Source organism: Streptomyces sp. NPDC111507 (assembly GCF_055638955.1).
Window position 1 is genome coordinate 1 of record NZ_JBVKBU010000021.1, and the last position, 55,282, is coordinate 55,282.

The following is a 55,282-nucleotide window of genomic DNA, read 5'->3' on the forward strand; positions in this document are numbered from 1 at the left end:
GAAACGGCTCTGGAACGTCGTGAGACACGTGGCTGCCACAACCGCAGCGACTACCCCGAACAGGATCCCGCCCTGCGGGTCAATCTCGTGTGGTCACCCACGACGGGCATCACCCGCGAAACCATTCCTGGCATCCCGGACGAGATCTCCACGCTGATGGAGGAGGTCTCGACCGACGGAAAGCTCGCCGAATGACCTGCCCGGTCCCGCCGGGCCACTGAGGGGCCGGCAGGAGGAATCTTCTCGATTCCTCCGAACCAGCTGTCACAAAGAGAGCCACTGTCCGGTCTCTTCCTATATAGACGAAATTTGTTCGGGTGCCGGTGAGCAGCTCGTCACAAGGTGCGCGCCGCACCAGGAAAACTCCCGAGAGGATCCGTCATGAAGGTCGTAGTGATCGGTGGAACCGGGCTCATCGGCTCGCAGCTGGTCGGCAAGCTGAACGAGTACGGGCACGACGCGGTCGCGGCCGCGCCCAACACCGGTGTCAACACCCTGACGGGCGAAGGCCTGGCCGAGGTCCTGGAGGGCGCGACGGTCGTCGTCGACGTGTCCAACTCCCCCTCCTTCGAGGACGAGGCCGTCATGACCTTCTTCCGTACCTCCACGGCCAACCTCCTGAAGGCGGAGGCCGACGCCGGCGTGCAGCACCACGTGGCGCTGTCCGTGGTCGGCACCGAGCGTCTCCAGGACAGCGGCTACTTCCGCGCCAAGCAGGCCCAGGAGGAGCTGATCAAGGCGTCAGGCACCCCCTACTCCATCGTCCACGCCACGCAGTTCTTCGAGTTCGCGAAGGGGATCGCCGACTCGGCCACCGACGGCGACACCGTGCGTCTTTCCCCCGGCAAGATCCAGCCCATCTACTCCGGCGACGTGGCCGCTGCCGTCGGCCGCACCGCCGTCGGCGCTCCGGTCAACGGCGTGGTGGAGGTCGCGGGCCCCGAGGCGTTCCAGCTCGACGAGTTCATCCGCACGGGGCTCGACGCCAAGAGCGACCCCCGCACGGTGGTCACGGACGCGCAGGCGACGTACTGGGGTGTCGAGCTGAAGGAGTCCACGCTTCTGCCGGGTCCTGACGCGCACATCGCCGAAACCCGTTTCACCGACTGGCTCGCACAGCAGCAGTAAGTCCCGCGGGTGGCCCCTGTCAGCAGACGGGGGCCACCTCTTTTCTCCGGCCACGGGGCACGAGCCCGGCTTCTGCGTTCACGACGGGCAACATTTCACTCGAGCGGAGTTCTTGGATTCCGTTGCAGGGCCGCAGTGTGCCGGAATCAACCCCTGTCCGAGATGCATACATGAAGGAGCCGAATCGCCATGTTGAGTCGCGGGGAATTCGCCGCTCCCGGTCTCGCGCCCCATGAAAAGCTGACCGGTCTCTACACCATCGACCCGGTCCACAGCACGATCGGTCTTTCCGTCCGACACGCCATGATCACCAACGTGCGGGCGAGATTCACTGCCTTCGAGGGGCTCCTCAAGCTGGACGGGCGCCGTCCCACCCGGTCCGAGGCTTACCTCAGCGTCCAGACCGGCAGTCTGGAGACGGGATCTCCGGAGCGGGACGCCCATGTCACCGGCCCGGAATTCCTCGACTCGGCGTCCTTCCCCCTCATGAGCTTCCGCTCCGCCGAAGTCCGCGACGCCGGCGACGACCGGTTCCGTATGGCCGGACACCTTCGCATCAAGGACCTCGAACTCCCCGTTCTCATCGACCTCGAATTCGCCGGAGCGAGCCGGGGCCCCGACGGACTCGACCGTGTCGGCTTCGAGGGCACGGCCACTTTGCGACGTTCCGACTGGGGACTGGACTGGAACACGGCGCTGGCCGGAGGCGGGGTCCTGATCAGCGACAAGGTGAAGCTGACGCTCGACGTCTCCGCTGTCCGGCTGGAGCGGACAGACGCCGCCTAGACGCTCCGCTGGACGTGCCGGGATGTGCCGTCGATCGTCTGCGGCGCCCTCGTGGCTGGTCGCGCGTTTCCCCGCGCCCCTTCAGGGCGCTGCCGAAGTGCCTCCCGAATCCCGGTCGGAAACCTCTGCCTCGAAAGAACTCTCAGTCGCGGATACGCGTGGGGGGAACGCCGGCCTGGGTCAGCTTGCGGGCCGCAACTCTTCCAGGCGCGACCGCAGCGGCGGGGCGGTGGCCTCCGCCCGCTGGGCGGGATCGGTGGTGTGGCGGTCCCAGAACCAGGCCATCGCCTTGGCCGTGTGGCAGGGCCCGTTCGCGAACTCCCGGTAGCTCTCGGTGTCCTGGCGACGGAATCGCCCGCGACGGCCGGACGGGAGGCGTCAAGCCCTTCCTCCGCACCCTTCGCGGTGATCCAGCGAGCGGTCGCGTACGCCTGCTCGATGGCGACGGGGTACCGGGCCACGGCTTCTCGTCCACGTCGGGCTTTTCCACGGGCGCCGCCTGCAGGGCACGACAAGACACCTTTTGTACGTGTGACACACACGGTGGTATGTGTCACGATGCAAGGCCCCGCCCCACCTGTACGCGTATCAGCGCTGGTGTCTGCTGGTGATCTCCTGGTACTCACGCGCGGTCGGCTTGGTGATCTGCGTGCCCTCGCCGTAGAAGTTCCGGCTGAGCACGGCACGCAGGCGGCGCGCACAGCGGAATCCGCCGTCCGGGCCTGCTCCGTTGGCCGCGGGATCGGCATCGATCGCCCGGTATTGCTCGTGCTGTGTGAGAACGTGGAGCCGGTCTTGGCCGAGCGGCTCGTGCACCTCGATGAATGCGCCGTTCGGCAAGCGCTTGATGATGCCGGTCTCACGGCCGTGCAGCACTTTGTCCCGGTCTTGCCGCTGCAGGCCGAGTGCCCACCGCTTCGTGATGACATAGGCCGCGGGAGGCACGATGAAAAGGCTGACGCGCACGGCCCACGTCACTGATTCGACCGACACATGGAAGCGGATGGCGATGATGTCGTTCGCAGCGCCGACCAGAGCCACCAGATAGAAACTGATCCATGAGACACCGAGTGCCGTTCGCACCGGGCGGTTGCGCGGTCTGTCGAGAAGGTGCTGCGCGCGGTCGTCACCGGTCACCCAGGCCTCGACGAACGGGTACACGCCCATGGCGAGGAAGAGACCAACGCCCGCCAACAGCGGGATCAGGTTGTCCAAGGCCAGGGTGTGACCCCAGAAAGCTATTTCCCAGCCGGGCATGACCCGCAGTAGTCCGTCCGCAACGCCCATGTACCAGTCGGGCTGCGATCCGGCCGAAACCTGGTCGGCCCGGTAGGGGCCGTACCGCCAGACGGGGTTGATCTGTGCGACCGCCGCCATGGTGAAGATGACGCCGGCGACCAGGCAGAAGAATCCTGCGGACTTCACGGCACGCACCTTGAACGGCAGACCCACGACGTTCTGGTTGCTCCGCCCCGGACCTGGATACTGCGTGTGCCTGTGGCGGAGGGCCAGGATCAGGTGAGCAGTAAGCAGTCCCACCATGAGGGCGGGTATGAGCAGCACGTGGATCGTGTTGAAGCGCGCCACCAGATCCTCCCCCGGGAACTCGCCTCCGAAAAGGAACATGGAGAGGTAGGTTCCAACGATCGGGATGGAAAGGATCGTTCCGTTCACGACCGCGAGTCCGGTCCCGGACAACAGGTCATCCGGAAGGTCGTACCCCGTCAGACCACCGAACATCCCGAGGATCAGCAGCAGGAAACCGAAGATCCAGTTGAGTTCGCGAGGCTTGCGGAAGGCACCGGTGAAGAACACGCGCATCATATGGACGAGCATGGCGGCGACAAAGACCAGCGCGGCCCAGTGGTGGGCCTGCCGAATCAGGAGGCCGCCACGGACATCGAAGGAGATGCGCATCGTCGAATCGAACGCCTCCGACACCATGTGACCGCGCAGTGGTGAGTAACTGCCGTTGTACTCCACCGCGTTCATGGACGGGTGGAAGAACAGCGTCAGATATACGCCGGTGACGATGATGATGACGAAGCTGTAGAGGCTGATCTCCCCCAGCATGAAGGACCAGTGGTCCGGAAACGCTCTTCGCGCCTTTGCCCTCGCCAGGCTGTAGAGACCCAGACGCCCATCAGCCCATTCCGCTATCCGCTCGCCGTTGTGCCGTGGTCGCACTTCGTTTTCCTGACTCGAGCCACCCACACCCCCACCCCCCATTCCTTGAACTGTCCGAAAGAGCCGCTTCGGTCCGCCCCTGTCATGCCGCCGTGACGACCGTGTCCTTCGTCCGACGGACCTTGCGTCGGCTCACGGCCCGGCGTTCGCTCTCCGTCATGCCACCCCAGATGCCGTCCACCTGTCCCGCCTCCAAGGCCCAGTTGAGACACTGCTGCGCGACAGGACAACGGCCACAGACGGCCTTGGCCTCGTCGATCTGTACGAGCGCCGGGCCGCTGTTTCCTACGGGGAAGAACAGATCAGGGTCCGCACGTAGGCAAGCTGCCCGTTCACGCCAATACACGGTGAGCCTCCTTGTTCAGCGGTCATGGGAAAAAACACCTCCGAGTACGTGAAGAGAGGTACCGGACGCTGCTACATAAGACCGGGCAACCGGCGCGTGTGTGACACGCCGCCGAGTTGTCGCTGTTGTGTCCGGACGTCACGGCGTTCTTCGACGGCAGGGGGCAAGTTGCGGGCGTTGACCAGGCCGGTGCGCGGGAGCCTCACGCGCCACTCGGCGCGGGCCTGAGGGCGGTCGTGGACCGGGACCGTGAAGTGAGGAACGCGGCGATCTTCTGTGGGTTGAACAACCACATCACCTTGTAGATGCCTTCCCTGTCCGCCGCTATGGTCATGAACGTGGAAGGCTCGCCATCTCGGTAGATCATCGCGCCCATACGGCCGTTGGCAGCAACGAACTCGACGCCCACACTCCCCCAGAACCGCGGATACGCGGTCGCCAGATTGGCCACGCGGGCACGGCCCAGCACGGGAATACGAGCGGCGCCCCGGACCCCGTTGCCGTCCGACAGGCTGACGGCATCGGGGGTGAGCAGGGCTTCCAGTGACGCCACGTCCCCCGTTCGAGCCGCTGAGACGAAGGCGGTCAGAAGGCGCCGGTGCTCGACCGTGTCCACGCTCGTGCGCCGCTCGTCCGACAGATGTTTGCGGGCACGGCTCACGATCTTCCGTACATTGACGAGGCTGAGCTGAAGCATGCGAGCGATCTCGGCATAGCTGTAGTCGAATGCCTCGCGCAGTACGTATGCGGCACGCTCGGTGGGGCTCAGCCTCTCCAACACCAGCAGCAGAGCCAGTTCCAGGGCCTCGGCGCGCTGCGCGCCCACCTCCGGGTCCGCGCTCGTGTCGATGGGCTCCGGCAGCCACGGTCCGATGTACGTCTCCCGCCGTACGCGCGCCGACTGCGCGACGTTGATGGCCAGTCGGGTCGCGGTGCTCGACAGGAAGGCCACCGGGCTGACCACGCCGGAGCGCTCGGTCCGCTGCCAGCGCAGCCACACTTCCTGGACCACGTCCTCAGCCTCGGCCGCGCTGCCGAGTACGCGGTAGGCGATACCGAAGAGTCGTGCCCTGTGCTGCACAAAGACCGAAACAGCCTCGTCAAGGTCACTTGCCGTGGGGGACGGCTCGTCCTGCATGATCCTCGGTCTCCGTTCCTCCGCTTGCGGCTGTCCACTGTCATAGACCGAGGTGGGTCCGTCCCTGTGACAGGACTGGCGGAGAAATACCGGCCGACTGATGTCGGAGGAGCCGACCTCCGGTGGACACACGGTGTTTCGCGGTCCCTGACACAACCGTGTGATCGAGCCGCCTATGATGTCGAAGGTTGAGGATGAGAGGAACGCATGGTCTCCGTAGCCCACGCGGCGCAGGACATCGAGAGCACCGCTGAGAGCCTTCAAGGGGAACTGGCCCGCCTGGAGCTTCAGAAGGAGGCGCTGGAAAGGGAATTGGCCGCGATCGTGGCGCATCTCGGCTCGGTGCGGCGGACCCTCAGCGCCTTTGAGTCGCTGTTGCCTGCCCCGGCTGCCCCGCGGGCAGCCGTCACCTCCCCCGGATCCACGGACGCCGCAACCCCCTCCGCAACACCCACGGCCCGGAAGGCCAGGAGCGGCAAGACCACGGAACATCCCGTTTCCGCCGATACCGGCACGGACGCAGAGGGGCCGAAGCAGTACGGCAAGCTCACCGAACAGATCATGGAGTACTTCGCCGAAGTCGGCGACAGCGACGTGCGGGCCCGCGATGTCGCCGCGGCTCTCGGCCGTGACACCGACAGCGGGAGCATCAACGCGGTCCGCAGCACACTCGATCGCCTTGTCGGCACCTACCGCGTCCAGCGAACCGGCCGAGGCCTCTACCGCGTCCCGCGTTCCTGAGCGGTATCCCGCCGGTCAGAGCACAGGGTGGCGGTGGCTGGTCGAGTGAGCCGGTCGCATGCCGAGCAAGTCGAGCACACGGTGGGTCAGCCCGACGTCCCCAAGATCACGGCGACGCACACCATGATCAGTGCCGCGGTGGTCAGGACCATCGCTATCAGCGTTCCCCGCAGCCATCGGCCGAAGCGGATGTGATGCTGACCTTCCACCCGGCTGATGCGAGCGGCGATGTGATCGGTCACCATGCCGGCAACGTAGTTCTGCTCTTCGAGATACCACCGCTCGATATCCCTCTTCTGCCCATCGGTCAGCCCCGCCGTTCGCGCGGTGAAATCCGCCACGCGCCGATGTGCCGCTTCGAGATGCGCCTCCTTGTACAGGAAGTCTTCGATGTCGTTCAGGCCGCGTGCGGCCTCCTTGCTCGCGTCCATGGTGTACCTCCAGAGGTCCTCTGTGCCGGCGGCCTCTCCCATGGACGGGACAGCTCGTCCGTCTGTGACATCCGCCGTCGGGAGCCGACGGCATTCGGTGAAGCCGCCGGCCTGTTGTCGATCACACAGCCGCGTTGTCACTCGCCCGGCTCTCGCCGGAACGCTCCGGATTCGCGCTCGTGACGAACGCGTCCCGGGGGTGCTGCACGGAGGCGAGGGAGACAAGATCCCGCCCGAACACGGCCGCGGTGAGCCAGACCGTGAGAACCCGGATCTTGCGCTCCCAGGAAGGCACGGCCAGGACGTGATAGCCCCGGTGCATCAGCCAGGCGGGAAATCCCTTGATGACAAGGCTCTTGTACTGGAAGACGCCCTGCCCCAGCCCCAGTGTCGCCACCACTCCGAGACTGCTGTGGCGGTAGTTTCGGATCCTTCGCCCGCGCAGGTCGGCCACGATGTTCTTGGCAAGGAGCCTGCCCTGCCGCACGGCATGCTGGGCGTTCGGTACCGTGCGAGCGTCCGGCACAGACGAGGCCAGATCCGGCACGGCCGCGTCGTCACCGGCCGCCCACACATCCGCCACCGGCTCGCTGTCGGTGCCGACTCGAAGGTCGGGCCGGACCACGAGCAGGCCCCTCTCGTCGACCGGGAGATCGGTGTGGTTGTGCACGGTGGGATTCGAGGCGTTGCCGGCAGCCCAGACGATCAGCGCCGAGTCGAACTCCTCTCCGTTGGAGAGCACGACGTGCCCGTCTGCGGCGGAGAGGAGCTGTGTGTTCAGGTGGACGTGCGCCCTACGGCGTTCCAGGGAGCGCACCACCCACGCACCGGGCTTGTCGCCAACCTCGGGGAGGATGCGGCCGCGAGCCTCGACCAAGTGGAAGGACAGGTCGTCGATGCTCAGCTCCGGATATGACTTGAGCATCGCGGTCGCCAGAGACAGCAGTTCACCGAAGCCTTCGACGCCGGAGAACCCGCCGCCCACGAAGGTGACGGTGAGCAGCCTCCGCCGCTCGGCGCCGGGCGGCAGTGACGCTGCTTGATCGAATGCCGTCATGAGGCGATCACGGATGGCCACCGCCTCCTCCACGTGCTTCAGGCCGATCGCCTGCTGCGCAAGCCCGGGGATGGGGAAGGTGCGGGTCACGGCGCCGGCGGTGATCACGAGGGTGTCGTAACTCAGTTCGTAGTCGGCTCCGTTCACAGGTCGGACGACGACCCTCCGGTCTGCGTCACGGATCTCGATCGCGCTCCCCGCGATCAGCCGGGTGTGGCGCAGATGCCGACGCAAGGACACCGCGGCATGACGCGCCTCGACCGATCCGGCCGTCACCTCCGGCAGAAAGGGCTGATAGGTCATGTAGGGACGGGGATCGACAACCGTCACCCGCGCCTCACCCGCACGCAACCTCTTCTCCAGGCCCCATGCCGCGTAGAAGCCCGCGTAGCCGCCACCGATGATCACAATCTCACGCATGATTCCCTCTGCCTGTTGGTCGACATCACATAGACAGGGCGGGGCAGGCTCGTGTGACAAACGACGGTGGCGAAAAACCGGCGTGGATCCACATCGGGGCGCAAGACAGTTCCACGCGAAAAGGGCCCCCGCAGGCTCTCGCCTGCGAAGACCCTTCGCACCGTCGGGACGACAGGATTTGAACCTGCGACCCCTTGACCCCCAGTCAAGTGCGCTACCAAGCTGCGCCACGTCCCGGTGCGTTCACCCGCGGTGTTTCGCGTGATCGTGCAGGTAAACACTACCGCACGTGAGGGGGCGGGCCCGCACACGTGGAGGCACGGCGGGTGCGGGGGGCTGGTCACGGCGCGGCGCGAGCCGTGTTCGCCGGACCTACATCTTGCCGTCGGCGAGCTTCCACTCCCGGTGCAGTGTGCCCAGGGGGATGGCGTGCTGGATGACGGGGGTGCCGAAGACGGCCAGCTGGATCTGGAGGGTGCCGCTCAGATCGAGGCCGCCGTAGAGGGCCCAGGAGCCACTCGCCGCGACGTCGGACTTGGCTCCGGAGCCGACCGGGGTGGTCGCGGTGACCGTGCCCGCGGCCTCACCGCGCAGGTACGGGGCCAGGTCGGCGGTGACCCCCACGGCGCCGTACAGGCCGACGGTGGCCTGTGCGCCGAGGGCCGCCTTCACGCTTCCGGCGGTCGTGACGGACGTACGGACCGGAGAGCTGTCCATGTGGGACTCGTTGACCGGTGTCCAGCCGGCCGCCGTGCCGAAGGTACCACCCGCCTTGAAGTCGCCCTTGAGGTCCTGTTCGACGTCGACGGTGACCCGGCCGTCACCGCTGATCTCGAAATAGCAGGTCAGGTCGAGGTTCACGACCACGGGGACGGGGCCGACCTGGAGGACCGGGTCGGCGTGCAGCTTCGCGAACGGCAGCCGGACCGGCTTGGCGGTGGCGCCGGCGCGCCCCTTGAGCGCCCACTGCGAGGTCCAGTCGCCGGAAACGCCGAGGTAGGCCGCCCCCGGTCCGGAAACGTTGGAACCGTTGGAGGCGGTCGAGGCGGTGGAGGCGCCGCCCCCGTAGGAGAAGTCCACCTCGGGCTTGACCTGGACGAAACCGGACACAGACGCGTCCGCCGAGGCCGGTGCGCGCTCGGCCGTGGCGACCTTTGTCGCGACATCGACCCGCAGGCTGCCGAGCGGGACCTTCGTCCCCTCGGGACCGGAGTGGATGTCGCCCGTCTTCGCCCAGGAGACCTTCACGTCGGGCAGCAGCCGCTCGACGTCGAAGGAGGCCGGGTCGACCGGGACGGCGCCCTTCGCGTCGTCGTCGCCCAGCAGCGTGTCCAGGGTCGTCGGCGCGGTCTGGACCTCGGTGCCGTCGGCCGTCTCACCGATCACCTTGGTGACCTTGGCGAGGAGTCCCTCCGGGGCGCCGGGCGCGGGGGCACTGGCGATGACGTCGCCGACGGCCGTGCGGCCCGGCGTCGCGGTGCCCGCGGGGGTCGGGGTCCCGGTCGGGGACGGCGATGAAGTCCCCTTGGCTACCGTGGATATGACGGCTCGTCGGGTGTGGCTGTCGTACGACTTCACCTTGAGCGAGGTCTTGCGAGCCTTCCCGCCGGCCGTACCGGGGCGCGCGACGGCGGTCGAGGTGGCCGCCGCCGCGGGGGCAGCGGCGACAGCGAGCGGTTGGTCGCTGTTCGCGGTCGCGGTCGCGGATGTGCCGGCGTCCGGGGTCCGTGCGGCGGCGGAGCTCTGGCCGGGGTCCGCGGAGCAGCCGGCGGCGAGGAAGAGGGCGGAGGCGGCGAGCGCGGGCACGAGGGCGCGCGAGGGCCGCTTGCGGATGCGCAAGATCAGTCCTGAGGGGGGTGGGGGTGACATGTGATTACCAGCGAGTAACTAGATGTGAGCATGCCATGAAGACGTGAAGCCCTGCTTCACGTTTCCACCCCCCCAGGGTGATGTACGCCACGATCACGCGTCGAGAGGCGTCAATAACCCCATCAACTCACCCGAGCACTGGGTTATTTGACGGCGCATCATGCATGGGGGTCCAACGGGACGCCGGCCGGCTTCACCTTCTCGGCGGAGTTGGGCGTCGGCTCCCCGCCCGGCTGCCGGGACATGGGGCGCGCGAGGAATCGGCGTGGCGAGTGCTTCCCTCCGACCGACCGGCCAGCACCGAATCGGCCCCACCCCGCACGTCCTCCTCGACGGCGCCGCGAGGATACGGCGACGCCCCGGACGTCACTTCGGCGGAGCCGACGAGGGCAGGCGTGTGAGCCAACGGGTGGCGAGTGGGTGGGCGAGCGTCGCGGCCGGGATTGCCGCCAGGGTGGTGACACGGTGCGCGTAGCCAGGAAGCAACCGGCCGACGGGTTCGAAGACCAGGGCCTGCACGACCACGAAGGCGGCGGTGGCCGCGCAGAAGCCCGCGGCCGACTCCTTGGTCCACCGCCGCCGACCCGCATGACAGTGGTGGACCCCGTCTCCGGGGGTGGCGCGAACGGGTCGGTCACGCTCCCGTCGTACCGTCACCGAGCGGCACGACAGGACGCACGATCAACGGCACCGCCGAGCGCCGCCGGACGGACGCACGACGGCTGCACGAGCGGACGCCCGCGCGGCGCGGCCACAGGGGACGGCCACAGGGGCGCTGCCCTCATCCGCGGGTCTCGGGCCCCCAGTACTCCGGGCCCACACCGCGCCAGTCGATGAGGGGGGACACCGCCGCGGTCACGGGGTCCACGTCGAGACCCGCGCGTCGCAGGAATTCGGACAGGTCCTCCAGGTTGTAGGCCAACCCGAGGTTCTCGCCGTGCACTCGGACTCGGCGGCCACCGGTGTCACTCGGCGGAGCCACGATGACAGGCAACGGTTCGGACATGGATCCAGCCTCGCCTCTCCGGTCCCGGCCTGCATCCCGGCCCTGGAAGTGTGGGTACGTCATACCCGAATTCAAGCACGTGTTCGATTTCCAGCGCACGGCCACGCGTCCCTCGTGTGACGTTCAGGGACAGACGGCCGTACTCGGCGCCGGTTGGCGGCCGCGGTGCCCTCCCCGCACGGGCCCTCCCCGCACGGAACAGGACCATCCCCTCGTTCGCGATGCCTTCCCGGACCTGGCTGCTGCGACGACTTCCGCCAGAGCATCCGGACAGCAGATCATCCGCAGGGACAGTCGTTCGGCTTGGGCCATCGGTGTGTACCGCTCGCGCCTTCGAAAGGCATCGCTGTGCGGCCGGTGGTCACACTCCGGCGTCGGGAGCCTTGATGATCTTGCCGTTCTCGTCGATGGTGTGGGTGCTCCAGTAGGTGTCCCACTTGTCGCCGACGTGCTCGGGGACTTTCCCTTCGGGGTAGCGGACGTACCCCTTCGGCGGCTCGTCGCCGCTGGACACGCAGGCGCTGCCGGTGCCGCCCACCGTCATGACCGGGTACTCGCCACCGCCGCAGCTCGCGTCCTCGGCGGAGCAGCCGGTCAGCATCGCGAGGGTCACGCAGGCCAGCGCGAGGCCCAGGGCGGACCGCGCCGGACCTCTGCTGATCACGGACGACGGTCGGTGAACTCGGCTTGTCATACGCACGATGGCTCCCTCTGGACGGCTTGTGCGACCAGCCTGCGCGAGGCAAGGAAATCGATCGTGAGTACGCGTACTCGGATGCGGTGGGCCGTCGTACCCGATTCCGCGTAGGCACGGGGGCGGCCGCCCCCACCCAGCCGAACCGGCCTCAGGTCGAAGGTCGAAGGTCGAAGGTCGAAGGTCGAAGGTCGAACCGGCCTCAGATCGAACCGCTCTCAGCCCGAGCCGCCCTCAGCCCGGATCGGCGATTCGGTTGAGCCACTCCTGCATGAGGCCGCGTTCCGGCGCCGTCAGGGCGTCGGTCTGCGGGAGTACGGCCCGGAGGGTGACGGCGGCCGCGACGGGCCCGGGTGCGGGCGCGACAGGGGCGTCCGTGGCGATCGCCGCGATGACTGCCTCACGGGCGGTGCGGGACAGCTCCGGATCCCGGCGGTCCTCGGGGGTGGCGATGAGCGTGAGCGTCGTACCGCAGCCGGCCGCGTGGACGAGGTCCGCGGCGCGGTCCTCGGGGACGCGCAGCCGGCCCGCCTCGGCGATGCGCCGCATGTGCTCGGCGAGGACCTCGAAGGCGGCGAGCGCCGCGGGCGAGGGCGTACCAGGGCGGTACCGGCCGTACATCAGGGTGTACAGCGCCGGGTTGGCCAGGCCGAGGCCCACGTGCAGATCCCAGCCGGCGCGAAGGTCCTCGACCGGGTCGTCGGTGGGCTTCCGGGCGGTCTTGCTGGTCAGGTACGCGGTGAAGCCGTCGGCGACGACCGCGTCGAGCAGGCCCTCTTTGTCGCCGAAGAGCCGGTAGATGGTCGGCGGCTGCACGCCCGCCGCGGCGCTCACCGCCCGGGTCGAGACCGCGTCCGGCCCGCCTTCGGCCAACAGCCGGGCGGCAGCCGCGACGATGCGTTCACGGTGCCCGTCCGCCGTGGTGACGTCCTCACTCTCCATGATTCCGACGATAACAGAATCCCGTTACCGATGAGAATTTCCAGTGATACGGTCATGGCGTTATCGATGGAAACAGGAAGAGGTTGTCATGATCATCGTCACCGGAGCCAACGGCGGACTCGGTCGGCTGATCACCGAGCGGCTGCTGGAGCGCGTCCCCTCCGAGCGGATCGGCGTCAGTGTGCGCGACCCGGAGAAGGCACGAGAGCTCGAAGACCGGGGCGTGCGCGTCCGCCGGGGCGACTTCGGCGACCCCGTGAGCCTCGCGGACGCCTTCGAGGGCGCCCGGCAGGTCCTCGTCGTGTCGACGAACAGCACCGGCGCGGACGCCGTACACCACCACCGCACCGCCGTCGAGGCCGCGGCGGCAGCCGGAGCCGAGCGCATCCTCTACACCAGCCACATGGGCTCGGACCCGTCCTCTCCCTTCGCTCCGATGCGCGACCACGCCGCGACCGAGGCGGCACTCCGGGAGTCCAGGATCCCCTTCACCTCACTGCGCAACGGCTTCTACGCCTCCTCCGCCGCGATGCTGTTGGGCCACGCGCTCGAGACGGGCGAACTGGCCGCGCCGGAGGACGGACCGGTCGCCTGGACGGCCCACGCCGACCTCGCCGAGGCGGCGGCGCTCGCGCTCACCGGTGACAGCCTCCACGGGACGACACCCGCGCTCACCGGCCCCGAGGCGCTCGACCTGGCCGACATCGCGGCGATCGCCACGCGGCTCACGGGCCGCGAAGTGCGTCGGGTGGTCGTCTCCGACGCCGACTACCGCGCGAGCCTGCTCGCCCGCGGTCTGCCCGAGGCCGGCGCCGATCTGCTCCTCGGCCTGTTCGCCGCGAGCCGGCAGGGACAGTTCACGCCGGTCGACCCCACGCTGAGCCGCCTGCTCGGCCGACCCACCACGGCCTTGGCGGACTTCCTGAAGACAACGATCACGCCGACCGACTGACGTCCGGGTTCCCCTTCGGCCGCCGCGCGGGACGGCGGCCTCGTCCGCCGTGCGGACGGATCCGCGGCGTTCAGGCGCGCGTGCGCCAGCCGTGGTCGACCGGTCCGAGGCCCGCGCCCAGGGCGAATCCCGCGGCGATCGCGCCGGTGACGTACTCCTTCGCCAGCCGCACCGCCTCCGGCACCGCCCGCCCCTGCGCCAGCCCCACCGCGATGGCCGAGGCCAGGGTGCAACCGGTGCCGTGCGTATGACGGTTGTCGTGGCGTGGGGCCCGGAACCAGTGTTGTCCGGTGCCGTCGGTCAGCAGGTCGACGGCCTCGCCGGGCAGGTGGCCGCCCTTCACCAGGACCCAGCGGGGCCCGTACGACAGCAGCTGTTCCGCGGCCCGGCACATGTCGCGCTCGCCGGTGGCCTTGATCCCGGTCAGCTCGGCGGTCTCGTCGAGATTCGGGGTGGCAACCGTCGCGAGCGGCAGCAGGGCGGTCCGTACGGCGTCCAGCGCGTCGTCCGCCAGCAGCCGGTCGCCGTGCTTGGAGACGCTCACCGGGTCCACCACCACGGGTGCGCCGACGTCCGAGAGCAGTTCGGCGACGGTCTCGACGAGCAGGGGCGAGGCGAGCATGCCGGTCTTCACGGCCTGCACACCGATGTCGTCCACGACGCTGCGGTACTGCGCACGCACCGCCTCGGCGGGAAGCTCCCAGGCTCCCTGTACGCCGAGGGAGTTCTGCGCGGTGACGGCGGTGAGCACGCTCATCCCGTGCGCGCCCAGCGCGAGCATGGTCTTCAGGTCGGCCTGGATACCGGCGCCGCCCCCGGAGTCCGATCCGGCGATGGTCAGGACACGGGGCGGGGTGGTCGGCGTGTTCGCGGGCATGGTGGGTGTCACTCCGTACGAAGGGGGTGAGAGGGGGCGGGGTCAGCGGCGCAGGCGCAGCGGGGCGTAGACCAGCAGGGCCGCGAGGAACGCCACGCCGTAGGCGGTGTCGGCGCCGTGCAGGGCATGCGCGACCGGGCCGACGTACAGGCTGGTGCTCATGAAGGGCACCGCGGCGGCGAAGGCGGCGGCGAACGCCACGAGCGCGGGCCACCACGGGCGCGGGCGGGCGCTCTCGACGGCCAGGTCGACGGGTGCGCCGCCGCGGGCCCTGGCCCGGGCGAGCCAGTCGACGACGACGATCGCGACGAACCCGGGAATCCAGTAGCCGACGAACAGCAGGACGTTCTGGAAGCGGGCCGTGGTGTCGGCGGCGTGCATCCACAGCACGAGCGGGAAGCCGAGGACGGCGGCCAGCGCGGCGGCGGCCGGGCGCGGCAGCCGTACACCCATGGTCTGCAGGGCGAGCGAGCCGCTGTAGTCGTTCATGGCGTTGCTGCTCAGCGCGGCGAGCCCCACGGCCAGCAGGCCGAACGCGCCGAGGGCGCCGCCGCCGAGCAGGGTGTCGACGCCGCGGGCGGTCTGGTCGGTGAAGACGGCCGCGCCCCACAGTCCGAGGGCCTGGACGGCCACGAAGGACACGGCGATGCCGGCCAAGGTGTACCAGAACATGCGCGGGCGGGACGCCGTACGCGGCAGATAGCGGCTGAAGTCGCTCGCGTACGGGGCCCATGACAGCGCGAGGCTGAGCGCGATCGTGCAGGTCAGGACGAAGGCCCCGGCCCGGTCGGCGCCGTGCGCGGTGGCGGCGGGGGTGGTGTGGGCGCCGCTCAGGAGCTTGACGGTCAGGGCCACGAACGCGGCGGCGAGAGCGAAGGTCATCACGGTCTGGAGCCGGTGGATCACCTCGTAGCCGAGGACGCCGAGCGCCCCCTGCGCCGCCATCATGACGAGCACGCCCAGCCAGAACGGCCAGCCGCACAGCTGGGCCAGCGCATCCCCTCCGAAGAGGCCGATCAGCGCGTCCCAGGCGATGGACGAGAGCCACTGCAGGGCGCCGGGGACGACCACCGCCCGGCCGAACGCGAGGCGCGCGAGCGGCAGCTGTCCGGCGCCGGTCCGGCTCCCCCAGGTGCCGAGGTAGGCGGTCGGTACCGCCCCCAGGAGGGTGCCCAGCACGACGGCGGCGAGCGCGGTGGAGAAGTCCAGGCCGAGCGCGATGCCGACGGTGCCGGTGAACACGCCGGTCATGGTCAGGTTGGGGGCGAACCACACGGTGAACAGGCGGCCGGGGCCGCCGTAGCGGTGGTCCTCCGGGACCGGGGCGATTCCGCGCGCCTCGACGTGCAGATCCCCCGGGGCGGTGGGCATCCGCCCGTCGAATACGCCCTGCGGGCCTCCGACGGCCACCTCACCGCGAGCGTTACGGGCATACGGCAACGACATGAGACATCCCTCCGCCAGTCCTAACTGGTTCAGGTTCGACGGGTGTGATCTCAGCCCTCGTGCGGGGCACCCCGTGTCCGGTTCGGCGGTCAGGATAGCCCGGCGGGCGCGGTCTGCCCCAGCGGGAGGGGTCCGCGCGGGCCGTACGCCCCCGCGGCTACGCGTCGACGCGCGGCTCCTTGCCCTGGTACGCCGCGGTCAGCAGCGCCAGTACACCGTCCACGGTGACCCCGCGCGGGTTCGGGTACGGCTGTCCGCCTGCCTGCTCGGCGGCCACCGCCAGGTCGGTCTCCTTGAGGCCGAGTTCGGCGAGGCCCCGGGGCGCGCCGAGGCTTCCGGCCAGGGCCCACAGGGCGTGGGGGACGTCGTCGGCGCCGCCCAGGGCGCGCGAGAGCGCCGCGACAGCCTGGGGTGCGGCGGGCGCGTTGTAGGCGAGGGCGTACGGGAGGACGACCGTGTGCGTCTCGGCGTGCGGCAGGCCGAAGGTCCCGCCGAGGACGTGGCACAGCTTGTGGTGCAGGCCCATGGTGGTGGCGCCGAGACAGGCGCCGCAGAGCCAGGCGCCGTACAGGGCCCGGCCGCGCGCGTCGAGGTCACCGGGGTCGGCGGCCACCAGCGGCAGGGCCCGCGTCATCGCCCGTACGCCCTCCTCGGCCATGAGCGAGACGAGGGGCGAGGCGTCGGGCGCGTAGAGGGCCTCGACGGCGTGGGCGAGCGCGTTGACGCCGCTGGTGACGGTGAGGGGGACGGGGAGCGAGAGGGTGAGTTCGGGGTCGTAGACGACGCTGCGGGGCTGGACGGCGAAGTCGCGTCCGGTGCGCTTGGCGCCGTGCTCGGTGAGTCCCCAGACCGGGGTCATCTCGGAGCCGGAGTAGGTGGAGGGCACGGCGATCAGGGGCAGACCGGTGCGCAGCGCGATCGCCTTGCCCAGGCCGATCGCCGAGCCGCCGCCGACCGCGACACACCCGTCGGCGCCGGCCGCGCGCGCCGCCTCGACGGCCCGGTCGGCGACCTCGACGGGTACGTGCATCCGGGCCTCGGCGTGCAGCCCCGCGCAGGCCTCGCCCAGGGCGTCCGCGACCGCGCGTGCCATGCCCTCGCCCCTGCTGCCGCAGACCACCAGCACCCTGCGCAGCCCGAGCCTGGCGGCCTCGTCGGGGGTCGCGGAGACCGCGGCGCCGGGCCGGAAGACGATCCGCGCGGGCCGGGTCTCGTAGGAGAAGTCGAGCGGGGTGTTCCTGTCGGCCATGGTGCTCATTCCGGTTCCAGTACGAGGTCGAAGCGGGCGTGGCGGAAGGGGTTCGGGACGCCGAACTCCCGCGCCAGGGACGGGTCGTCGGTCTCTGTGAAGTCCTGGACCAGGCTCTTCTTGACGGCGAACACCGCGTCGGAGTCCAGGTAGTCGCTGCCCTCGACGAAGATGTGTGTGGTGACCGGGGCGTGGCCCTCGGCCGAGGCGATGAAGTGGATGTGGGCCGGGCGGTAGGGGTGCCGGGCCGTGGCGCGCAGCAGTTCGCCGACCGGGCCGTCGGTGGGGATCGGGTACGGGCTCGGTACGCAGGTGCGGAACCAGAAGCGGCCTTCGGCGTCGGCGGTGAACAGTCCCCGCCCGTTGCCGGCCGGCTGGACGTCCGGCTGCTGTACGTCGTAGTAGCCCTCGGAGTCGGCCTGCCACACGTCGAGCACCGCGCCCGGCAGCGGGGTGCCGCCCTTGCCCAGTACCCGGCCGCTGACCACGCACGGCTCGCCCCTGCCCACCAGGTCGATGTTCGCGCCGAGTGCGCGGATCGGCGATCTGGTCAGGTGGAACGGGCCGAGGACCGTCGACTCGGTGGCACTCGGGCCGCGGTGGCCGCCCAGCGTCTCCACGAGCATGGACACGCCGAGCACGTCCGACAGCAGGATGAACTCCTGGCGGGTGTCGGTGCACTGTTGCCCGGTCGCGGTGAGGAATCCGATCGCGCGTTCCCATTCCGCCATCGTCGGCTCCGTCTCGCGCACGAAGTCGTGCAGATGACGGGTGAGCGCGCCGAGCAGTTCACGCAGCCGCGGATCGGCCGTGCTCCGCAGGCTGTCGACGACGGCGTCGGTGATGCCGTGCGTGAAGTCGGTCGTGGCCTCTGCCGTGGCATCGGCGGTCGTCGGACGGTTCGGTTCGTCTGTCATGCCGCTCCTCGTGGTGCTATCGGGACTGGTCGCCGTCGGTGCCCGGGTCCACGAAGTGGAAGCCGGGCTCAGGAAACCTGGCGAACGCCCGGTGGGGCACGGACGAGGTGTAGGCACCCGCGAGGGAGAACACCACACGGTCGCCGGCCCGCAGCCCCGGCGCCCGGACGTCCCGGACCAGGACGTCCCTGGAGGTGCTCAACTGGCCGGTGAGCGTGACCCGTTCACGGCGTACCACGGGCCGCGGCCAGGAGTAGGGCCACACGTCCACCTCGAGTACGGACCAGGGCTGGTCGGGCCACGGCTGGTCGGGCCTCCTGGACGCCGACGTGCGCAGGTTCACCCCGCCACCGCGGACGACGGCGAAGTCCTCGCTCGCGCCGTGCTCGACGTCCAGCACCTCGCTCGCGTACCAGCCGCAGTACGCGGTCAGCGCGCGACCGGGCTCGATACTCAGCGTCAGTTCCGGGTGCGCGGCGACGAGTCGGGCGAGTCCCTCGCCGTACGACTGCCAGTCGAAACGACGCTCGGGGTGCTCGTAGTCCACCGCCATGCCGCCCCCGACGTTCACCTCGCTGAGGCGCAGGCCGTGACGCGCGGCGAGTTCCACCGTCCAGGCGACGACACTCTCGGCCACCGCGAGGTGTTCGGGGGCGTGCAGGCCGGTGGCCAAGTGGGCGTAGACGCCGCGCAGTTCGAGGTTCGGGTAACTGCCGCCGGTGAGTAGGCCGACGATCGTGTCCGCCTGTGCCGGGGCGAGGCCGGAGGTCCTGCGGCCACGGCCGCCGTCGGCGAGCAGATGGTCGGCCACCGGGAGGTCGAAGCGCGGCAGGACCGCCACCCGGCCGTCCGGAGCGTGCCGCTGGGCCAGTCCGGCCAGCATGTACAGCTCGTACTCGCTCTCCACGAGGAAGCGGGTCACGCCCCGCTCCAGCGCGTCCAGGAGCTCCGTCGGGGTCTTGTCCTGGCCGCCGAAGGCCAGTGGGTGGTCCGGCGCCGCCCGGGCGACCTGGTCCAGTTCGCCGGCGACGGAGACCTTGTAGCCGTCGACGTACGGGGCGAGTGCGGTCAGGATCTCCGGCTCCCGGTTGGCCTGGGTCGCGTAGTACAGCTCGACGCACTCGGGCAGCGCGGCCCGCACCGACGCGGCGTGTGCGCGCAGTGCCGCCAAGTCGTACACATAAGCGGGAAGTTCCGTGGGCGGCAGGGTCAGGATGCGGTCGCGCACCGCGAGTGAGGGTGTGTTCATGGGGCACTCCGGGTCGTGTGGCGCAGGATACCGTCGGCACGCGACGAAGGCGGCGGACGGGGCCCGGAGTGACGGCCCGGCGGACGGAGACGGTCGGGGACATGACACGTGCCACGGCGGCCGCCCGAACCGACGGGGCCGAGCGTCCGGTTCGGCGCGGTGGCCGGGAACCGGGAGACCGGCGGCGCCGTGCTCCCGCACGCCGACGCCTCCGCTCGCAGGGTCCGCGCCCTGTGGCATCCCACCATCATGCTGATCCGCGACTCCATACCCGAGGCCCCACACGATCTCTACCCGGTGGGAGATCCTTCGGCACCTCGAGCGGTCGGCGGTGACCGGAACACGACGCGGTGCCCGACCCCGGGTCGGGGTCGGGCACCGCGTGTGGGTCGGTCAGCAGGTGGCGGAGGCCGGAAGCCCGCCGTACTGGTCACCCTTGAGGTAGACGGCGCTCACATAGCCTTCGGCCAGTCGCACCCAGACGTCGTTGACGTAGCCGTTGTCGCGGATGGTCTCGCCGTGGGTCCAGCAGGAGGCGCCGCGCGGCTGCCCGGCGGTGACGTGCCCGGTGATGCCGGTGGTGGTCGAGGGCCCGGAGCGGACGTTGACGTTCACATACGGCGTGACGGCGTACGGCAGTCCCGCCGCCGCGGCCTGCGCCCCGGCCGCGCCGGTCAGCAGCAGTCCGGTGGCCAGCGCGCCGACCCCCGCCGTGGCGAACGCCTTGGTCCTCATCCTCATGGTCATACGGTCCTTCCCCGTGGTGGAGTCCGGGCGTGTTCCCGGGCCGGACCGTGCGGCCCACCCCGTCACGCCCTGGCCCACCCTGCCGGGTCGACGCCCGGCGGCGGAACTTCTTTCGACGACGCTCGAAACGTCCGGCCACGACGGGCTGGAACGCGCCGGTGGCCCGGAGTCCGAAGCCGACGCATCCGTCCGCGCGGCCCCACGGCGCGTCCGACCTGTCGCACAATGGGGCGATGATCGACGGTACTTCGCCGACAACAGCCCCATCGCCACCCGAGTTGGTCGAGGACGACGAGCTGACCGGCCACGCCGTGGTGGCCAACAGCACCATGAACCGCGCACGCGTCCTGGCAGGCGTCAACAGCTACGCCCGCGAACTCGGCTTCTCCCCCGCCGAGTTCCTGAACGACCACGGACCCGCCCCGTCCTGGCTGGACCTGTGCAGCGGAGAGGGACTCGCCCTCCGCGAGGCGGCGCGGCGACTCCCCCAGGCCGTCATCACGGGCGTGGACCTGGTCGGCCCACTGCTGCGGACGGCACTGCCCGACGGCCTCGAACTCGTGACCGCGGACCTCGGCCGGTGGTCGCCGGGCCGCCGCTACGACCTCATCACCTGTGTCCACGGACTGCACTACATCGGCGACCGGCTCGCCCTGCTGGAGCGGGCCGCCTCCTGGCTCACCGGCACCGGTCTGCTGGTCGCCCATCTCGATCCCTCGACGCTGCGGCGCCCGGACGGCAGCGACGCGTCCCGCCGGGTCCTGGCGGCACTGCGGGCCGCCGGCTTCCAGTACTCGGCCCGCCACCACCGTCTCAGCCTGCGGGGCGGCCGCCCCGTCACGCTGCCCTTCGCCTACCTCGGCGCCGACCCGCACGCCGGCCCGAACTACACCGGCCAGCCGGCCGTCGCCTCGTACTACCGCTGAGCCCCGGGTCGGCCCCCGGAAACGAGGAAGAGGCCGTATCGATATGTCCGATACAGCCTCTGACCCGCGACTTCAAAAGTCGGGACGACAGGATTTGAACCTGCGACCCCTTGACCCCCAGTCAAGTGCGCTACCAAGCTGCGCCACGTCCCGGTGCGTTCACCCACGGTGTTCCGCGTGATCGTGCGAACAGAACTTTACCCCACGTCGGGGGCTGCTCCGAAGGGGGCGCGGGGCGCGCGACAATCGGGGCATGAACGCAACATCCGGAGGTCGGCGGGACGACGGGCGGGATCGGGACACGACGGGGCGGGCGCGGAACGCCCGGCCACGGGACGGACTGGGACGGCCGCTGCCGTACGGCGCCGACGGCGTGGAGCGGCAGCCGGAGGGCGTCGTCCGCAGCCCCGAGGAGACGGTCACCGAGGCGCAGGCGCTGTTGGACGCGGGGAAGCCGTTCCACGCGCACGAGGTCTTCGAGGACGCCTGGAAGTCGGGCCCCGAGGGTGAGCGCACGCTCTGGCGAGGGCTGGCGCAGCTCGCGGTGGGGCTCACCCACGCGGCCCGTGGGAACACGACGGGAGGTGCCCGGCTGCTGCGGCGCGGGGCCGGGGCGGTCGAGGAGTGGGCGACGGGCGCGGCAGGCCGGGCCCGTCCGCATGAGCTGGACCTCACCGAACTCGCCTCCTGGGCACGCGAGCTGGCGACGGTCGTGGAGCGCGAGGGCACCGCGGTCAGCGCGGTGGCCTGGGCACCACGGCTGCGGGGGCGCCGGGACTGACGGGGGCGGCGGCGCCGATCGGCGTGCGGTGCGCGGCGTCACCCGGGTGCGGTGCGTCCGCTGTCAGTGGCGTGCGGCAGACTCGGGGTGTGCGAAAGATTCATGTCATCGGCATCGGCGCGGGCGACCCCGACCAGCTCACCTTGCAGGCGGTCAAGGCGCTGAGGAGCACGGACGTGTTCTTCATCCTGGACAAGGGCGAGGTGAAGTCGGACCTCGTCCAGCTGCGCCGTGACATCCTCGACGCGCACATACCGGAGGGGTCCTACCGCCTGGTCGAGGCGCGTGACCCGGACCGCGACCGGGCCGCCGGGGGCGCCGCCTACTCCCCCGCCGTCGGGGACTGGCGCAGTGCCCGCGCCGACATCTACCAGCGGCTGATCACGCAGGAGCTGGGCGAGGACGAGAGCGGCGCGTTCCTGGTCTGGGGGGATCCCGCGCTGTACGACAGCACCCTCGGGATCCTGGAGGAGATCCTGGAGCGGGGCGCGGTGGCGTTCACGTACGAGGTCGTGCCCGGCATCAGCAGCGTCTCCGCGCTGGTCGCCCGTCATCGGACCGGGCTGAACCGGGTGGCACGTCCCGTCCAGATCACCACCGGGCGGCGGCTCGCGGAGGGCTTCCCCGAGGGTGTGGACGACGTGGTCGTGATGCTCGACGCCCATCAGACCTTCCGGCAGTACGCCGACGAGGACATCGACATCTACTGGGGCGCCTACATCGGTACGCCCGACGAGATCCTGGCCTCCGGTCCGATCGCCGAGACGGCCCCGCGCATCGAGCGGCTGCGGGCCGAGGCACGGGATCGCAAGGGCTGGATCATGGACACGTATCTGCTGCGCAGACATCCGCGCGGCTAGCGGCACCGGTCAGGCGGGCCGCCCCACCGACCGGACCCGGGAAGTGGCGTCCGGCGAGGCGAGCTGACCGGTCCCTCCGTCATCGAGGGCCGAGATCCAGCAGGGCCAGGGCCGACGGCACGTCCGGCGCGGTGGTCACGTCCGCCGGGAGCGGGGGGCGGCGTACGACGACCACGGGGAGGGCGAGGTCGCGTGCGGCGGTCAGTTTGGCGGCTGTCGCCTCTCCTCCACTGTCCTTGGTCACCAGCACGTCGACCCGGTGTGCGCGCAGCAGGGCCAGCTCGTCGTCCGGTGTGAAGGGGCCCCGGGTGAGCAGCACTTCCATGTCCTGGGGCATCGGCGGCTCGGGGGGCTCCACCGTACGGACGAGGAAGTGGAGCGCGGAGAGGTGGGCGAAGGCCGCAAGGCCCAGGCGGCCCGTGGTGAGAAAGACACGGCGGCCCAGGGACGGGAGGAGCGCGGCGGCTTCGGCGAGGGAGCCGACCCAGTGCCAGCGGTCGTCGGGGCCGGGCGTCCAGCCGGGGCGGCGCAGCACCACGGCCGGGATTCCCGTGGCCGCGGCGGCGCGCGCCGCGTTCGCCGTGATGGCGGCGGCGAAGGGGTGGGTGGCGTCGACCACGGCGTCCACCCGGTGCTCGCGCAGCCACCGCGCCAGCCCGTCCGCCCCGCCGAAGCCCCCGACGCGGACGTCCCCGTCAAGTGCCCCCGGCCGGGAGACGCGTCCCGCCAGGGAGGTCGTCACGCGGACACCGGGTCGCGCCGCCAGTTCGGCGGCGAGTCGGCGTGCCTCGGTGGTGCCGCCGAGGACCAGGACGTGGGGGGACATGGCGTCGAGCCTACGAGGTGGTCAGCGCAGCAGGAGCTGCACCCCGCCCACCACCGTAGCCGCGATGACCAGCCGCTCGAACAGGATCTGGTTGATGCGGTGCACGGCCCACTTCCCGAGGAACGCCCCCGGTACGACGAAGATCGCGAGTGCCGCGTCCAGGAGCAGCGAATGCCAGTCGATGAGCCCCAGGCCCACGCTGAAGGGCACCTTGGAGACGTTCACGATCAGGAAGAAGAAGGCCGAGGTGCCCAGGAAGCCGAGTTTGCGGAAGCCGGCCGACAGGAGGTACATCGACATCACCGGGCCGCCCGCGTTGGCGACCATCGTGGTGAAGCCGCCGAGGACGCCGTACGAACGGGCCTTGACCCGGCCGGCCCGGGTCGAGACCGAGTCGGGTTCCTCGTTCTGGGCGGCGGCCCGGCGGCGCCACATCGTCACCGCCGCCATCAGCAGCAGGATCGCGCCGATGGAGGTCCGTACCATCCCGTCGTCGGCCCACACCAGGAACAGCGTGCCGAACACGACGCCCGCGGCGACCGCCGGGAACAGCCGCCACAGCGTGGGCCAGTGGGCGTGCCGCCGGTAGGTGAGCACGGCGAGCACGTCCCCGACGATGAGGAGCGGCAGGAGCACGCCGGTCGAGGCGCGGGCGGGCAGCACGGCGGCGAAGATCGCCAGGCTGACCGTGTTGGCGCCGCTCACGGCGGTCTTCGAGAAGCCGACGAGCAGGGCCGCGGCGGCGAGCGCGGCGAACTCCCAGATGGATATGTGCCAGAGCGTCATCGTGTTCATGCGGGAACCGATGCTAGGCGCACGCATGTCCCGGCGTAAGGAGCGTCTCGCCAGGTGACCCCTGCGGCGGCGGCTGGACCCGTGGGCCGGGGCCTCGGAGAATGCCTCCGCCCGGTCCAACTCCCGTGGCAGACTGCTCGAACATCAACGCGAGCGTGAGCAGAGGAGTGCCGCATGACCGCGACCGGGCCTTCCGCCCAGAGGATCGACACCAGCAGGCCGCACCCGGCACGGATGTACGACTGGTTCCTCGGCGGCAAGGACAACTACCCGGTCGACGAGGAGCTCGGGCGGCGGATCATGTCCACGGACCCGAGCGCCCCCCGCTCGGCCCGCAGCAACCGCTGGTTCATGCAGCGCGCCACCCGCTGGCTGGTCCGGGAGACCGGCATCCGTCAGTTCCTCGACATCGGCACCGGCATCCCCACGGAGCCGAACCTCCACCAGATCGCCCAGGCAGCCGTCCCGGACGCGCGGGTCGTCTACGTGGACAACGACCCGATCGTCCTCGCCCACGCCGAGGCCCTGCTGCGCGGCACCCCCGAGGGTGTGACGGAGTACATCCAGGCCGACGCGCGGGAACCGGGGAAGATACTCGAACAGGCCGCCAAGGTCCTCGACTTCGACCGGCCCGTCGCGCTGTCGCTGATCGCGCTGATGCACTTCATCGCCGAGGAGGACGGCGCATACGACCTGGTGGACACCCTGGTCGACGCGCTGGCGCCGGGCAGCTGTCTGGTCCTGTCCGCGCTGACCGGTGACTACGACCCCGTGACGGTCGCGACCGGGATCGCGGCGTACGCGGCGGGCGGCGTGACCCTCGTGGCCCGCTCGCACACCGAGGTCGGCCGCTTCTTCCGGGGACTCGACCTCGTCGACCCCGGGGTGGTGTCGGTGTCGAAGTGGCATCCCGAGCTCGCGCTGGACGAGGACGAGATGGGCGAGGCGCCCGTCCCGCTGTACGGCGCGGTGGGTTTCAAGCCCCCCCGTTCCTGAGGCACTCGGCCCTCGCGCCCAGGTCCCGGCCTGCCGCACGGGCGCGCCGACCCGCCCCACGCCCCGCGAGTGCTCCTTCGCGACCGCACCGGGAAGTCCCCCTCAGCCCTGCGCCCTGGTGAACGCCGGTTCGAGGAGGAGCACGCATCCCGGTGGACCGCCGATGACCTTGAGCTTGTACCGTGCGGGCGGTGGCGACCGGGGAAGCGGGAGGCGGGCTGTGGGAGCGGATCACCGTGTGGGGGATGTCCTGTTGGTCTCGTGCCCGTACACCGACGCACGGGTCAGCCGTCTCACCCGACGGGAAGTGGTCGTCGAGTGGCCGTGGTGGGAGGTGGACCCGGAGTGCGACTGGATCGAGTGGAACGGCCAGGTGGCCCTGGCCGGCGATCCGGCCTCGTACGACTGGGACTTGGAGCTGTTCCGCACCGAGCCGCCGCCCCGGCACCTCGAGGTCGGCGCGGTGTGCAAGGTCGGCATCCCTCCCACGGTGGTGCATGTGATGAGCGTCGAACGGATGGATCCACCGCTGGAGACAGGACGTCTTCCTCGCCTGGGGACACAGGTGATGGTGCTGCGCACGGGGCAGTCGCACGATCCCGACCTGGAGTGGCAGGGCTACGGGATCGCCCCCGACGACGGGATCCCGATCGCCCTCGACCTGCTGCTGCGCCCGTACGCCTGCCTCGTGGCGGGTGACGAGGTCGCAGACGCCGTGGGGCGTGCCTGGCGGTTCGACGCGCCGTGGGACTGGCATCCGTTCGACGGCCAGGAGCCCTCCGAACCCGCCTGGCCGCTCAGTCTTCTGACCCGCGAGGGCCGCCCCGACGGCGCGGCGGCGGCCGTCGTGGCGCGGGCGACGCGCAGCGGTTCGCACGAGCAGGAGCTCGCCCGCTGGGTGGAACTGACCCAGGCCAGACCCACCCGGCTCGTCGTCGTACGGGACTCGGCCCGGCAGCCGAACCGCTGACCGTCGAGCGTTCCAACATCCTTTTTGCCCCGAGGGGTTCCGCCGGTTCGCGCGTAAACAGAAACGACGCTGCCGGCGACACCTGAGGATCAAGGAGCAGGGGACGACATGAGATTCCTGGAGCGTGAGCGCGCGGCCCTCGCCAAACTGCTGCCCGGCCTCGACGAGAGTCTGAGGGCCCTACCGCTGATGACACTGGAGGGGCCGAAGAGCCCCGGCATCGGGTTGTTCCGGGAGGCGGGCGGGCCGGGCCTGCTGGCCCCGACCGCCTTGCAGGGCCGGGGTGCCACCGCGTTGGAGACCCTGCGGGTGCAGCGTGCGCTGGGCAGTCGTTCGCCCTCGCTCGCGGTGGCGACGACGATGCACCACTTCTCGATGGCCACGCTGGTCGGGCTGAGCGACTCCGGCGAGGGGCTGGAGTGGATGCTCGTGCAGGGCGTCGCGTCCGAGAACCGGCTGATGGCGTCCGGCTTCGCCGAGGGTCGCAGCGGCACCGGCATCCTGTCGCCCTCCATGTCCGCCACGGTGACGCCCGAAGGCGTGCGGATCACCGGCGTGAAACGGCCGTGCAGCCTCGCCCGTTCCATGGATCTGCTCACCGCCAGCGTGATGGTGCCGTGCGAGGAGGGTGAGGGAGAGGAACTGGCCGTGGCGCTGGTTCCCGCAGAGAGCGAGGGGCTGAGCGTCAGCGGCTTCTGGTCGAGCACCTTCCTGGCGGGCGCGGAGAGCGACCAGGTGACGTTGGACAACGTACTGGTCCCGAAGGAACTCCTGGTGCGCACGGCCTCGCCGGCCGGGGCCCGCCTCGACGAGGTGCAGACCGCCGGCCTGGTCTGGTTCGAGCTGCTGATGACCGGCAGCTACCTCGGCGCCGCGAGCGCCCTCGTCGAGCGGGTGCTGCTCAACGACCGGGTGCCCGACGCCGAACGGGTCCGGTTGCTGGTGGAGATCGAGGGCGCGACGGCGGCGGTCGAGGGCCTCGCCCGCCGGGTGGACGAGGGCGCGCCCGACGAGTCCGCGCTCGCCGACTCGCTCTACGCGCGCTACACCGTGCAGGACGCCCTGGCCCGGATCGTGCCCCGGTCCGTCGAACTGCTCGGCGGGCTCAACTTCATGACCTCGGACGAGGTCGGATACCTCGCCGCCTGCGCCAACGGCCTCGCCCTGCATCCGCCGTCGCGCTCACGGATGACCGGCCCGCTGTCCGCGTACCTCGCCGACAAGCCGCTGACCATCGCCTGACCCCGGCCCCGCCAAGAGCGCCCCGAAGGGGGCGCGAGGAACGGCGCGACCAGCCACAGACAACCCGCAGTCGCCGCCGAACAACAAGAACCGAGCTCATAGGCGCCCCGCGCGCGCAAAACCCCAGCACCCGAACATGCACCTGCCCGGACACCCGCCCGTCCGTCCGGCAGGACCTACGCTCACTCGACCGAGGGGATCACCGCCATGCCTCCGTCCCGACCCCGGCCCAGCGCTCCGACCAGCCCGCAACCGTCCGCGAAACGCCCCACGATTCTACTCACCGGCGGCGCCGGGGTACTCGGCAGAGCCCTGATCGAGGAGTTGTCGCCGGATTTCGGAATCGTCTGCCTTCGCCATCGCACGCCGGTGAACGACCACCGGGTCCGTGAGGTCCGCGCCGATCTGCTGGAACCCGGACTCGGTCTGTCCCGGGCCGACTTCACCCGGCTCGTCGTCGAAGTGGACCTGGTGGTGCACTCCGCCGCCGCCACCAACTGGAAGGCGGAGCCGGACCAGATCCGGCGGGCCAACCTCGGCGGCACGATCGCGATGCTCGGCCTCGCGGCCCGTGCCGAGGCTCCGTTCTTCCACATGAGCACCGCCTTCGTCGCCAACCCGCTGGCGCCGGAGGAGCAGGAGCGCTTCCCGGGTGCCGCCGCGTACCTCGCCTCCAAGACGGCGGCCGAACAGGTCGTGCGTGACGCCCCGGTGCCGGGCGTGATCATGCGCCCGTCGGTGGTGATGGGTGACTCCGTCACCGGCCGGATCGCCGGGATGCAGGGGCTGACGCGGGCACTGGGCGCCATCGTGAAGGGGCAGGTGCCGGTGCTGCCGGGGGCGCCGGACGCACGGATCGACATGGTTCCCCAGGACATCGTCGCGCGCGCGGTGGGTGACCTGGTGAGGGCCGGTGTCACGGGCGGCGAGTACTGGCTGACGGCCGGCGCCGAGGCGCTGCTCCAGCGTGAAGTGGTGGACACCTGCCTGGAGTTCGCCGATCAGTGGGGACCGCGACCGCATCCGCCCCGGCTCATCCCGCTGGAGTCGGTGCACCGGCTGCTGCTGCCGCTGATCGAGGGCCCCACGTTCCCTGAGTCGCTGCGCCGCCGCTTCCAGACGTACGCGGAACTGCTGCTGGTCTTCCAGCGGGCCCTCCCCTTCGAATCGTCCCTCGGGTCGCCGCACTGCGGCACGGCCCTTTCGAAGGACGACCTCCGGCGGGCGCTCGTCCGCAACCTGGCCGCCTGGTCCACCGGGCGCGGCGGTATGCGCAGCCGCCTGCGTACGGGGCCCGCGCAGGACACGGCGCCGAGGTCCCAGCCCTCGCAGGCCACCCACGCCCAGGAACTGGCCTCATGACCGCGGCCCCTGCCCCCGCCCCCGTCGAGACGCCGGCCACCGGAGCCGTCAGACCAGCCACCGGAACCGTGACACCGGCCACCGGATCCATGACACCGGCCGCCGACCCCGCCACGGACCGTGCGCACATCGCCCGGCTCTACCGCGAGCACCTCTCCTCCGGCCGCTCCGTCCTCGGCACGGTCCTCGGCGGCATGCTGGAGACGGCGTCCGACGGCGCGTGGGTGTTCACCGAGGACGGCCGCCGCTACCTCGACTTCGGCGGTTACGGGGTCTTCATCCTCGGTCACCGACACCCCCACGTGACCGCGGCCGTGCACCGCCAGGTGGACACCCATCCGCTGGCCGGGCGGGTCTTCCTGGAGCCCGTCGCGGCCCTCGCCGCCGAGGCACTGGCCGCACGGACCCCACCGGGCCTCGACCACGTCCACTTCGTGAACTCCGGCGCGGAGGCCACCGAGGCCGGTCTGAAACTGGCCCGGGCACACGGCCACACCGCCCTCGTCTCCACCGTCGGCGGTTACCACGGCAAGACCCTGGGCGCGCTGACCGCCACCGCCAACCCGAAGTACCAGCAGCCCTTCCAGCCGCTGCTGCCGGACAGCACGGCGATCCCCTACGGGGACACGGCCGCGCTGGAAGCCACGCTCGCCGGGCTCGGCCGCCGGGCCTGCGTGATCGTCGAGCCGGTGCAGGGCGAGGGCGGCGTACGCATTCCACCGCCGGGCCATCTGGCGGAGGTGAGCCGGCTGTGCCGGACCTACGGGGCCTTCCTGATCGTCGACGAGATCCAGACGGGACTGGGCCGGCTGGGTTCGTGGTGGGGCATGGACGCCGACGCCGAGCACGGCCCGCCCCCACAGCCCGATGTACTGCTCGTCGGCAAGGGACTCAGCGGCGGTGTCGTGCCCGTCGCGGCGATGGTCGCGACCGCGGCGGCCTACGGGCCGTTCTCCCGCGACCCCTATCTGCACACCTCCACCTTCGCGGCCTCCCCGATCGCCTGCGCCGCCGCACTCGCCGCGGTCGAGGCCCTGGACCGGGAGGGCGTCGTCCCGCGTGCCAAGGCGCTGGGCGAGCGGCTGCTCGCGGGCGTCCGGTCCGCCTGTGCCCCGTACACCGGCGGCCTGGTGCGCGAGGTCCGCGGGCGGGGGCTGCTGATCGGCCTGGAGTTCACCGAGGAGCAGGCCGTGGGTGAACTGATCCTCGAGCTGGTCGGGCGCGGCGTCCTCGTGAACCACTCCCTCAACGCCACCCGCGTGCTGCGGCTGACACCGCCCGCGATCGTCGGCGAGGAGGAGGTACGGCTGTTCCTCACCGCCCTGACCGAGGCGCTGCGCGTCGTCGCGACCCACATCGGCTGACCCGTCCGCTACCGCCGACCCGTCCCTACCGTGGAAAGGCAACACCTCCCATGCGTCACGTGACCGTACGGCTGACCGCCCACGACGTCGACCCCGAGACCGCCTACCAGCGGATCCGTGATTTCCGCCGGTATCCCGAAGTCACCGAGACCGTCCGCGAGGTCGTGGTCCATCCACCCCATGACGACGGCACGGTGGTGTCGGACTGGACCGTGCGCTTCAGGAACGGTCTGATGCGCTGGTCGGAACGGGACGCGTTCTTCCCGAAGACGCGGACCATCGGTTTCACCCAGCTCACGGGCGACTTCGAGCTGTTCGAGGGCACCTGGCGGTGCACGTCAGGCGAGGACGGTACGGCGGTGACCTTCGACGCCGTCTTCGACCTGGGGATCCCCACACTGGCGGAGCTCCTCGACCCGGTCGCCGACTCGACGCTGCGCAGCAATATCGAGCGCATCCTGCGCGGGCTGCTCGGCAGGGTCACGCCCGTCCCGGCCCAACTCGCCGACAGTGTCGCCCCCGCGCATGGCTGACCTCACCCTCGTGCCCCGGCGGTCCCGTCCCGACGGCCTGTCCGCCGCGGGCTGGGACACCCTGCGGGAGGAGCCAGGCCCCGACACGGTCCGCTGTCTCGGCCTGTACGCCAAGCTGACGGCCGGCGTCACGGTCGTCACGGCGCTGGACGCGACGGGCCTGCCGACCGGGATGACGGTCTCCGCGCTCACGTCCCTGTCGGCGCGCCCGCCGCTGGTCCTCGCGTGCCTGCGCGGCACCTCCCGCACCCTGACCGCCCTGGGGCAACAAGGTGCCTTCGCCGTAAGTCTCTTGACGGATCATCAGCGATCGGTCGCGGAACTCTTCGCCGACTCTTCCGTGCCGCCCGCCAGGCGGTTCGAGGGCAGCCCGGTGCGTCAGGTGCTCGGCCTGCCGGTGCTCGCCGACGCGCTCGCGTGGTCGGTGTGCCTGGTCGAGGACGTACGACCGTACGGGGATCACCACGCCGTCGTCGGACGGGTGATGGCGGTGGAGGTGAACGGCGGACGGCCGCTGCTCTGGCACGACCGGGCGTTCCACGCACTGCCCGCGGCGACCACCGACTGAGCCCACCAGAAGTCAGGACGGAGGCCCGGCCGGGGTTCGCCCCGGCCGGGCCTCCGTCGTATCCACGACCACTCCGTACACACAACCGAGGCCAAGGAGGCCCCATGTCCCTGCCCCGCATTCCCGGCGTGAACTCCGAGAGCGCCGCGACCGAACTGCTCAGGACACCCGAGCGGCTGGCCGGCAACGCCCAGTCCACCGCGCACCGGCTGGTCGCCGGACTCGACGGCGACCCCGAGACGGACGACTGGGGTCTGCCCCCGACGCCGGAGCGTCCTCACCCGGTGGTCCTCGTGCACGGCACGCTCGGCGACCGGGAGTCCGTCTGGCGGAAGCTGGCGCCCGCTCTCAGGACGGCCGGGCACCGCATCTTCCGCCTCAACTACGGGGAACTGCGCACGCTCCCCCGCCTGTACGGTCTCGGCGACATGCGGAAGTCCTCCCAGGAACTCGCGGACTTCGTGGACCGGGTGCTGGTGGACACCAAGGCGTCGAAGGTGGACCTCGTGGGCCACTCGCAGGGCGGGATGCTCCCGCACTACTACCTCAAGTACCTCGGCGGGTCCGGGAAGGTGCGCCGTGTCGTCGGGATCGCGCCCAGCAACCACGGGGTCGAGGTGGCGGGCCTGACGAAGCTGGTCCGCCAGGTCCCGGGCGTACAGGCGGTCGTGGAGGACAAGGTGTTGTTCCGGATCAGCCCGGCCTTCACCCAGCTCCTGCACGACTCGGAGTTCGTGGGTGAGCTGGTGGCTCCGGGCGACACGGTGGACGGGGTCGACTACACCGTCATCTGGTCGACCCGGGACGAGCTGGTCCAGCCTCCCGAGGCCCAGCAGCTGAAGCCCGCCCGGCCGGAACACCCGGTCACCAACACCTGCCTTCAGCTCCTCGCCCCGCAGAACCGGACCACCCACCTGGCCATGCCGTACGACCCGATCGTGGTGCGGGAGACGCTCAAGGCGCTGGCCGACTGAGTTCCGTACGGCGACGAAGCGCCCGTACGCCGACGCGGAGCACGAAAGGAAGGGGGTGGTGGGGGGCCGGTCGGCCCGCACCACCCCCCTCCTTCGCGTGGTCGGCTCAGAACGCCGTGCAGCGGCCCTTCTCACCGGGCCAGAAGCAGACCTGGCCGATGACGTCGAAGCCCGCGACCCCGTCCGGGGTGATCTTGTCGAACCGGGGGGTGGGGATCTGCAGCCCGTTGATCCCGTCGCCGGCGAGCGGGCCGCTCGTCACGGTGCGCTCCGGCACGGGGCTGCCCTGCTTGAGATCTCCCTTGAAGTAGAGGCTGCCGACCTCACCCGTGTTCCAGGTGCCCACGCCGTTGCCCTCCACCGAGAAGGTCGGCGGGAGCACACCGAATCTTCCGGTGCCGTCGACACCGAAGACGATGTCGGTCAGCTCCGGCGCCGCTCCGCTGGGCGAGCGGCAGTCGAGGTAACCGATGTGCCCGGTCACCTCGGCCTCCTTGACCCGCACACTGAGCGGCGGGCTGAAGTTCACCTCGGCGTCGAGGCGGCACACGAGGTCGGGGACCGGTGCGGCCCGCACCGCGGCCGGTTCGGCCTGGGCGGCGGGCGCGGCCAGGGCCGTGCCCGCGAGGAGGGCGGCGGCCAGCACCGGCCTCCTGCCGAGGCGGGACAGCGGAGACATCTTCGCTTTCGCCCTTACTGAGAACGTCACTGTGTCCGGTTCCTTTCCTTCAGGCCGTGGCCGTGGTGCCACGGAGAACTTCGCTCGCGGAGCCGAGATGCTCGGCGAGGTCGCGGTACGACTCCAGGACGCCCGTCTCTACGTACGGGATCTCCCGCTCGACGCAGAACTGCTTGACGAGCGGATAGGCGCGGCGCAGCGCCGCCCTGGGCATGCCGGGGAAGAGGTGATGCTCGATCTGGTAGTTGAGGCCGCCGTAGAAGAAGTCGCCGATGTAGCCGGTGGGCAGGGTGCGCGAGGTGAGGACCTGACGCTCCAGCCAGCTCCACTCCTTGCCCACGCGGGTGGGCAGGCCCTTGTGGTTGACGGCGAAGGCGAGGCCGAGCAGATAGCCGAGGAGGACCTGGTGGACGGCGAGGAAGAGCAGGACGGACGGCCAGGGCAGGAGCACGAACAGCGCGCCGAAGAACAGCACCACGTGCAGCACCATCAGGCCGCCCTCCAGGAGGGGCTTGCGCAGTGCCCGGCGGCGCAGGGCGATGACGCCGGCGATTCGCAGCACCAGGGCTTCGAGGCCCAGCAGCGGGAAGAACAGATAGCGCTGGTTGGCGGCGAGGAAGCGGGCGAATCCCTTGCGGTCCTGGGCCTGTTCGGGCGCGAAGATGGCCACGCGCCGCAGGATGTCGGGGTCGAGCTCCAGGTGGTTGGGGTGGTTGTGGTGCCGGTTGTGGTGCTGCACCCACCAGCCGAAGCAGACCCCGAGCATCAGATTGCCGTGGACCAGGCCGAGGGCCTGGATGAACCTGCGGGACCGGGTGATCTGGCGGTGTCCCGCGTCGTGCACGAGGAAGGCGAGCTGCTCGTGCCAGACGGCGAGCCAGACCGCGGCCAGGACCACCTTCCACCAGGTGCCGCCGGAGAAGACCAGCGCGGCCCACCCGAGAGCGTTCATCAGCCAGACCACCGCGATCCCGGTCACGTACTGGCCCGTGCGGGGCCGCATGAGCCCGGCGGCCTGGACGCGCCGGGTCAGTTCGCGGAAGTCCTCGTCCTGCGCGGCCGGTTCATACGGTGAGGAGTTGACTGCCGGGCTGTCGGTCATCGGTGTGCCACCGACCCTTCCGTTGTGGGACGCCCGCGACGCGGGCGGGTGTGCGCGGACTGTTCACGGGGTCAGGCCCATGTCGGTGAGGCGCGCTTCCTGGGTGACGCGTGACCATTCCGCGGCGGCGAGCATCCGTTCCTCGGCGGTGGTGTCGACCAGTCGGCGGCCCGGCCACAGCTCGTAGTCGCCGGCGAGGTCGCGGTGCTGGTCCAGTCCCTGCTGGTAGAGCTGTTCGCGGCGGAAGGTCATCTGCTGCACCGGGAGTTCGGACCACAACCGCATCCCGCGCGCGACGAGTTCGCCGATCCGCTCCAGGTCCTCGGGGTGTTGCCGGACATGGCGGCGGACGATCGTGGTACCCACGGACAGATGCCGGATCTCGTCGATGCCCGCGGCGCGTTCGATCTCGGCGGCGGGCGCGTCGAAGGGCCGCCATTTGCGCTCGCTCAGCTCGGCCGTGGGCGCGAGGACCCCCTCCACCAGGACGGTGAGGGTGATCACGCCACCGATGTAGTCGCGTTCCTTCTCCATGACGGCGAGCCCGAACTCCTCCAGGGGATTCAGGACGGCGTCCCGGTCGACCCCGGCGAGCGACTCCATGGTCGCTTCCAACTCGCCCTGTGGTACGCCTAGTTCGAGCAGATGACCGCGGAAGGCGTAGGCGTGACGGGCCTCGTCCATCAGCTGGGAGGTGTAGAAATCCATCCCGGCGAGGTCGGGGGCGTACGCGACGAGGAAGGAGATGGCGCGGGCCGCCTTCTCCTCCGCCATCGAGCGGAAGGCGAGCTCCTGCATGACGGCCTGGCGCAGCGGCCCGTCCACCATCATGTGGTCCGGCACCGGCACGTCCGGGGAACGGCCCAGGGGATCGCCCCCGAGGGTGCCTTCCGGTACGGCCCGGAACCAGTAGCCGAGGTCGCAGCCCTCCGGTGTCAGTTCGGTGCGCAGCGCGCCTTCCAGAAGACCCGGGGCGCGGTGGCGATCGGCCTCCACCGGGAACTTCTCGACGGATGTGGTCATTTCAGCCTTTCTGAGTCATGAGGACGGCCGGGACCCTGGAGCGGGTCAGACCGACTTGGTGAGGCGCATCAGCTGCCAGACGGCGCCGGGGCTCACCCGACCCTGGAAGGCCAGGTACTCCGGTTCGATCAGCTGTGGGCGCCATTTGAGCTTGAAGGACTCCTGGGCGGCCGCCGGATAGACGGCGCGTCCCTTGGCGGCCAGCACCTCCACGCAGCGGTGCAGGAAGGCGCTGGTCGGGCCGGGCGCGGCCGTGTCCGGGGCGAGCTGGACGAACGGGGTGAAGCCGAGGTGCAGCCAGCCGCAGCCCTCGTCCTGGAACCGGCGCAGGGCGGTGGCGAACAGTAGCTCCACCGTGCCGGGCGGTGCGTCCGGGAGCCGCCGTGTGAGGTCGTACAGCCAGCCGGCGTGTTCACCGAAGACCGGTGAGTACGACACGTAGCCGACCGTCCGTCCCTCGTGGACGGCGGTGAACAGGCGCCGGTGCGGTGCGCCGGGGCCGCCGCGTTCGCCGATCAGGAACTCGAGTTCCTTGACGTGCCGGCCCTTGGCGCGCAGCCAGGCGGCGTCCACGGCGTCGAGGGCCGCGGTGACCTTCGCGCCGTCCCGTTCCTCGGTGGGCACCTCGGCGACCGAAACCCCTTCTCTGCGGGCCCGGTTGACCATGTTGCGCACCTTGACCATGCGCTGTCCGGCGAGGCTGTACCCGTCGAGCGCGATGCTGAAGGAGGCGCCGAACTGGTTGACGACGAAGCCGTGTCCGGCGTGCAGTTCGGCCTGCGGGCGGGAGAGTTGGACGGCGGCGACCCGGCGTCGCTCACCGCCGGCCCGTGCGAGCAGCGCGGTCAGCAGGCTCGGCCGGTCCTCCACCGCGCATACGGGCCCGCCCAGTTGGAACAGGTGTCGGCGGCCGGCCTCCCGGTACGGGACGAAGCCGTCGACACCGTCCGTGTGGAATCGGCGGTTCCCGCTGTTCATCGCGAGGAAGGCGCTGCTGTGGCTGCCGTACCGGCGCAGCATCTCGTACGCCTCCGTGTCGGCCGGCGCCTGTGCGGCGCTCACCGCACCGCCGCCTCGTGCCAGGGGACGGTGGCGAAGTCCCGCAGCGGGCCCTGGACGGCCGGGTGCGGAACCGGCTCGAAGGACACGGTGAACGACTTGGCGAAGTTGCCGAACAGCGCCCGGTCCCCGAAGAGATGGATGGGCAGGACCAGCAGCGCCCACTCCCAGCCGTACGCCAGGACCCAGGCACCGAGGACCGCGCCCTGCACGCTCAGGCTGTGCATGGTGTTGTAGAGCACGTAGTAGACGCGGGAGACCTGCTGGTCGGGACTGCGGTGGTAGGCGAGCGCGCCCGGCAGATAGCCGATGACGTCGACGTAGACGAACAGGACGACGGCGACCCACCAGCGCACCTCGGCCAGGTGTGCGAGGAAGAATCCCGCGGCCACCAGGAGCCCGAGCAGGTATTCGAGGCGCAGCAGCCGGTAGGTGGTGGGGGTCTGGCAGAGATTGTGGCCGTCCACGGTCACCGCCCGCCGACCGGGCTCGTCCCGCAGTCCGGAGTCGTCGCGGTGACCAGGATCATGCTGTCCTTCTCGACCCCCGAGAACGCGGCCAGATGCGGGGCGAACCGCTCGACGGCGTAGGGCAGGGCCAGCAGGTCCGCGACGCGCGCCTGCCAGCCGTAGCCGCCCCACCAGCGCTCCGCGTCGGCGAGGTGCCACACCCACGGTGTCCCCGAGCCTGACAGGGCCTCCAGCCAGGGCTTCACGAAGGGCGAGTCGGCGGTGTCGGCGTTGAGGCACTCGGCGCCGAGGCTGCTGCCCGGTGCGGAGAGCGCGCTCACCGTGCCGATCAGACGTTCCACCGCCTCCGGTGCCAGGTAGAAGAGCAGCCCCTCGCACAGCCAGGCGGTGGGCCGGCCGGGGTCGAACCCGGCGGCGAGCAGGGCGCCGCGCCAGTCGCCCAGCAGGTCGGCGGCGACCGTGGTGCGTCGGGCGGTGTCCGGCGTACGTCCGTCGACGACCCGTGTCTTGAAGGTGTGTACGGCCGGCAGGTCGACCTCGAAGACATGGGTTCCGGCGGGCCAGTCGAGCCGGAAGGCACGGGTGTCGAGCCCGGCTCCCAGCAGGACGACCTGCGCGCGTCCCTCCCGGGTCGTGGCGAGCAGGTGGTCGTCGAAGAAGCGGGTGCGGACGGCCAGCCAGTCGGGCAGCACCTTCTGCAGGACGCCGGCTCCCGGCGGGGCGCCGGCCGCCCCGGCGGCGTTCAGGAACTCGCCCGCGAGCCGGTCGTCGAAGAGGGCGTCCGCCCGCGCGGATTCATGGGCCCGCATGCGGACGGTCCACAGGGCCGTCTCCGAGACCCCGTCCAGGGCGCCGGGAGCCGCTTCGCGCTGAGCGTCGTGTTGCTGCATGGGCATGGGTGATTCCTTTGTGCGTGCCGTTGACTTGGGCGGTGGATGGGGCGGGTCGCTGAGGGTGGATCGGATGGCGGAGTTGGTCAGCGGGGCGTGCGGCGGCGGTCGAGGAACAGGGCCGCGGCGCCCAGCGCCATGAGCCCGCGCGAGGGTGACCAGGGCCGCTGCCCGCCCATGGACGAGGGCGTGTGCGGCTCGTGGAGCTGGAGCGCGAACTGGCGGTTGGCCGCGTCGGAGAGCAGCCCGCGCCACTGTTCGGGGGCGGACGCGGCGGCCGAGAGGAGGTCCATCGTGTTGCGGGCGACCTGGTCCACGGAGAAGTACTCGCGGATCAGGGCCAGGATGATCCCGCGCGCCTCCGCCTTGAAGACCTCCGCGAGGGCGATGTCCGGCGCGAGACAGCGCACCGAACCCTCCAGGTTCGCGAAGGACTTGCCGAGCAGGGAGATGGCGGGCGCCGAGCCGATGCCCCGCCGGGTCGCCTTCTCCAGGACGGTGGTCAGGGACACCCCGAAGTTGATGTCCTCCAGGGAGGCGGTGGCGACCTTGGGGACCAGCGCGGCCATGTCGGCGGCGAACGCGGGCAGGTTGGACCAGGCGGTGACCCGGCCCATGTCGGCCCACGCGTGGGCGAGACCGTGGCCGTCGTTCTGCGCGATGGCCATGAGCAGGGGCAGCAGCTGGAGGCTGGTGCGCCGGTCGAGGCGGCCGACCATGCCCCAGTCGATGAGGGTGGCCGGGCCGCCGGGCAGCGCGAAGACGTTGCCCGCGTGCGGGTCGGCGTGGAACATCCGGTCGACGAAGTACCCGCGGTACATGAAGCGCAGCAGGTCCTTGCCGATGTCCGTGCGCTCCCGGTCGCTGAACGAGCGGCGGTCGAGATGGCGTACGGAGGTGCCGGGTGCCAGTGACTGGATCAGCACCTTGGGGGTGGCGTGGACGACCCGGGGCACGGACAGCGACGGGTAGCGGCGGATGTTTTTGCGGGCCTCGTCCATGTTGCGGGCCTCGCCGGTGAAGTCCAGCTCGGGTTCCATCGCGTCGAAGATGGAGCCGAGCATCGCCTCGACGTCGATGACCTCGTTGAAGCGGGGTGCGGTACGGGCGACGATCCGGGACGCCTTGCGCATCAGGGCCATGTCCGCGCGGACGGTGTCCCGGATCCCGGGCCGCTGGATCTTCACCACGGCGGGCCGGCCCCCGGGCAGGGTCACCCGGTAGACCTGGGCCAGTGAGGCCGCCCCGAGCGGGCGGACCGTCTCGATGTCGTCGAAGCGGCGCTTCCAGTCCAGTCCCAGCTCCTCCTGGAGCACGGGCTCGAAGAGGGCGAAGGGCTGGACGTCGACCTGGTCGTGGAGGTTCTGCAGTTCGCCGATCATGGAGGCGGGCACCATGTCGGGCCGGGTGGAGAGGATCTGGCCGAGCTTCACATAGAACGGGCCGAGGCTCTCCAGGGCGTGCCGCACCGCCTTCGCACGGCGTGCCCCGTCCACGGAGGTGGTCCCGTCCCCGGCGGAGGTCTCGCCTTCCGCCGGGGAGTTCGGGTTCTGCCGGGACCGCCGGCGCTCCCGCGTCACCTGGCCGACCTCGTCGGCGACGAGGCTTCCCAGCACCTTCACAACCAGCCGGAGCCGACTGCCGAGCATGGCACCCATGTGTCACAACCTCCTGTGCCTGACGAGTTCTGTCGGTCATCCGTGCGATCGCCCACGCACGTGGGTCATGCGGCGCGATCACTCACCCGAGGTGAGGCGGTACGCGCCCGGTGAGCCCCGGATCAGCGGCGGATCAGCCGCTCTTCCTCGCCGCCGGTGCCCGCCCGGCGCCCGCCATGGCGCCGGCCACCCCCTGGACGCCCTCCAGCACGTTCACCAGGGAGGAGACGAGCTCGGAGAGCTGGGCGATCTGCCGGGGCAGCGCGGCCAGGCCCTCCGCCATGTCGGCCGCGCCCGAGGCGGCCGAGGCCGCCCCGCCGGCGACCTGTCCGAGTGCGCCCAGCGGATTGGCACCGCCGAGGGCGCCGAGCGGGTTCGCTCCGCCGCCCGTCAGGGCCGCGAGTGGATTGGGCGCCCCACCGCCCAGTGCGGCGAGCGGGTTGGGGGCCGCGCCCGCGAGAGCGGCGAGCGGGTTGGCGGCGCCGAGGCCGGCCGCGGCGTTGGCCGCGTTGGCGAGTGCGGCCACGGGGTTGGCCACGCCGCCGAGGGCGGACAGCGCGCTGACCGTCCGCAGCACATCGCCGGGGAGCCCGTTCAGCGCCTGATACGGATTCCCCGGGGTGAGCCAGTCCATGGAATGCGAATCATCGCCTTTCCGGTCGAGGATTTCATCGAATGCCTTCTTGGTGCTGTCGGCGATATCGCCGATGAAATCCTTGATGGTGTCCTGGGTGTTATTCTTGCTCACGGTCACTACCCTTTCCATCTCATCCGCACTCCCGGAATTCGGGAGCCGTTTTCGTCCCCGCTCCCGGCTTTCGCCGGACGCGGGAGGAAGGCGGAAATCCGTTATGCCGCGGCGCCGTCGAGGGCCCTGGCGCAGACCAGCCTCAGCCGAGCCCGCCCCCGGGTGAACGCGCCTTCGGCCGCCTTGACCGAGATCTGGTGCATGCGGGCGAATTCCAGCGTGGAGATCCCATGGGCGCGGGCGAGGACCACCTGTCGCTCCCGGCCCCGCAGCAGGTGCACCTGGCCGAGCAGCCAGCGTCCGAAGTCCTGGTCGCACACACCTTCGTCCGGCAGCTCGGGTCCGCCCACGTCCGCCGCGCGGCGCAACAGACGCCGTCTCCGCTCCAGTTCGCGGTAGTGGTCCACACAAAGACGCAGGGCGACCGAGGTCAGAAAGGGACCGATCCGGTCCTGGTCGAGATTGCCGTGGGCCGCCGCTCTGAGCATCGCTTCCTGAACGCAGTCCTCCGCGTCCTGGGCATTCGGCAGCCGGCGGCGGACCAGCCTCATGAGTCGCTCCCGGTGACTGGCGATCACATCCCAGGAGAACTCACGCCGCACCTCTTCCTGGGATTCGCGGCTCGCTCGATCAATCCCTCGGTCGACGATTCCGCCCTCATCTAAGTGGTCTAGCAATTCCCTGTGATTCATGGCCCCGAGCTTGATTCCCTGGTGCGAATCGGAATATTCGCACGGCCTATCCCCACCCGTCGCGAAGGTTCTTTTCCGAGTCAACACACCAACAAACCAGAGGGAATACGGACCACTCATCCGCATGGAAAACGGAGGACTGCGTTCCGGCGCACCCCATACCGTGCTACACATTTCATGCATGCAGTTGCGGCACCTCACGTCTGCGGAAACGTCACGCCATGAGCGGGGCCGCATCAAAAGGGGGCCGAAATCACATCCGCCTCAGCGGCGCGGGGGTCGATCGGGCCAAATTCCTCGACCGCGGACGGGCACCCGAGGGCCGGCCTCGGACCACGGTGAGGGCCCGGGAACGGGCCGGGCCGCCGCGAGGGGCCACCGCCACCCCGAAAGTCGTCGCGGCCGCCTGGCTCGTTCTCGCCGCCGGGCTCGGCTCTCTCACCCCCTCGGCGACCTCTCCCCAGCGGCCGCCCGGGCGAGCCGACCGGTTGACGGTCCCGGGATAAAGAAGGTCATCGGACCGGCCGGGCCGGCTGGTGAAGGTGATCGGACGGCCGCCCCATTGATACCCCAGGGGGTAAACTGAACAGCACCACTCCGAGGAGGACCCACCCCATGGCCATGTCCGTCGACGAGGAAGCCAGTACCGCGATCCTCAACCGCCTGCGCCGCGCCCAGGGGCAGCTCGCCGGCGTCATCGCCATGATCGAGGCCGGCCGCGACTGCAAGGACGTGGTCACCCAACTCGCCGCCGTCTCCCGCGCCCTCGACCGCGCCGGATTCAAGATTGTCGCCAGTGGGATGCGCCAGTGCATGGCCGCGGCCGACGACGAGACGCCCCCGATGTCCGAGGCCGAACTCGAGAAGCTCTTCCTCGCTCTCGCCTGATCCGGCGCGGGAACGACGACTTCACGGGAACGACGGAGATCACGGGAACGACGACACACCGAACGACGACACACCGACGCGACGTGGGCCACCCTGGCGGGTGACCCACGTCGCGGCTGTTGCCGGGGAGGCGTCAGACGGTGCCGACCGGATCGATCAGCTAGTCGTGACGGCGGTGTCGTCGACGACGAAGCTGGTCTGGAGCGAGGAGTCCTCGACCCCGCTGAACTTCAGGGCGACGGTGGTACCGGCGAACGAGGACAGGTCGAAGGTCTTCTGTGTGTACCCCGTGGCCTTGTTGAGGTTGGAGTACGTCGCCAGCGTGGTGGTGCCCGCGGTGACCGTCAGCTTGTCGTACGCGGTGCTCGTGGTCGTCTCCGCGCTGTCGATGTGCAGGTAGAAGGTGAAACTGGCCTTGCAGCCGGACGGGATCGTCACCGACTGGGAGAGCGTGTCGGTGTGCGTCGAGCCGTAGCCGTCCAGCCACGCCTTGTACGAACCGGCGTGCGCCGCCTGGCTGCTGGAGTTGGTGATGACGCCGCTGGTCGCGGTCCAGGTGGTGTTGCCCGACTCGAAGCCCGGGTTGCCGAGCAACTGGGTCGAGGTGCAGGTGCCGCCGCCGGAGGAGCTGACGGTCCAGGTGAAGGACGCCGTTCCGGTGGCTCCGGTGCTGTCCGTGACGGTGACCGTGGTGCTGTACGTTCCGGCGGTGGTCGGTGTCCCGGTGATCGCTCCTGTGGAGCTGTTGATCGACAGGCCGGTGGGCAGCCCGGTCGCGGCGTAGCTCAGCGAGCCGGTGTTGGTGCTGCTGGCCGAGACCTGCAGGCTCACCGCGGTGCCGACGGTGGAGGCCTGGCTGCCCGGGTTGGTGACGGTCACCCCGCTCGACGGCGGCGTGACATGGCTGCCGACGTTGATGCCCGCGAAGGCGTTCGCCACCCCCGCGTACTGGGTGGAGCTGGCGCCGTAGAGGGCGGTGGCCGCGTTCAGGGCGGCGGTGCGGGCGCCCGCGTAGTTGGTGCTGGACGTCATGTACGACGTCAGCGCCTTGTACCAGATCTGCAGGGCCGCGGCCCGGCCGATGCCCGCGACGGCGACTCCGTCGGAGGTCGTGCTGTTGTACGTGACGCCGTTGATGACCTTGGTGCCGCTGCCCTCGGAGAGCAGGTAGAACATGTGGTTCGCCGGGCCCGAGGAGTAGTGGACGTCCAGGTTGCCGACGCCGGAGTACCAACTGTCCGCGGAGCCGCCGTCCTTGCTCGGCTTGTCCATGTAACGCAGCGGCGTGCCGTCGCCGTTGATGTCGATCTTCTCGCCGATGAGGTAGTCGCCGACGTCACTGGAGTTGTTGGCGTAGAACTCCACGCCGGTGCCGAAGATGTCGGAGGTCGCCTCGTTGAGGCCGCCGGACTCACCGCTGTAGTCCAGGCCCGCCGTGTTGGAGGTGACACCGTGGCTCATCTCGTGCCCGGCCACGTCGAGCGAGGTGAGCGCGTGGGTGCCGCCCGAGCCGTCGCCGTAGGTCATGCAGAAGCAGCTGTCGTCCCAGAAGGCGTTGACGTACGCCGAGCTGTAGTGGACGCGCGAGTAGGCCGCGACCCCGTCGTTCTTGATGCCGCTGCGGCCGAAGGTGTTCTTGTAGAAGTCCCAGGTCTCCTGGGCGCCGTAGGCGGCGTCCGCGCCGGCGGTCTGGGTGTTCGAGCCGGCTCCGGTGCCCCACGTGTCGTCGGAGTCGGTCATCAGCGTGCCCGTGCCCGACGTGCCGTTGTTGAGGCTGTACGTCTTGTGGCCGCCGCGCGTGGTGTCGTACAGCTGGTACGTCGATCCGGACAGCGTGGTGTTCAGCGTGACCGTGCCGCTGTACTGGGTGTTGCCCGTGCCGGTCTTGATGCCCTGGTAGCGGTAGAGCTCCTGGCCGGTGGTGGCGTCGGTGACGACGTGCAGCTGGCTCGGGGTGCCGTCGTCCTGGAGACCGCCGATCACGGTCTCCCAGGCAAGCTTCGGGGTGCCGCTGCCGGCCCAGATCACCTTGCGGGCACTGTCGGTGGTGGGCTTCTCGGCGGCCAGGGACTTGGCGGCCTTCAGCGCCTTGCTCGCGGCGGCGGACTTGGTGAAGGTCGCGGTGGTGGAGGCGACCTTGATGATCCGCTTGTTGTTGAAGGTGCTGCTCACCGTGCCGGCGGCGAGGGAGGCCGGCGGGGTGTGGACGATCACGTCGCCGCCCAGCACCGGCAGGCCGGCGTAGGTGCGCTCGTAGCGGGTGTGGAGCGTGCCGTCCTGGTCCTTGACGACGTCCTTGACGACCAGCTTCTCCTTGGCCCCGAGGCCCAGGGTGCCGGCGGTCGCCGTGGTCTTCTGTGCCGCGCTCTTCAGCAGTGCCGAGTGCTGGGCAGGGGTGAGCTTGGCCTCCAGGCCTCCGGTGCGCAGCGGACTGGGGTGGGGGGCGGCAGGCTTGGCGGCCGCGGGGACCGTCTGTATGCCGACGGCCAGGAACGCGGCGGTGGCCGCCAGCGCTCCGGCCGCGACCGCCTGACGGGGGATTCGTCTCACTCGTACTCCTACTGCTGCGGCCGCGCGTCGACGGCCGGTGACAGACCCGGGCAGACGGGATGTGCTGACCGGGACGAGCTGAGCAGTGCGGGGCCCCTGCGCAGACCGTGTGAGGCCTGTCCGGCAGGTGAGGAAGAAGAATGGCAGCTTGACTTAGACATGTCATGCAGACCGGAGGCAATCGAGGGTTAACCCTCGACGACGTTCACGTGGGGCGCACGGACGAGGTTCACCCGGGGCGCACGGGAGCCCGCCTTCACTCGGATGGCGGCGCCCGGCGTACCTCGCGGCCACCTCGGAGGCGTCCACCTCACCGGACGCGACTTCGCCGGTGGCACGGCGACGGAGTACGCGAAGGCGGAATGGGGATAAGCCCGGAGAGCACGGCATCGCGCCGGACCGTGCCCCAGGGTCGGCATCCCTCCTTGGTAGTACGACCGGGTCGCGCGTCCGCCCCTCAGGGGGGAGGTGCGGGTGACCCGTGAGCACGACGCGCGTGAGCGCGGTGGCGTGGAAGCTGGTTGTACGAGTCCGAGGAGGCCGCCATGAACCGCCAGATCCGCATTCGCCCCAGCCGTCGCCCCGCCACTGCGCGCGAGGTGACGATCGACCGCAGGACACCGTCGGGTCGTCTGCTGCCCTACTGACGCGACGGCCGCCCTGCCGGCCCGACAGCTGCTCTCCTGGCCCGCCGACTGCCCCGCGCATTCGGCGGCCTTCTCTAACGATCCGGCCAGTCGGCGTATCCGTTCCACCGCGCGCACGTTGTGGGTGATGACAATGGCCACCAGACACCACGGCGAGCACTGCGCGCGGATCCGGAAGGGTTGAAAGTATGATCACCCAATGTCTGACATGACCGAGACCACGCCGGGCTGGCTGACGCCCGACGAACTCGAAAGCGCGCGCGCACGCATGCCGATCCTGTACGTCGAGGCCGTGCCGGTCCGCGTCGACGACAACGGCGAAGTCACCAGCATCGGACTGCTGCTGCGCATAGGGCCGGACGGGACGGTCAGCCGCACCGTCGTCTCGGGCCGGGTGCTGCACCACGAGCGGGTCAGGGACGCCCTCCTGCGCCACCTGGAGAAGGACCTCGGCCCGGTGGCGCTCCCCCGCATCCCGACCTCGCTCCAGCCCTTCACCGTCGCCGAGTACTTCCCCACGGTGGGCGTCACGCCGTTCCACGACCCCCGCCAGCACGCGGTCTCGCTCGCCTACATCGTCCCGGTGACCGGCGACTGCCGCCCCCGGCAGGACGCCCTCGACCTGGTCTGGTTCAGCCCCGAGGAGGCCTCGTCGCCCGCGGTCCTGGGCGAGATGCCGGGCGGTCACGGAGCCCTCCTCAAGCAGGCCCTGGCCCATGTGGGCCGGCTGTCCTGACGAAGGCCTCCGCTAGAGTCGGCGCGGTCCCCGGCCAGACCTGCTGCCGCGGGGGTGGTCCTGCGCTGGGGGATGACGGGCACGATGCGGTTCGAACGAATGCAACTGGCCGGGTACGAGATCCAGGAGGTACTGGGCCAGGGCGGGTTCGCCACGGTGTACCGGGCGCGGCAGCTGGCCGTGGGCCGCGAGGTGGCGCTCAAGGTGGACAGCAGGGTGCTCGACTCGCCCCGCGACCGGCAGCGGTTCATGCGGGAGGTCACCGCCGCCGGGCAGCTGTCCGGGCATCCGCACGTGGTCCCGGTGTACGACGCCGGGGTGTTCGGCGACAACCGCCCGTACATGGTGCTCGAACTGTGTCCCGGCGGCTCCCTGGGTGATCGTCTGCAACTCCAGGGCCCCCTGTCCGTGAAGGAGGCCCGCGACATCGGCGTGGGCATAGCCGACGCGGTGGCCGCGGCACACACCGCCGGGGTGCTGCACCGGGACATCAAACCCGGCAACATCCTGATCAACCGGTACGGCGGTGTCGCGCTCGCCGACTTCGGCCTCGCGGCCATGCCCCGGCCGGACCGGGAACTGTCGGTCACACGGGAGGCGTTGACCCCCGCGTACGCTCCGCCCGAGGCGTTCCACCTGGCCGAACCGACCCCGGCCGGCGATGTGTACTCGCTCGCCGCCACGGTCTACGCCCTGCTGCGGGGCCGCCCGCCGCACTTCCCCGAGGACGGCACGCAGCTCAGTCTCGCGGAACTCATCGTGCGGCACACCTGGCCCTACTCAGACCTGCCGGGAGTGCCGACGGCCCTCAACGAGGTGCTCGGGCGGGCCCTGGTGGCGGACCCGGCGCGCCGGCTGTCCGACGCCGGGGCACTGCGTGACGCGCTCGCCGCCGTCGACGTGGACAGTGCCGACCGGGTCGGCTTCGGTCCCGTACCCGGCGGCCGGACCACGACCGTCCCCGCGCGGCGGGACACCACGCCGCCGCCCGAGCCCGGTCCGCCGGGCACGACCGCCGCACCGGCGTCGCGAGACGGGCAGAAGAAGAGGCGGCGCCCCCGGCTGATCGCCGCGGTGGCGGCGGTGGCGGTCTCGGTGGGCGTCTCGGTCACCGTCATCACCTACGGGGGTGGGGGGTCCGGCACCCCCAAGTCCTCCTCGACCGCGTCCCGGCCGTCCGTCACCACGTCCGCCGTGGACGCGGGGTTCGGTGGGGTGCCGACCACCACCCGGGACTGCCCGGCCGCCACGGTCGACGGCGCGGGCGGCCGGTGCGTCACGACCCCCGAGTGCTGGAGCGGCATCACCGACATCTCGGGGACGATCACAGTCAGCCTCGCGGACTGCCGGGTGAAGCACGTGTGGGAGACCTTCGCCATCGCCCCGCTGCCCAAGGACGGGATGACGAACAACGCCCGGGACCTGATCAAGCACCCCACCGTCAAGGCGCTGTGCTCGCAGGAGGTCGTGCTGAAGTCCCGGACGGCGGCCGGACGGGCCGTCACCGGCCGGTGGAGCACGGACATCCTGCCGCCGACCGCCCAGCAGTGGTCCGACGGACTCCGCGCCTTCCGCTGTGTCGCCCACGCGGCCACGGAGGACGGGGAGATCACCGACAGCCACTTCGGGTAGGAGCGGCCGGGCGCCGCCGTGCCGCTGCCCGGTCACCTCGTGAACGACGTGACCGGGCAGCGGCCTCAGGACGGCGTTTCCTCCGCCCGCTAGACGGTCACCGGCTGGAGCTTGGCGCGGAAGTGCCGCAGGATCGGGGACTGTTCCACGATCCGGTAGCCGTGCACGGACTCCGCGTTCTTGGCGATGGTCTCCAGGGTTCTGCCGACGTGGTCGTAGTGGCTGCGCGTGTAGACGCGCCGCGGCAGCGCCAGCCTCACCAGCTCGTACGGCGGGCTCTTGACCGGGTTCCCGTCCTCGTCCTCCTCACCGAGGTACAGCGACCCCAGTTCGGCCGACCGGATGCCGCCCTCCAGGTAGAGCCGGCAGGCGAGAGCGTGGCCGGGGTACTGGTGGGGCGGTATGTGCGGCAGCAGCCGGCCCGCGTTGAGGTAGATGGCGTGCAGACCGGGTGGCTCCAGGATGTCCACGCCGGCGGCGCGGATCCGCTGGGCCAGATGGTCGGCGCTCTCCGCCCGCTCCGCGAGGTAGGAAGGTTCGGTCACCTCTTGGAGGCCCTGGGCGATCATGTCCAGGTCGCGTCCGGCCAGACCCCCGTAGGTGGGGAACCCCTCGGTGGCGATGAGGAGGAGTTCGCACTTCTGGGCGAGTTCCGGATCGTTCAGTCCGATGAAGCCGCCGATGTGGACGATGCCGTCCTTCTTGGCGCTCATCACACAGCCGTCGGCGAGACGGAACGCTTCTTCCGCGACCTGGCGCGGGGTGCGGTCCTTGTAGGCCGCCTCGTGCCGGGTGACCAGCCAGGCGTTCTCGGCGAACCGGGCGGCGTCCAGGATCAGGGGGACACCGTGCCGGCGGCAGAGTTCGGAGGTCCGCCGCAGGTTCTCCATGGAGACGGGCTGACCGCCACCGCCGTTGTTGGTGATGGTCATGACGACCGCGGCGACGCGTGAGCCGGTCGTCTCGGTCAGCCCCCGCTCCAGTGCCTCGAGGTCGATGTTCCCCTTGAAGGGCTCCGAGCTGTCCAGGTTCCGCGCCTCGGCGCAGGGCAGGTCGCGGGCCACACAGCCCGCCAGCTCCACGTTGGCGCGGGTGGTGTCGAAGTGCGTGTTGGACAGGACGGTGTCGCCGGGTTTGAGGAGGTTGGAGAACAGGAGTCGTTCCGCCGCTCGCCCCTGGTGGGCCGGCAGGATGTGGCTGAAGCCGGTCAGTTCCGCCACCGTGTCCCGGAAACGGTAGAAGGATCGCGAGCCCGCGTAGGACTCGTCACCGGCCATGCCCACGGCGAGCTGCGCCGAGGACAGCGCACCGGTCCCCGAGTCGCTCAGCAGATCGATGGTCACCTCTTCCGCGCGCAGATCGAACAGGTTGTAGTGCACTCGTTCGAGTGCCGCCTTGCGCTGCTGGGGGGTCGTGAGCGGGATAGGTTCGACGACCTTGATCCGGTACGGCTCCATCCTGATTTCTGCTCCTGCCTTTCCGTTTCCTACTGAGTGGAGGGTCTCGCGCGGCTCGGTACCCGCCGTGCGATGGGGGGAGAACGTCTGAGGGGGCGGCTGGGCCGGCAAGGGCGGCCGTACCGCGTACGCCTCCGAGGAGATGTACGCGGTCACACGGGGCGGTCGGCCCCGCTCGTACACCAGCGCCAGATAGGCGATGAGCCCCACGCCTTCGTGCAGCAGTCGTGAGGTGACGGTGGCCAGCGACCGGTCGAGCGCCGCGGTGTCCATGCCGTGTCGGCGCAGCACGGCCACCGCTCGCGCATAGGCCTCTCCGTCGTGCCGGACGTAGTCCCTGACCGGCACGTGGAGGGTGAAGCCGCTCGGCAGACCGGTCCCGGACTCCGTGAAGGAGTGGCAGGAGAGCACGGGGCGCCCCTCCAGCCGTACGCCTTTCCCGGCGCCGGGGTGCTGCGGCGAGCTGTCGAGACCCGCCGCGACCCGCAGGAACTCCCGTACGGTCTCGGGCCGTGGCCCGGGGTCCGTGCGGGACAGTTCACCGGCGTCGGCGGCGGCCAGGTTCCGATGGGTGACGTAGACCTTCACCCGGGGTGTCTCCCAGTCCCCGAGGTCGAGGGCGAGGAACGGATAGCCGTCGGCCCGGGGCAGCGCGGCGAACGCCTGCCGGTGGCCGAGTCGGTCCAGCGCCTCACGCACCGTCTCGGCGGCCCGATCCGCCCCGGACGCCGCCGGGTTCAGATAGACCTTGACCTTGGGGACTCCGCCGGGCCGCAACTCCAGGGCCAGCCACAGCGCCAGCGGGCCCTCGGGGGCCGGTGGGAAGAACAGGTCCTCCAGCCGGTCGAGTTGGTCGGTGGCGAAGCCCCAGCGCTCCGCCATGGCCCGCACCACACGCAGTCCGACGCGCCCGTTCTCCGCCAGGCCTTCGGCGCCGTACCCCGGTTCCAGCAGCACGCGCAGGGTCGGGGGCGCGTCCGGCACGAAGGCGAGGGAGTACTCCACCGGTGTGTGGTCGTCGGACAGGAAACTCGGGTAGGACGGCGGTTCGTCCAACGGACGCTCCGCGACGGGACCGAGACAGTCGGTCAGAACACGCGCGTAGATCTCGCCGTCGGACGGTTCGAGACCCATGGCTTGGCACAGTCGGAGTAACTGGTCGGTCACGTAACCGCCGAGCGGTTGCGTTTCCGTGACCGGTCCACCCCCTGTACGGGAGGTGATCATCGGCCCTCCCGTCGGGTGGGCCCGGGAAGGAGGGCAAAAAGATACCCGCCTGTGCGGGCGGGTATCTCGCCATCCGGTATGTGTGGTGCGACGGGTATGGCGCGGGGGTCGAAGCTCCCTTGAGAGGTCTGCCGTCGGGGGCGGAGCGTGGCTGCGGAGTGCTGTGCTGAAGTGGCGTCGGTGGTCGAGGGCTCCACGACACCTCCTTAACTTGTGATCAACACGATTGCCGCGCTCTTCCCTACCCCTCCGGTTGAATATTGATGCAGTGCGAGGATGTTGGCGGCTGTTGCGTATCTCACGCTTTCCACCAGGAAAGGAACGAACTCCACAGCCCGCCACGCTCCTGCCGGCCCTGCGCACCTCCCTGGTCACTGCGCGCAGTGGTCTCCGGGCGGTGCTGCGGGTCGGGCTGTCGGGCGGCCCGTACGGGGGTGAAACGGGCCGGAAGCGCGGCCAGCGCCCGGTTGAAGGGACCCGGACGCCAGGTCAGACTGTCCTCGGGTACGGCCAGTTCGACGTCGGGCAGCCGGTTGAAGAGGTTCTCGATGGCCGTCACGGTGATGAGCCGGGCGGGGTCCTTGGCCGGGCAGGCATGCGGTCCCGCGCTCCACGCCAGGTGGGAGCGGTTGCTCGACGCGTGCCGGGACGTCGCGAGCGCCGGGTCGGTGTTGGCGGCCGCGAAGCTGACCAGCACGAGGTCGCCCGCCGCCAGCTTCTGTCCCCCGAACTCCATGTCGGCCGCCGGGTAGTGCGGCGCGTAGTTCGCCATGGGCGGGTTCTTCCACAGCGTGGTGTCGATGGCCTCTTCGATCAACCCGCCTGCCGCGTACCGGTCGTTGGTCAGCAGCAGGTGCAGGGTGTTGGAGATGAGGTTGCGCAGCGGCTCAGCTCCGGCGCCCAGGAGCAGGACGAGCTGGTGGGCCATCTCCTCGTTGGTCAGGCGCGCCTGATGCTGCATCAGCCAGGAGGTGACGTCGTCGCCGGGCCGGGAACGCTTGAGGGCCACCAGCTCGCCCACGGCCTGACCCAGTACCTCGTTCGCCTTCTCGGCATTCACACCGTCGAAAATGCCGGATATACCGAAGAGGACCCGGTCGCCGATCTCCGCGGGGCAGCCGAAGAGTTCGTTGAAAACGAAAAGCGGCAGCAACTTGGCGTAGTCGTTCAGCAGATCGGCCGAGCCACGGGTGTGGAACTGGGCGATGAGGTAATTGGAGACCCGCTCGGCGCTCTGGCTCAGCCAATGCGAATCGACACGCGCGAAGCTGTCCGTGATCGCCTGCCGCAGCCGCATGTGCTCGGCCCCGTCACTGAACATGGCGTTGGGCCGGTACACCAGAAGCGGAAGCACCGGACTGTCCGGACTGATCTCACCTTCGTTGAAATCCCGCCAGCGACGCGAGTCCTTCCGGAAGGCACCCGCGTTCTGGAGCAGCTGGAGCGCCGCCGAGTAATCCGTGACCAGGGTCGCCTCGACACCGGGAGCGAGTTCGACCGGAGCCGTCGGCCCGTAGTGACGCATGTACTCGTAATAGGCTTGCGGATCGGCCGCGAACTCCGCCCCATGCAGCGGCACCGGCTCACCCGTGGCATGAGCCGGGCAGCCGGGTGGTGGCACGGGTGCGGTGGATTCAGTGTTCATGCTTGCTCCTAGCGGGCACGGTCCTGCAAATAGTGAACGAGGGTGATCAGGGCGCTTGCTGATGAATTCTCGTCGCGAGCGTCGCAGGTGACGACCGGGGTGTCGGGGAGCAGGTCCAGCGCCTCACGCAGCGCCTCTTCGCCACGAATCGGCGTGCCGTCGAAGTGGTTCACGGCAATGGCGTAGGCGAGTCCGTACTGCTCGATCAGGTCGATGACGGCGAAGGAGTCCGCCAGCCGCTCGGGGTCGACCAGCACGAGCGCCCCGAGAGCGCCGCGCGCCATGTCCTCCCACATCTGCACGAACCGCTGCTGGCCCGGCGTACCGAACAGGTACAGCACGACGTGATCACTGATCGTGAGGCGTCCGAAGTCCATGGCCACCGTGGTGGTGGTCTTGCCGTGGACGCCCTTGAGGTCGTCGATCTCCTCGGCGGCCTGCGTCATCGTCTCCTCCGTGGACAGCGGAGGAATCTCCGACATCGTCCCGACGAAGGTGGTCTTGCCCACCGCGAAGTGCCCGACGATCAGGATCTTCACGGCGGTCTGCGCCGCTCCACCACGGACGTACGCCTTCTCATCCAAAACGGGCCCGGAGACCATCCAGCACCTCCTGAAGAATCTGCTCGTCGACCAGGCGGGCGCGCGCCACCGGCGCGCGCGTGATGAGGTAACCGCCTTCGGCGAGGGCATTGAGAAGGATCTTCACCACGCCCATGGGCAGGCGCAGGTGTCCCGCGATCTCGGCGACCGAGAGGTAGCCACCGGAGCACATCTCCAGCAGGCTCTGTTCCTCAGGGGAGAGCCGGGCCGGCCGCTGCTGATGGTCGGCGGCCGCCGTGACCAGCGTGATCAGGGAGAACTGGTCGCCGTCGGGGAGGTCCCGGCCATTGGTGATGACGTACGGCCGCACTAACTCCGCGGCCTCGGGCTCCTGCCGCTCGGAATCGGTCACTGGCGTGCGCCGATGTTCTCGCGCGGCGGAGTCGTCAGCGCCTTGCCCAGCTGGCCGACGAGTTGCTGCATGCGGAAGGTGATCTCCCCCATCTCGACGTCGGGAGAGGCCGAGACCGCGAGGTACGCGCCGTCACCGGCGGAGATCAGGAAGACCCAGCCACCGTCGAACTCGACGAGCGTCTGCCGCCACTTCAGATCGGACCCGTCACAGAAGAACCCGATCGAGCGGCTCAGTGACTGCACACCGCTCATCGCGGCGGCGACGGTGTCCGCGTGGTCCCTTCCGACCCCCTTCGAGGACGCCATCAAGAGCCCGTCGGCGGAGACCAGGACCGCGTGCAGAGCCCCGGGAATCTCCAGGACGCCGTCAAGCATCCAAGACAGATCGTTGTTCACGAAACCTCATGCCCTTCGCTGCTTGCGTCATGTGCGTTGCTCGTGCGGCCCGCAGGCTCCGGGAGCGCGGCTCGACCGGACTGCGTGCCGCGCTGGAAGGCACCCATGATCGAGGCGGTCTCCTCTTCGGAGCGGATCGGGGTGCCCGTGGTCATGGGGACGCCCGTGGTTTCGGAACTCGGCGGCACGATGGCCATGGCCCGCCTGCGGCGGCGCTTGGGAAGACCGTCGGCGGTCGTGGACACGGCCGCGGCGGGTTCCGGGCCGCTCGGGTTCAGCGAGGGAACAGTGCTCACAGTCTGTGCTCGCTCCTTTGGTTGCGGCATGCTGGTGAGCAGCTCGTCCGGCAGCAGGACCACCGCTCGCACACCCCCGTAGGGAGAGGTCGAGTCGACGGACACCGTGAAGCCGTAGCGCTCACAGAGCACACCGATCACCGCGAAGCCGAACTGCGGAGGATTGCCGAGCCCGGAGACACCCGAGGCCCGCTCACTCGAAAGGAGTTTCGCCGCTCGGGCCTTCTCCTCCTCGTTCATGCCGACACCGGCGTCGTCGACGACGATGCAGATGCCCTTGGGTACGGCGCGGACATTGATCTCGACACTGGTTTCCGGTGCCGAGTAGCTCGTGGCGTTGTCGAGCAGTTCGGCAAGGGCCAGCGCCACCGGTTCGACAGCCCGGTTGGTGACCGCGAAATCGACCTGCGAAAGAATTTCGACCCGCTGGAAGTGCCGGATCCTGCCCTGCGCGCTGCGGACCACGTCGTAAACCGACGCGACGTCACGCTGCCGTCCCAGCCAGCCTTCGCAGAGCACCGCGATGGACTGGGCGCGCCGCCCGAACTGCGAGTTCATGTGGTCGATTTCCAGGAGATCCTGGAGAATCACCGACTCGCCATACTTGCTCTGCAGTCTTGAAATAGCCAACTGCTGTTCGGCGGCGAGACCCTGAAGCGTCCGCATCGCCGATTTGAGCGCGGTTCTCGTTGCTTCTTCGGCCTGCTCCTGAGCCTTCTTCACCGAGGCCGAATATTGATTCTCAAGCTCAGCGTAGTGATCCCTGAGTTCTTGATTTCCCTGCCTTAAACTCCGCGCAGACCGCTTTCCGCGAATAATGGCGGTAGCTGCAAGCGGAGTACCAGCGATAAGAGCCCAGAGAGCCGGGTCCTGCATGTATTGCGTCATAAGACTCTCTTCAAGCGACTGACAGCCAGCTACTGAATTCCGTCAGCGCGGCGGGCCGACAGCCCACTGCGCAGGGTTTACCGTCCGGGCCGCACAGTTGGCCAGAAGAGTCGTTTGGCCGGAAGAGTCGTTTTGTGCCCATAGCCCGCTCGGCAAGTGCGGCGATCGTATCATCGCCCCAACTCATGACGGACCGTCAATATGAGGAGTACTTGCGAACATTGACGGGTGGTCAGATCCGTCGAAGGCATCCGAAAAGGGGGCTCTGCGGCTTTCGTCAATAGGTGACCGGAGTGGGCATCGGGGAGCGGGGCCCGCCGAGCGGGCGCGAGGGGACCCCACGCCCGCCGGGTTCGCGTTCAGTGCAGGTCGGCCGGCTCCTGGCTGTCGTCGAGGAAACCGCCCGACTGGTGCTGCCACAGCTTCGCGTAGGCGCCCTCCGACGCGAGCAACTCCTGATGCGTGCCCTGCTCGATGATGCGTCCGCGGTCCAGGACGACGAGCCGGTCCATGGTGGCGACCGTGCTCAGTCGGTGCGCCACGACGAGCGCCGTCCGGCCCTCCATGAGCCGCCACAGCGCTTCTTGTACGAGGATCTCGCTCTCGGAGTCCAGCGCGCTGGTCGCCTCGTCGAGCAGCAGGATCGGTGCGTCGCGCAGGATCGCCCTGGCAAGTGCGACCCGCTGGCGCTGCCCGCCGGACAGTTTGACCCCGCGCTCGCCCACCATGGTGCCGAAGCCGTCCGGCAGCGCGTCGGCGAACTCCGTGACATGCGCCGCCTCGGCCGCGCGACGGATCTCGGCCTCGGTGGCGTCCGGCCGGGCGAAGGCGATGTTGTCCCGCAGGGTGCGGTGGAACATCGCCGGGTCCTGCGGCACGTAGGCCATCAGTCCGCGCAGGTCTGCCTGGCGCAGCCTGCTGATGTCCTGCCCTCCGATCAGGATGCGGCCGGAGTCGATGTCCGTCATCCTCAGCAGCAGCCGGGCCAGCGTGGTCTTGCCCCCGCCGGACCGGCCGACGAGACCGATCTTCGCCCCGCTGGGCACCGCCAGGTCGAGTCCCTCGAAGAGCGGCTGCGCGCCCGCGTGGGCGAAGGTCACCTGCTCGAAGCGGACGTCGGCGGCCCGGGACAGCAGCGCTTCCGGCGTCTTGGGGTCGAGCACGGTCGGCGGCTTCAGCAGCAGTTCGGTGAACTGCGCGGCCTCCGTCATCGAACTCTCCAGGCGGCGGTAGATCTGGTTGAACTCGAACATGATCCGCGTCG

53 protein-coding genes, 2 tRNA genes, 2 pseudogenes and 1 riboswitch (1 of these 58 cut by a window edge) are annotated in these 55,282 nt (G+C 70.1%); of the genes and pseudogenes, 19 read left to right on the plus strand and 38 right to left on the minus strand.

Translation table 11 applies throughout. The features are described from left to right. The 3 genes and pseudogenes from ACZ7M2_RS45695 to ACZ7M2_RS45705 form a co-directional block, all read left to right on the plus strand. Positions 1–195 (plus strand): annotated as a pseudogene (locus tag ACZ7M2_RS45695) (succinate dehydrogenase); the annotation flags it as partial. Positions 196–381: 186 nt separating this feature from the next. After that, positions 382–1,128, plus strand: a complete 747-nt coding sequence (locus ACZ7M2_RS45700; RefSeq protein ID WP_471600319.1) for an SDR family oxidoreductase — start codon at positions 382–384, stop codon at positions 1,126–1,128. A 189-nt stretch (positions 1,129–1,317) separates the two neighbouring features. Next, positions 1,318–1,914 carry a YceI family protein gene (locus tag ACZ7M2_RS45705; protein WP_471600320.1) on the plus strand — a complete coding sequence of 199 codons (597 nt, stop codon included), beginning with the start codon at positions 1,318–1,320 and terminating at the stop codon, positions 1,912–1,914. A gap of 192 nt (positions 1,915–2,106) precedes the next feature. Here ACZ7M2_RS45705 and ACZ7M2_RS45710 read toward each other — a convergent pair. From ACZ7M2_RS45710 to ACZ7M2_RS45725, 4 genes and pseudogenes are all read right to left on the minus strand, one after another. After that, positions 2,107–2,384 (minus strand): annotated as a pseudogene (locus tag ACZ7M2_RS45710) (alpha/beta hydrolase fold domain-containing protein); the annotation flags it as partial. Positions 2,385–2,502: 118 nt separating this feature from the next. Next, positions 2,503–4,143: a cytochrome bc1 complex cytochrome b subunit gene (qcrB, locus tag ACZ7M2_RS45715; protein WP_471600321.1), complete on the minus strand. Its 1,641-nt coding sequence runs from the start codon at positions 4,141–4,143 to the stop codon at positions 2,503–2,505. Positions 4,144–4,183: 40 nt separating this feature from the next. Continuing rightward, the gene (locus tag ACZ7M2_RS45720; protein WP_471600322.1) at positions 4,184–4,447 is read right to left on the minus strand and encodes a WhiB family transcriptional regulator; all 264 of its coding nucleotides are present in this window, start codon (positions 4,445–4,447) and stop codon (positions 4,184–4,186) included. Between the two features lie 202 nt (positions 4,448–4,649). After that, positions 4,650–5,585 carry an RNA polymerase sigma-70 factor gene (locus tag ACZ7M2_RS45725; RefSeq protein ID WP_471600323.1) on the minus strand — a complete coding sequence of 312 codons (936 nt, stop codon included), beginning with the start codon at positions 5,583–5,585 and terminating at the stop codon, positions 4,650–4,652. A 207-nt stretch (positions 5,586–5,792) separates the two neighbouring features. Between ACZ7M2_RS45725 and ACZ7M2_RS45730 the strand changes: the two genes are divergently transcribed. After that, entirely contained in the window at positions 5,793–6,326 is a 534-nt protein-coding gene (locus ACZ7M2_RS45730) for a hypothetical protein (protein ID WP_471600324.1), read from the plus strand. An 86-nt stretch (positions 6,327–6,412) separates the two neighbouring features. On the opposite strand, the gene ACZ7M2_RS45735 is transcribed toward ACZ7M2_RS45730, so the two are convergent. From ACZ7M2_RS45735 to ACZ7M2_RS45770, 8 genes are all read right to left on the minus strand, one after another. After that, positions 6,413–6,757 (minus strand): hypothetical protein, encoded by a 345-nt coding sequence (locus ACZ7M2_RS45735; RefSeq protein WP_471600325.1) that lies wholly within the window; start codon positions 6,755–6,757, stop codon positions 6,413–6,415. Positions 6,758–6,878: 121 nt separating this feature from the next. Continuing rightward, positions 6,879–8,234: an NAD(P)/FAD-dependent oxidoreductase gene (locus ACZ7M2_RS45740; RefSeq protein WP_471600326.1), complete on the minus strand. Its 1,356-nt coding sequence runs from the start codon at positions 8,232–8,234 to the stop codon at positions 6,879–6,881. Between the two features lie 163 nt (positions 8,235–8,397). Continuing rightward, positions 8,398–8,471, minus strand: a tRNA-Pro gene (locus ACZ7M2_RS45745). 135 nt (positions 8,472–8,606) lie between these two features. Next, complete coding sequence (locus ACZ7M2_RS45750; protein ID WP_471600419.1) at positions 8,607–10,067, minus strand: hypothetical protein; 1,461 nt, start codon at positions 10,065–10,067, stop codon at positions 8,607–8,609. Positions 10,068–10,469: 402 nt separating this feature from the next. Further along, entirely contained in the window at positions 10,470–10,760 is a 291-nt protein-coding gene (locus tag ACZ7M2_RS45755) for a hypothetical protein (RefSeq protein ID WP_471600327.1), read from the minus strand. A gap of 124 nt (positions 10,761–10,884) precedes the next feature. Beyond that, the gene (locus tag ACZ7M2_RS45760) at positions 10,885–11,109 is read right to left on the minus strand and encodes a hypothetical protein (RefSeq protein WP_075030296.1); all 225 of its coding nucleotides are present in this window, start codon (positions 11,107–11,109) and stop codon (positions 10,885–10,887) included. 361 nt (positions 11,110–11,470) lie between these two features. Next, complete coding sequence (locus tag ACZ7M2_RS45765; RefSeq protein ID WP_471600328.1) at positions 11,471–11,803, minus strand: SCO0607 family lipoprotein; 333 nt, start codon at positions 11,801–11,803, stop codon at positions 11,471–11,473. A gap of 234 nt (positions 11,804–12,037) precedes the next feature. Continuing rightward, positions 12,038–12,745 (minus strand): TetR/AcrR family transcriptional regulator, encoded by a 708-nt coding sequence (locus tag ACZ7M2_RS45770; protein ID WP_471600329.1) that lies wholly within the window; start codon positions 12,743–12,745, stop codon positions 12,038–12,040. 88 nt (positions 12,746–12,833) lie between these two features. On the opposite strand from ACZ7M2_RS45770, the gene ACZ7M2_RS45775 reads away from it, so the two are divergent. Next, entirely contained in the window at positions 12,834–13,697 is an 864-nt protein-coding gene (locus ACZ7M2_RS45775; protein ID WP_471600330.1) for an NAD(P)H-binding protein, read from the plus strand. A 70-nt stretch (positions 13,698–13,767) separates the two neighbouring features. Here ACZ7M2_RS45775 and thiD read toward each other — a convergent pair whose 3' ends face one another. The 6 genes from thiD to ACZ7M2_RS45805 all read right to left on the minus strand — a co-directional run bounded on the left by thiD (position 13,768) and on the right by ACZ7M2_RS45805 (position 20,176). Next, complete coding sequence (thiD, locus tag ACZ7M2_RS45780) at positions 13,768–14,574, minus strand: bifunctional hydroxymethylpyrimidine kinase/phosphomethylpyrimidine kinase (RefSeq protein WP_471600331.1); 807 nt, start codon at positions 14,572–14,574, stop codon at positions 13,768–13,770. A 42-nt stretch (positions 14,575–14,616) separates the two neighbouring features. Next, positions 14,617–16,020: a purine-cytosine permease family protein gene (locus ACZ7M2_RS45785; protein WP_471600332.1), complete on the minus strand. Its 1,404-nt coding sequence runs from the start codon at positions 16,018–16,020 to the stop codon at positions 14,617–14,619. Then, positions 16,010–16,104: riboswitch (TPP riboswitch) on the minus strand. (Overlaps the previous gene by 11 nt.) A gap of 73 nt (positions 16,105–16,177) precedes the next feature. Next, positions 16,178–17,269 (minus strand): maleylacetate reductase, encoded by a 1,092-nt coding sequence (locus ACZ7M2_RS45790; protein ID WP_471600333.1) that lies wholly within the window; start codon positions 17,267–17,269, stop codon positions 16,178–16,180. A gap of 5 nt (positions 17,270–17,274) precedes the next feature. Next, positions 17,275–18,186: an intradiol ring-cleavage dioxygenase gene (locus tag ACZ7M2_RS45795; protein WP_471600334.1), complete on the minus strand. Its 912-nt coding sequence runs from the start codon at positions 18,184–18,186 to the stop codon at positions 17,275–17,277. Between the two features lie 16 nt (positions 18,187–18,202). Continuing rightward, complete coding sequence (locus ACZ7M2_RS45800; RefSeq protein ID WP_471600335.1) at positions 18,203–19,435, minus strand: type III PLP-dependent enzyme domain-containing protein; 1,233 nt, start codon at positions 19,433–19,435, stop codon at positions 18,203–18,205. A 393-nt stretch (positions 19,436–19,828) separates the two neighbouring features. Next, entirely contained in the window at positions 19,829–20,176 is a 348-nt protein-coding gene (locus ACZ7M2_RS45805) for an SH3 domain-containing protein (RefSeq protein WP_352051199.1), read from the minus strand. 239 nt (positions 20,177–20,415) lie between these two features. On the opposite strand from ACZ7M2_RS45805, the gene ACZ7M2_RS45810 reads away from it, so the two are divergent. Further along, positions 20,416–21,108 carry a class I SAM-dependent methyltransferase gene (locus ACZ7M2_RS45810; RefSeq protein ID WP_471600336.1) on the plus strand — a complete coding sequence of 231 codons (693 nt, stop codon included), beginning with the start codon at positions 20,416–20,418 and terminating at the stop codon, positions 21,106–21,108. Between the two features lie 79 nt (positions 21,109–21,187). Here the strand turns inward: ACZ7M2_RS45810 and ACZ7M2_RS45815 are convergent. Then, positions 21,188–21,261 (minus strand) — tRNA-Pro (locus ACZ7M2_RS45815). Between the two features lie 100 nt (positions 21,262–21,361). Between ACZ7M2_RS45815 and ACZ7M2_RS45820 the strand changes: the two genes are divergently transcribed. Further along, positions 21,362–21,889, plus strand: coding sequence for a DUF309 domain-containing protein (locus tag ACZ7M2_RS45820; RefSeq protein WP_471600337.1), 528 nt, complete (start codon positions 21,362–21,364; stop codon positions 21,887–21,889). Positions 21,890–21,978: 89 nt separating this feature from the next. Beyond that, the gene (cobF, locus tag ACZ7M2_RS45825; RefSeq protein ID WP_352051196.1) at positions 21,979–22,749 is read left to right on the plus strand and encodes a precorrin-6A synthase (deacetylating); all 771 of its coding nucleotides are present in this window, start codon (positions 21,979–21,981) and stop codon (positions 22,747–22,749) included. Positions 22,750–22,828: 79 nt separating this feature from the next. Here the strand turns inward: cobF and ACZ7M2_RS45830 are convergent, their stop codons facing one another. Beyond that, complete coding sequence (locus ACZ7M2_RS45830) at positions 22,829–23,575, minus strand: cobalt-precorrin-6A reductase (protein ID WP_471600338.1); 747 nt, start codon at positions 23,573–23,575, stop codon at positions 22,829–22,831. Positions 23,576–23,596: 21 nt separating this feature from the next. Continuing rightward, positions 23,597–24,370, minus strand: coding sequence for a sulfite exporter TauE/SafE family protein (locus tag ACZ7M2_RS45835; RefSeq protein WP_352051194.1), 774 nt, complete (start codon positions 24,368–24,370; stop codon positions 23,597–23,599). 174 nt (positions 24,371–24,544) lie between these two features. Between ACZ7M2_RS45835 and ACZ7M2_RS45840 the strand changes: the two genes are divergently transcribed. The 8 genes from ACZ7M2_RS45840 to ACZ7M2_RS45875 all read left to right on the plus strand — a co-directional run bounded on the left by ACZ7M2_RS45840 (position 24,545) and on the right by ACZ7M2_RS45875 (position 32,379). Beyond that, a complete protein-coding gene (locus ACZ7M2_RS45840; RefSeq protein WP_471600339.1) occupies positions 24,545–25,366 on the plus strand; it encodes an SAM-dependent methyltransferase in 822 nt (273 codons plus the stop codon). Between the two features lie 238 nt (positions 25,367–25,604). Then, positions 25,605–26,336, plus strand: a complete 732-nt coding sequence (locus ACZ7M2_RS45845; RefSeq protein ID WP_471600340.1) for a hypothetical protein — start codon at positions 25,605–25,607, stop codon at positions 26,334–26,336. A gap of 108 nt (positions 26,337–26,444) precedes the next feature. Then, positions 26,445–27,578, plus strand: coding sequence for an acyl-CoA dehydrogenase (locus ACZ7M2_RS45850; RefSeq protein ID WP_471600341.1), 1,134 nt, complete (start codon positions 26,445–26,447; stop codon positions 27,576–27,578). A gap of 207 nt (positions 27,579–27,785) precedes the next feature. Further along, complete coding sequence (locus ACZ7M2_RS45855) at positions 27,786–28,940, plus strand: SDR family oxidoreductase (RefSeq protein ID WP_471600342.1); 1,155 nt, start codon at positions 27,786–27,788, stop codon at positions 28,938–28,940. An 89-nt stretch (positions 28,941–29,029) separates the two neighbouring features. Beyond that, positions 29,030–30,304, plus strand: coding sequence for an aspartate aminotransferase family protein (locus ACZ7M2_RS45860; protein WP_471600420.1), 1,275 nt, complete (start codon positions 29,030–29,032; stop codon positions 30,302–30,304). Positions 30,305–30,354: 50 nt separating this feature from the next. Then, positions 30,355–30,837, plus strand: coding sequence for a type II toxin-antitoxin system RatA family toxin (locus ACZ7M2_RS45865; RefSeq protein WP_471600343.1), 483 nt, complete (start codon positions 30,355–30,357; stop codon positions 30,835–30,837). Beyond that, a complete protein-coding gene (locus tag ACZ7M2_RS45870; RefSeq protein ID WP_471600344.1) occupies positions 30,830–31,405 on the plus strand; it encodes a flavin reductase family protein in 576 nt (191 codons plus the stop codon). The genes ACZ7M2_RS45865 and ACZ7M2_RS45870 overlap by 8 nt, the downstream gene beginning before the upstream one ends. Before the next feature lie 104 nt (positions 31,406–31,509). After that, positions 31,510–32,379 carry an esterase/lipase family protein gene (locus ACZ7M2_RS45875; protein ID WP_471600345.1) on the plus strand — a complete coding sequence of 290 codons (870 nt, stop codon included), beginning with the start codon at positions 31,510–31,512 and terminating at the stop codon, positions 32,377–32,379. Between the two features lie 106 nt (positions 32,380–32,485). Here the strand turns inward: ACZ7M2_RS45875 and ACZ7M2_RS45880 are convergent, their stop codons facing one another. The 9 genes from ACZ7M2_RS45880 to ACZ7M2_RS45920 all read right to left on the minus strand — a co-directional run bounded on the left by ACZ7M2_RS45880 (position 32,486) and on the right by ACZ7M2_RS45920 (position 40,610). Then, positions 32,486–33,058, minus strand: coding sequence for a hypothetical protein (locus ACZ7M2_RS45880; RefSeq protein WP_471600346.1), 573 nt, complete (start codon positions 33,056–33,058; stop codon positions 32,486–32,488). A gap of 49 nt (positions 33,059–33,107) precedes the next feature. Then, positions 33,108–34,160 (minus strand): fatty acid desaturase family protein, encoded by a 1,053-nt coding sequence (locus ACZ7M2_RS45885; RefSeq protein WP_471600347.1) that lies wholly within the window; start codon positions 34,158–34,160, stop codon positions 33,108–33,110. A gap of 63 nt (positions 34,161–34,223) precedes the next feature. Continuing rightward, on the minus strand, positions 34,224–35,183 hold the full coding sequence (locus ACZ7M2_RS45890; RefSeq protein WP_471600348.1) for a ferritin family protein: 960 nt from the start codon (positions 35,181–35,183) through the stop codon (positions 34,224–34,226). 45 nt (positions 35,184–35,228) lie between these two features. Further along, on the minus strand, positions 35,229–36,245 hold the full coding sequence (locus tag ACZ7M2_RS45895) for a phosphatidylglycerol lysyltransferase domain-containing protein (RefSeq protein ID WP_471600349.1): 1,017 nt from the start codon (positions 36,243–36,245) through the stop codon (positions 35,229–35,231). Beyond that, a complete protein-coding gene (locus tag ACZ7M2_RS45900) occupies positions 36,242–36,709 on the minus strand; it encodes a hypothetical protein (protein ID WP_217567608.1) in 468 nt (155 codons plus the stop codon). The genes ACZ7M2_RS45895 and ACZ7M2_RS45900 overlap by 4 nt, the downstream gene beginning before the upstream one ends. Before the next feature lie 2 nt (positions 36,710–36,711). Then, on the minus strand, positions 36,712–37,608 hold the full coding sequence (locus ACZ7M2_RS45905; RefSeq protein WP_471600350.1) for an SAM-dependent methyltransferase: 897 nt from the start codon (positions 37,606–37,608) through the stop codon (positions 36,712–36,714). Between the two features lie 80 nt (positions 37,609–37,688). Next, positions 37,689–39,260 carry an ABC1 kinase family protein gene (locus ACZ7M2_RS45910; RefSeq protein ID WP_471600351.1) on the minus strand — a complete coding sequence of 524 codons (1,572 nt, stop codon included), beginning with the start codon at positions 39,258–39,260 and terminating at the stop codon, positions 37,689–37,691. 133 nt (positions 39,261–39,393) lie between these two features. After that, entirely contained in the window at positions 39,394–40,008 is a 615-nt protein-coding gene (locus tag ACZ7M2_RS45915; RefSeq protein ID WP_352051181.1) for a hypothetical protein, read from the minus strand. A 101-nt stretch (positions 40,009–40,109) separates the two neighbouring features. After that, positions 40,110–40,610 (minus strand): RNA polymerase sigma factor, encoded by a 501-nt coding sequence (locus ACZ7M2_RS45920; RefSeq protein ID WP_403703477.1) that lies wholly within the window; start codon positions 40,608–40,610, stop codon positions 40,110–40,112. 711 nt (positions 40,611–41,321) lie between these two features. On the opposite strand from ACZ7M2_RS45920, the gene ACZ7M2_RS45925 reads away from it, so the two are divergent. Beyond that, positions 41,322–41,588: a metal-sensitive transcriptional regulator gene (locus ACZ7M2_RS45925; RefSeq protein WP_095857593.1), complete on the plus strand. Its 267-nt coding sequence runs from the start codon at positions 41,322–41,324 to the stop codon at positions 41,586–41,588. Positions 41,589–41,744: 156 nt separating this feature from the next. Here ACZ7M2_RS45925 and ACZ7M2_RS45930 read toward each other — a convergent pair whose 3' ends face one another. Then, positions 41,745–44,138 carry a M4 family metallopeptidase gene (locus tag ACZ7M2_RS45930; protein ID WP_471600352.1) on the minus strand — a complete coding sequence of 798 codons (2,394 nt, stop codon included), beginning with the start codon at positions 44,136–44,138 and terminating at the stop codon, positions 41,745–41,747. A gap of 855 nt (positions 44,139–44,993) precedes the next feature. On the opposite strand from ACZ7M2_RS45930, the gene ACZ7M2_RS45935 reads away from it, so the two are divergent. Then, positions 44,994–45,521 carry an NUDIX hydrolase family protein gene (locus tag ACZ7M2_RS45935; protein ID WP_060899080.1) on the plus strand — a complete coding sequence of 176 codons (528 nt, stop codon included), beginning with the start codon at positions 44,994–44,996 and terminating at the stop codon, positions 45,519–45,521. Positions 45,522–45,605: 84 nt separating this feature from the next. Then, entirely contained in the window at positions 45,606–47,153 is a 1,548-nt protein-coding gene (locus ACZ7M2_RS45940) for a serine/threonine-protein kinase (protein ID WP_471600353.1), read from the plus strand. 89 nt (positions 47,154–47,242) lie between these two features. Here ACZ7M2_RS45940 and ACZ7M2_RS45945 read toward each other — a convergent pair whose 3' ends face one another. From ACZ7M2_RS45945 to ACZ7M2_RS45975, 7 genes are all read right to left on the minus strand, one after another. Then, on the minus strand, positions 47,243–49,744 hold the full coding sequence (locus ACZ7M2_RS45945; protein WP_471600354.1) for a tryptophanase: 2,502 nt from the start codon (positions 49,742–49,744) through the stop codon (positions 47,243–47,245). Between the two features lie 391 nt (positions 49,745–50,135). Continuing rightward, positions 50,136–51,482, minus strand: coding sequence for a cytochrome P450 (locus ACZ7M2_RS45950; RefSeq protein WP_471600355.1), 1,347 nt, complete (start codon positions 51,480–51,482; stop codon positions 50,136–50,138). 8 nt (positions 51,483–51,490) lie between these two features. Further along, positions 51,491–52,084 (minus strand): GTP-binding protein, encoded by a 594-nt coding sequence (locus tag ACZ7M2_RS45955; RefSeq protein WP_168498295.1) that lies wholly within the window; start codon positions 52,082–52,084, stop codon positions 51,491–51,493. Beyond that, complete coding sequence (locus ACZ7M2_RS45960; RefSeq protein WP_054232691.1) at positions 52,059–52,436, minus strand: DUF742 domain-containing protein; 378 nt, start codon at positions 52,434–52,436, stop codon at positions 52,059–52,061. Before ACZ7M2_RS45960 ends, ACZ7M2_RS45955 begins: the two co-directional genes overlap by 26 nt. Then, the gene (locus ACZ7M2_RS45965; RefSeq protein WP_054232692.1) at positions 52,433–52,834 is read right to left on the minus strand and encodes a roadblock/LC7 domain-containing protein; all 402 of its coding nucleotides are present in this window, start codon (positions 52,832–52,834) and stop codon (positions 52,433–52,435) included. Before ACZ7M2_RS45965 ends, ACZ7M2_RS45960 begins: the two co-directional genes overlap by 4 nt. Next, a complete protein-coding gene (locus ACZ7M2_RS45970) occupies positions 52,831–54,018 on the minus strand; it encodes a sensor histidine kinase (protein ID WP_352051175.1) in 1,188 nt (395 codons plus the stop codon). The genes ACZ7M2_RS45965 and ACZ7M2_RS45970 overlap by 4 nt, the downstream gene beginning before the upstream one ends. Before the next feature lie 359 nt (positions 54,019–54,377). Next, on the minus strand, positions 54,378–55,282 hold the end of the coding sequence (locus ACZ7M2_RS45975; RefSeq protein WP_403703494.1) for an ABC transporter ATP-binding protein. The gene runs 910 nt beyond the window's last position; only the last 905 of its 1,815 coding nucleotides appear in the window; its start codon lies beyond the right edge, outside the window; the stop codon is at positions 54,378–54,380.

Excerpts from the sequence above, each read along its gene's own strand:
- ACZ7M2_RS45700 (WP_471600319.1), top strand. The coding sequence starts at position 382 with ATGAAGGTCGTAGTGATCGGTGGAACCGGGCTCATCGGCTCGCAGCTG.
- ACZ7M2_RS45705 (WP_471600320.1), top strand. The coding sequence starts at position 1,318 with ATGTTGAGTCGCGGGGAATTCGCCGCTCCCGGTCTCGCGCCCCATGAA.
- qcrB (WP_471600321.1), bottom strand. The coding sequence starts at position 4,143 with ATGGGGGGTGGGGGTGTGGGTGGCTCGAGTCAGGAAAACGAAGTGCGA.
- ACZ7M2_RS45725 (WP_471600323.1), bottom strand. The coding sequence starts at position 5,585 with ATGCAGGACGAGCCGTCCCCCACGGCAAGTGACCTTGACGAGGCTGTT.
- ACZ7M2_RS45730 (WP_471600324.1), top strand. The coding sequence starts at position 5,793 with ATGGTCTCCGTAGCCCACGCGGCGCAGGACATCGAGAGCACCGCTGAG.
- ACZ7M2_RS45735 (WP_471600325.1), bottom strand. The coding sequence starts at position 6,757 with ATGGACGCGAGCAAGGAGGCCGCACGCGGCCTGAACGACATCGAAGAC.
- ACZ7M2_RS45740 (WP_471600326.1), bottom strand. The coding sequence starts at position 8,234 with ATGCGTGAGATTGTGATCATCGGTGGCGGCTACGCGGGCTTCTACGCG.
- ACZ7M2_RS45760 (WP_075030296.1), bottom strand. The coding sequence starts at position 11,109 with ATGTCCGAACCGTTGCCTGTCATCGTGGCTCCGCCGAGTGACACCGGT.
- ACZ7M2_RS45765 (WP_471600328.1), bottom strand. The coding sequence starts at position 11,803 with ATGACAAGCCGAGTTCACCGACCGTCGTCCGTGATCAGCAGAGGTCCG.
- ACZ7M2_RS45770 (WP_471600329.1), bottom strand. The coding sequence starts at position 12,745 with ATGGAGAGTGAGGACGTCACCACGGCGGACGGGCACCGTGAACGCATC.
- ACZ7M2_RS45775 (WP_471600330.1), top strand. The coding sequence starts at position 12,834 with ATGATCATCGTCACCGGAGCCAACGGCGGACTCGGTCGGCTGATCACC.
- thiD (WP_471600331.1), bottom strand. The coding sequence starts at position 14,574 with ATGCCCGCGAACACGCCGACCACCCCGCCCCGTGTCCTGACCATCGCC.
- ACZ7M2_RS45785 (WP_471600332.1), bottom strand. The coding sequence starts at position 16,020 with ATGTCGTTGCCGTATGCCCGTAACGCTCGCGGTGAGGTGGCCGTCGGA.
- ACZ7M2_RS45790 (WP_471600333.1), bottom strand. The coding sequence starts at position 17,269 with ATGGCCGACAGGAACACCCCGCTCGACTTCTCCTACGAGACCCGGCCC.
- ACZ7M2_RS45795 (WP_471600334.1), bottom strand. The coding sequence starts at position 18,186 with ATGACAGACGAACCGAACCGTCCGACGACCGCCGATGCCACGGCAGAG.
- ACZ7M2_RS45800 (WP_471600335.1), bottom strand. The coding sequence starts at position 19,435 with ATGAACACACCCTCACTCGCGGTGCGCGACCGCATCCTGACCCTGCCG.
- ACZ7M2_RS45805 (WP_352051199.1), bottom strand. The coding sequence starts at position 20,176 with ATGAGGATGAGGACCAAGGCGTTCGCCACGGCGGGGGTCGGCGCGCTG.
- ACZ7M2_RS45810 (WP_471600336.1), top strand. The coding sequence starts at position 20,416 with ATGATCGACGGTACTTCGCCGACAACAGCCCCATCGCCACCCGAGTTG.
- ACZ7M2_RS45820 (WP_471600337.1), top strand. The coding sequence starts at position 21,362 with ATGAACGCAACATCCGGAGGTCGGCGGGACGACGGGCGGGATCGGGAC.
- ACZ7M2_RS45830 (WP_471600338.1), bottom strand. The coding sequence starts at position 23,575 with ATGTCCCCCCACGTCCTGGTCCTCGGCGGCACCACCGAGGCACGCCGA.
- ACZ7M2_RS45835 (WP_352051194.1), bottom strand. The coding sequence starts at position 24,370 with ATGAACACGATGACGCTCTGGCACATATCCATCTGGGAGTTCGCCGCG.
- ACZ7M2_RS45840 (WP_471600339.1), top strand. The coding sequence starts at position 24,545 with ATGACCGCGACCGGGCCTTCCGCCCAGAGGATCGACACCAGCAGGCCG.
- ACZ7M2_RS45850 (WP_471600341.1), top strand. The coding sequence starts at position 26,445 with ATGAGATTCCTGGAGCGTGAGCGCGCGGCCCTCGCCAAACTGCTGCCC.
- ACZ7M2_RS45855 (WP_471600342.1), top strand. The coding sequence starts at position 27,786 with ATGCCTCCGTCCCGACCCCGGCCCAGCGCTCCGACCAGCCCGCAACCG.
- ACZ7M2_RS45860 (WP_471600420.1), top strand. The coding sequence starts at position 29,030 with ATGACACCGGCCGCCGACCCCGCCACGGACCGTGCGCACATCGCCCGG.
- ACZ7M2_RS45865 (WP_471600343.1), top strand. The coding sequence starts at position 30,355 with ATGCGTCACGTGACCGTACGGCTGACCGCCCACGACGTCGACCCCGAG.
- ACZ7M2_RS45870 (WP_471600344.1), top strand. The coding sequence starts at position 30,830 with ATGGCTGACCTCACCCTCGTGCCCCGGCGGTCCCGTCCCGACGGCCTG.
- ACZ7M2_RS45875 (WP_471600345.1), top strand. The coding sequence starts at position 31,510 with ATGTCCCTGCCCCGCATTCCCGGCGTGAACTCCGAGAGCGCCGCGACC.
- ACZ7M2_RS45880 (WP_471600346.1), bottom strand. The coding sequence starts at position 33,058 with ATGTCTCCGCTGTCCCGCCTCGGCAGGAGGCCGGTGCTGGCCGCCGCC.
- ACZ7M2_RS45885 (WP_471600347.1), bottom strand. The coding sequence starts at position 34,160 with ATGACCGACAGCCCGGCAGTCAACTCCTCACCGTATGAACCGGCCGCG.
- ACZ7M2_RS45890 (WP_471600348.1), bottom strand. The coding sequence starts at position 35,183 with ATGACCACATCCGTCGAGAAGTTCCCGGTGGAGGCCGATCGCCACCGC.
- ACZ7M2_RS45905 (WP_471600350.1), bottom strand. The coding sequence starts at position 37,608 with ATGCCCATGCAGCAACACGACGCTCAGCGCGAAGCGGCTCCCGGCGCC.
- ACZ7M2_RS45910 (WP_471600351.1), bottom strand. The coding sequence starts at position 39,260 with ATGGGTGCCATGCTCGGCAGTCGGCTCCGGCTGGTTGTGAAGGTGCTG.
- ACZ7M2_RS45925 (WP_095857593.1), top strand. The coding sequence starts at position 41,322 with ATGTCCGTCGACGAGGAAGCCAGTACCGCGATCCTCAACCGCCTGCGC.
- ACZ7M2_RS45935 (WP_060899080.1), top strand. The coding sequence starts at position 44,994 with ATGACCGAGACCACGCCGGGCTGGCTGACGCCCGACGAACTCGAAAGC.
- ACZ7M2_RS45940 (WP_471600353.1), top strand. The coding sequence starts at position 45,606 with ATGCGGTTCGAACGAATGCAACTGGCCGGGTACGAGATCCAGGAGGTA.
- ACZ7M2_RS45945 (WP_471600354.1), bottom strand. The coding sequence starts at position 49,744 with ATGGGTCTCGAACCGTCCGACGGCGAGATCTACGCGCGTGTTCTGACC.
- ACZ7M2_RS45950 (WP_471600355.1), bottom strand. The coding sequence starts at position 51,482 with ATGAACACTGAATCCACCGCACCCGTGCCACCACCCGGCTGCCCGGCT.
- ACZ7M2_RS45955 (WP_168498295.1), bottom strand. The coding sequence starts at position 52,084 with ATGGTCTCCGGGCCCGTTTTGGATGAGAAGGCGTACGTCCGTGGTGGA.
- ACZ7M2_RS45970 (WP_352051175.1), bottom strand. The coding sequence starts at position 54,018 with ATGACGCAATACATGCAGGACCCGGCTCTCTGGGCTCTTATCGCTGGT.